The organism is Flavobacterium nitratireducens, assembly GCF_029625335.1.
In the GTDB taxonomy this organism is placed as follows: domain Bacteria; phylum Bacteroidota; class Bacteroidia; order Flavobacteriales; family Flavobacteriaceae; genus Flavobacterium; species Flavobacterium nitratireducens.
In genome coordinates this window covers 1,845,349-1,903,019 of the sequence record NZ_CP121111.1, presented here as the reverse complement: position 1 = coordinate 1,903,019, position 57,671 = coordinate 1,845,349, and the positions used below count along the sequence as shown (strand labels likewise).

Annotated in this window: 43 protein-coding genes and 10 pseudogenes (2 of these 53 only partly in view); 20 read left to right on the top strand and 33 right to left on the bottom strand. The window is 34.6% G+C overall.

Annotated features, from left to right (window positions below; all coding sequences use genetic code 11):
• Positions 1-1,566 (bottom strand): annotated as a pseudogene (locus P5P90_RS09025) (TonB-dependent receptor); it reaches 686 nt to the left of the window's first position.
• Positions 1,567-1,673: 107 nt separating this feature from the next.
• On the opposite strand from P5P90_RS09025, the gene P5P90_RS09020 reads away from it, so the two are divergent.
• On the top strand, positions 1,674-3,542 hold the full coding sequence (locus P5P90_RS09020; protein ID WP_278034387.1) for an Nramp family divalent metal transporter: 1,869 nt from the start codon (positions 1,674-1,676) through the stop codon (positions 3,540-3,542).
• A 73-nt stretch (positions 3,543-3,615) separates the two neighbouring features.
• Complete coding sequence (locus P5P90_RS09015; protein WP_278034386.1) at positions 3,616-4,269, top strand: metal-dependent transcriptional regulator; 654 nt, start codon at positions 3,616-3,618, stop codon at positions 4,267-4,269.
• Between the two features lie 66 nt (positions 4,270-4,335).
• Here the strand turns inward: P5P90_RS09015 and P5P90_RS09010 are convergent, their stop codons facing one another.
• From P5P90_RS09010 to P5P90_RS08980, 7 genes and pseudogenes are all read right to left on the bottom strand, one after another.
• Positions 4,336-4,464 (bottom strand): FeoB-associated Cys-rich membrane protein, encoded by a 129-nt coding sequence (locus P5P90_RS09010; protein ID WP_278034385.1) that lies wholly within the window; start codon positions 4,462-4,464, stop codon positions 4,336-4,338.
• Between the two features lie 5 nt (positions 4,465-4,469).
• Positions 4,470-6,567: pseudogene (feoB, locus tag P5P90_RS09005) on the bottom strand (ferrous iron transport protein B).
• Positions 6,567-6,806: a FeoA family protein gene (locus tag P5P90_RS09000; protein ID WP_278034384.1), complete on the bottom strand. Its 240-nt coding sequence runs from the start codon at positions 6,804-6,806 to the stop codon at positions 6,567-6,569. The pseudogene feoB and the gene P5P90_RS09000 overlap by 1 nt, the downstream one beginning before the upstream one ends.
• 132 nt (positions 6,807-6,938) lie before the next feature.
• The gene (locus P5P90_RS08995; protein ID WP_278034383.1) at positions 6,939-7,616 is read right to left on the bottom strand and encodes an SCO family protein; all 678 of its coding nucleotides are present in this window, start codon (positions 7,614-7,616) and stop codon (positions 6,939-6,941) included.
• 49 nt (positions 7,617-7,665) lie between these two features.
• Positions 7,666-8,610: a DMT family transporter gene (locus P5P90_RS08990; RefSeq protein ID WP_278034382.1), complete on the bottom strand. Its 945-nt coding sequence runs from the start codon at positions 8,608-8,610 to the stop codon at positions 7,666-7,668.
• The gene (locus tag P5P90_RS08985; protein WP_278034381.1) at positions 8,610-9,434 is read right to left on the bottom strand and encodes an NAD-dependent epimerase/dehydratase family protein; all 825 of its coding nucleotides are present in this window, start codon (positions 9,432-9,434) and stop codon (positions 8,610-8,612) included. The genes P5P90_RS08990 and P5P90_RS08985 overlap by 1 nt, the downstream gene beginning before the upstream one ends.
• A gap of 97 nt (positions 9,435-9,531) precedes the next feature.
• Entirely contained in the window at positions 9,532-9,903 is a 372-nt protein-coding gene (locus P5P90_RS08980) for a lipocalin family protein (protein WP_278034380.1), read from the bottom strand.
• A gap of 218 nt (positions 9,904-10,121) precedes the next feature.
• Between P5P90_RS08980 and P5P90_RS08975 the strand changes: the two genes are divergently transcribed.
• Positions 10,122-12,083, top strand: coding sequence for a transglycosylase domain-containing protein (locus P5P90_RS08975; protein ID WP_278034379.1), 1,962 nt, complete (start codon positions 10,122-10,124; stop codon positions 12,081-12,083).
• 156 nt (positions 12,084-12,239) lie between these two features.
• On the opposite strand, the gene P5P90_RS08970 is transcribed toward P5P90_RS08975, so the two are convergent.
• The 3 genes from P5P90_RS08970 to P5P90_RS08960 all read right to left on the bottom strand — a co-directional run bounded on the left by P5P90_RS08970 (position 12,240) and on the right by P5P90_RS08960 (position 15,166).
• A complete protein-coding gene (locus P5P90_RS08970) occupies positions 12,240-13,277 on the bottom strand; it encodes an NADP(H)-dependent aldo-keto reductase (RefSeq protein WP_278034378.1) in 1,038 nt (345 codons plus the stop codon).
• Between the two features lie 113 nt (positions 13,278-13,390).
• Entirely contained in the window at positions 13,391-14,332 is a 942-nt protein-coding gene (locus P5P90_RS08965; RefSeq protein ID WP_278034377.1) for an OmpA family protein, read from the bottom strand.
• A 69-nt stretch (positions 14,333-14,401) separates the two neighbouring features.
• Positions 14,402-15,166, bottom strand: coding sequence for an exodeoxyribonuclease III (locus P5P90_RS08960; RefSeq protein ID WP_278034376.1), 765 nt, complete (start codon positions 15,164-15,166; stop codon positions 14,402-14,404).
• Between the two features lie 137 nt (positions 15,167-15,303).
• Between P5P90_RS08960 and P5P90_RS08955 the strand changes: the two genes are divergently transcribed.
• Positions 15,304-17,106 (top strand): lysophospholipid acyltransferase family protein, encoded by a 1,803-nt coding sequence (locus tag P5P90_RS08955; protein WP_278034375.1) that lies wholly within the window; start codon positions 15,304-15,306, stop codon positions 17,104-17,106.
• A 104-nt stretch (positions 17,107-17,210) separates the two neighbouring features.
• On the opposite strand, the gene P5P90_RS08950 is transcribed toward P5P90_RS08955, so the two are convergent.
• Together P5P90_RS08950 and P5P90_RS08945 are read right to left on the bottom strand one after the other, a co-directional pair.
• Positions 17,211-17,492, bottom strand: a complete 282-nt coding sequence (locus tag P5P90_RS08950) for a TM2 domain-containing protein (RefSeq protein WP_278034374.1) — start codon at positions 17,490-17,492, stop codon at positions 17,211-17,213.
• Positions 17,493-17,585: 93 nt separating this feature from the next.
• The gene (locus P5P90_RS08945; RefSeq protein ID WP_278034373.1) at positions 17,586-18,533 is read right to left on the bottom strand and encodes a 2-hydroxyacid dehydrogenase; all 948 of its coding nucleotides are present in this window, start codon (positions 18,531-18,533) and stop codon (positions 17,586-17,588) included.
• Positions 18,534-19,247: 714 nt separating this feature from the next.
• Between P5P90_RS08945 and P5P90_RS08940 the strand changes: the two are divergent.
• Positions 19,248-20,147, top strand: a pseudogene (locus P5P90_RS08940) (glycoside hydrolase family 43 protein).
• 67 nt (positions 20,148-20,214) lie between these two features.
• Here P5P90_RS08940 and proC read toward each other — a convergent pair.
• From proC to P5P90_RS08880, 11 genes and pseudogenes are all read right to left on the bottom strand, one after another.
• A complete protein-coding gene (proC, locus tag P5P90_RS08930; protein WP_278034371.1) occupies positions 20,215-20,994 on the bottom strand; it encodes a pyrroline-5-carboxylate reductase in 780 nt (259 codons plus the stop codon).
• Between the two features lie 53 nt (positions 20,995-21,047).
• Positions 21,048-22,399, bottom strand: a pseudogene (gene mgtE, locus P5P90_RS08925) (magnesium transporter).
• Positions 22,389-23,167, bottom strand: a pseudogene (gene rsmA / locus P5P90_RS08920) (16S rRNA (adenine(1518)-N(6)/adenine(1519)-N(6))-dimethyltransferase RsmA). Before rsmA ends, mgtE begins: the two co-directional pseudogenes overlap by 11 nt.
• A 133-nt stretch (positions 23,168-23,300) precedes the next feature.
• Positions 23,301-23,613: pseudogene (locus P5P90_RS08915) on the bottom strand (DUF4286 family protein).
• 49 nt (positions 23,614-23,662) lie between these two features.
• Positions 23,663-25,472 (bottom strand): annotated as a pseudogene (locus P5P90_RS08910) (tetratricopeptide repeat protein).
• Positions 25,473-25,604: 132 nt separating this feature from the next.
• A complete protein-coding gene (gene serS / locus P5P90_RS08905; RefSeq protein WP_278034370.1) occupies positions 25,605-26,876 on the bottom strand; it encodes a serine--tRNA ligase in 1,272 nt (423 codons plus the stop codon).
• A 191-nt stretch (positions 26,877-27,067) separates the two neighbouring features.
• The gene (locus tag P5P90_RS08900) at positions 27,068-27,478 is read right to left on the bottom strand and encodes a sensor histidine kinase (RefSeq protein ID WP_278034369.1); all 411 of its coding nucleotides are present in this window, start codon (positions 27,476-27,478) and stop codon (positions 27,068-27,070) included.
• Between the two features lie 123 nt (positions 27,479-27,601).
• Positions 27,602-27,688, bottom strand: a pseudogene (locus P5P90_RS14350) (hypothetical protein); the annotation flags it as partial.
• A gap of 498 nt (positions 27,689-28,186) precedes the next feature.
• A complete protein-coding gene (locus P5P90_RS08890; RefSeq protein WP_278034367.1) occupies positions 28,187-28,444 on the bottom strand; it encodes a hypothetical protein in 258 nt (85 codons plus the stop codon).
• Between the two features lie 114 nt (positions 28,445-28,558).
• Entirely contained in the window at positions 28,559-29,110 is a 552-nt protein-coding gene (locus P5P90_RS08885; protein WP_278034366.1) for a DMP19 family protein, read from the bottom strand.
• A 193-nt stretch (positions 29,111-29,303) separates the two neighbouring features.
• Positions 29,304-29,954 carry a hypothetical protein gene (locus tag P5P90_RS08880; protein WP_278034365.1) on the bottom strand — a complete coding sequence of 217 codons (651 nt, stop codon included), beginning with the start codon at positions 29,952-29,954 and terminating at the stop codon, positions 29,304-29,306.
• A 271-nt stretch (positions 29,955-30,225) separates the two neighbouring features.
• Between P5P90_RS08880 and metG the strand changes: the two genes are divergently transcribed.
• The 5 genes and pseudogenes from metG (at position 30,226) to P5P90_RS08855 (ending at position 34,877) form a co-directional block, all read left to right on the top strand.
• Entirely contained in the window at positions 30,226-32,289 is a 2,064-nt protein-coding gene (metG, locus tag P5P90_RS08875) for a methionine--tRNA ligase (RefSeq protein ID WP_278034364.1), read from the top strand.
• Between the two features lie 129 nt (positions 32,290-32,418).
• Positions 32,419-33,290 (top strand): annotated as a pseudogene (locus P5P90_RS08870) (DMT family transporter).
• 4 nt (positions 33,291-33,294) lie between these two features.
• The gene (locus P5P90_RS08865) at positions 33,295-33,981 is read left to right on the top strand and encodes an HAD family hydrolase (RefSeq protein WP_278034363.1); all 687 of its coding nucleotides are present in this window, start codon (positions 33,295-33,297) and stop codon (positions 33,979-33,981) included.
• Positions 33,982-34,092: 111 nt separating this feature from the next.
• Positions 34,093-34,611, top strand: a complete 519-nt coding sequence (locus tag P5P90_RS08860) for a ferritin (RefSeq protein ID WP_278034362.1) — start codon at positions 34,093-34,095, stop codon at positions 34,609-34,611.
• A gap of 80 nt (positions 34,612-34,691) precedes the next feature.
• Positions 34,692-34,877: a hypothetical protein gene (locus tag P5P90_RS08855; RefSeq protein WP_278034361.1), complete on the top strand. Its 186-nt coding sequence runs from the start codon at positions 34,692-34,694 to the stop codon at positions 34,875-34,877.
• 196 nt (positions 34,878-35,073) lie between these two features.
• On the opposite strand, the gene P5P90_RS08850 is transcribed toward P5P90_RS08855, so the two are convergent.
• Positions 35,074-35,409 carry a single-stranded DNA-binding protein gene (locus P5P90_RS08850; protein WP_278034360.1) on the bottom strand — a complete coding sequence of 112 codons (336 nt, stop codon included), beginning with the start codon at positions 35,407-35,409 and terminating at the stop codon, positions 35,074-35,076.
• A 220-nt stretch (positions 35,410-35,629) separates the two neighbouring features.
• On the opposite strand from P5P90_RS08850, the gene P5P90_RS08845 reads away from it, so the two are divergent.
• Genes P5P90_RS08845 through P5P90_RS08830 form a run of 4 tightly spaced genes read left to right on the top strand, consistent with a single transcriptional unit; the run spans position 35,630 to position 40,492 of the window.
• Positions 35,630-37,159: a carbon-nitrogen hydrolase family protein gene (locus P5P90_RS08845; RefSeq protein WP_278034359.1), complete on the top strand. Its 1,530-nt coding sequence runs from the start codon at positions 35,630-35,632 to the stop codon at positions 37,157-37,159.
• Between the two features lie 2 nt (positions 37,160-37,161).
• Positions 37,162-37,713, top strand: coding sequence for a YfiT family bacillithiol transferase (locus P5P90_RS08840; RefSeq protein ID WP_278034358.1), 552 nt, complete (start codon positions 37,162-37,164; stop codon positions 37,711-37,713).
• A 6-nt stretch (positions 37,714-37,719) separates the two neighbouring features.
• Positions 37,720-38,070, top strand: a complete 351-nt coding sequence (locus tag P5P90_RS08835; protein WP_278034357.1) for a hypothetical protein — start codon at positions 37,720-37,722, stop codon at positions 38,068-38,070.
• A 22-nt stretch (positions 38,071-38,092) separates the two neighbouring features.
• Positions 38,093-40,492, top strand: coding sequence for a M28 family peptidase (locus P5P90_RS08830; protein ID WP_278034356.1), 2,400 nt, complete (start codon positions 38,093-38,095; stop codon positions 40,490-40,492).
• A 73-nt stretch (positions 40,493-40,565) separates the two neighbouring features.
• Here P5P90_RS08830 and radA read toward each other — a convergent pair whose 3' ends face one another.
• The 4 genes from radA to panC all read right to left on the bottom strand — a co-directional run bounded on the left by radA (position 40,566) and on the right by panC (position 44,453).
• Positions 40,566-41,927 carry a DNA repair protein RadA gene (gene radA, locus P5P90_RS08825; protein WP_278034355.1) on the bottom strand — a complete coding sequence of 454 codons (1,362 nt, stop codon included), beginning with the start codon at positions 41,925-41,927 and terminating at the stop codon, positions 40,566-40,568.
• On the bottom strand, positions 41,927-43,075 hold the full coding sequence (locus P5P90_RS08820; protein ID WP_278034354.1) for an alpha/beta hydrolase: 1,149 nt from the start codon (positions 43,073-43,075) through the stop codon (positions 41,927-41,929). Before P5P90_RS08820 ends, radA begins: the two co-directional genes overlap by 1 nt.
• 134 nt (positions 43,076-43,209) lie before the next feature.
• Positions 43,210-43,560, bottom strand: coding sequence for an aspartate 1-decarboxylase (gene panD, locus P5P90_RS08815; RefSeq protein WP_278034353.1), 351 nt, complete (start codon positions 43,558-43,560; stop codon positions 43,210-43,212).
• 14 nt (positions 43,561-43,574) lie between these two features.
• Entirely contained in the window at positions 43,575-44,453 is an 879-nt protein-coding gene (panC, locus tag P5P90_RS08810; protein ID WP_278034352.1) for a pantoate--beta-alanine ligase, read from the bottom strand.
• A 78-nt stretch (positions 44,454-44,531) separates the two neighbouring features.
• Between panC and P5P90_RS08805 the strand changes: the two genes are divergently transcribed.
• The 6 genes and pseudogenes from P5P90_RS08805 to P5P90_RS08780 all read left to right on the top strand — a co-directional run bounded on the left by P5P90_RS08805 (position 44,532) and on the right by P5P90_RS08780 (position 54,080).
• On the top strand, positions 44,532-45,335 hold the full coding sequence (locus P5P90_RS08805; RefSeq protein ID WP_278034351.1) for a glycogen/starch synthase: 804 nt from the start codon (positions 44,532-44,534) through the stop codon (positions 45,333-45,335).
• Positions 45,336-45,357: 22 nt separating this feature from the next.
• Positions 45,358-47,043 (top strand): BamH family beta-barrel-assembly machinery protein, encoded by a 1,686-nt coding sequence (gene bamH, locus P5P90_RS08800; RefSeq protein WP_278034350.1) that lies wholly within the window; start codon positions 45,358-45,360, stop codon positions 47,041-47,043.
• Positions 47,044-47,052: 9 nt separating this feature from the next.
• Positions 47,053-48,897, top strand: coding sequence for a glutamine--fructose-6-phosphate transaminase (isomerizing) (gene glmS / locus P5P90_RS08795; protein ID WP_278034349.1), 1,845 nt, complete (start codon positions 47,053-47,055; stop codon positions 48,895-48,897).
• A 189-nt stretch (positions 48,898-49,086) separates the two neighbouring features.
• Positions 49,087-51,947, top strand: a pseudogene (locus P5P90_RS08790) (TonB-dependent receptor domain-containing protein).
• 248 nt (positions 51,948-52,195) lie between these two features.
• Complete coding sequence (gene atpD / locus P5P90_RS08785) at positions 52,196-53,707, top strand: F0F1 ATP synthase subunit beta (protein ID WP_035656666.1); 1,512 nt, start codon at positions 52,196-52,198, stop codon at positions 53,705-53,707.
• Between the two features lie 91 nt (positions 53,708-53,798).
• Positions 53,799-54,080 (top strand): F0F1 ATP synthase subunit delta/epsilon, encoded by a 282-nt coding sequence (locus P5P90_RS08780; protein ID WP_066328275.1) that lies wholly within the window; start codon positions 53,799-53,801, stop codon positions 54,078-54,080.
• A 78-nt stretch (positions 54,081-54,158) separates the two neighbouring features.
• On the opposite strand, the gene P5P90_RS08775 is transcribed toward P5P90_RS08780, so the two are convergent.
• From P5P90_RS08775 to P5P90_RS08760, 4 genes are all read right to left on the bottom strand, one after another.
• Positions 54,159-54,626: a hypothetical protein gene (locus P5P90_RS08775; RefSeq protein WP_278034348.1), complete on the bottom strand. Its 468-nt coding sequence runs from the start codon at positions 54,624-54,626 to the stop codon at positions 54,159-54,161.
• 166 nt (positions 54,627-54,792) lie between these two features.
• Positions 54,793-56,349 carry a vanadium-dependent haloperoxidase gene (locus P5P90_RS08770; RefSeq protein WP_278034347.1) on the bottom strand — a complete coding sequence of 519 codons (1,557 nt, stop codon included), beginning with the start codon at positions 56,347-56,349 and terminating at the stop codon, positions 54,793-54,795.
• The gene (locus P5P90_RS08765; RefSeq protein WP_278034346.1) at positions 56,339-57,262 is read right to left on the bottom strand and encodes a hypothetical protein; all 924 of its coding nucleotides are present in this window, start codon (positions 57,260-57,262) and stop codon (positions 56,339-56,341) included. The genes P5P90_RS08770 and P5P90_RS08765 overlap by 11 nt, the downstream gene beginning before the upstream one ends.
• Positions 57,263-57,331: 69 nt before the next feature.
• On the bottom strand, positions 57,332-57,671 hold the end of the coding sequence (locus P5P90_RS08760; RefSeq protein ID WP_278034345.1) for a hypothetical protein. It continues 788 nt past the right edge of the window; only the last 340 of its 1,128 coding nucleotides appear in the window; its start codon lies off the right edge, out of view; it ends in the stop codon at positions 57,332-57,334.

The following is a 57,671-nucleotide window of genomic DNA, read 5'->3' as shown; positions in this document are numbered from 1 at the left end:
AATAATTCAAATTGGCGTTGTAGGAACGTTCCGGTTTGAGTTCTTCGGCAATAATCACTTTACGAGAACCGGTTAGTGCGGCGTGTTCTTCGGTAAATAGATTGACAATTCTAAATCCTGTTCCGGTATTGAATCGCAAAATATTGTTATTGTTAATTTTCCATTTGTAAGCCAGTCTGGGAGTAAAAATAGCGCCGTGGTTGTTGTTGTAATCATAACGGGCTCCTAAAAGTAATTTGTGTTTTTCGGCTACGGTTATTTCGTCCTGAACAAATAAACTTGGAATCCAATTGATATCTTTTGTTTCAGTTGCCGGAGTATTATCGTTGTAGTATTGATAGCGAATTGCCGTTCCAAAAAGCATATCGTGATTGCCTAGTTTTTTATCCCAAGTCAATTGTCCAAAACCGATGCGTTGTTGTGCTAAATATGGAGTGTTTCCATACACTGAATTTTGGTCGTGGTCGGTATAAGAGAAAGAGAAAAGCATTTTTTCTTTTATAGGAAGTTCATAACCTCCTAATAATTCCCATCTTTTGGTGTAAATGCTTTCTCCGTAAACTTCGCGGCCACCACGATATTGTTTGTTCCATTGCATCTCGCCACCCCAACGGTCTTCGTAGAAAAATCTTCCTGCAATTGAAAACAACTTGTTGCTTTTTCGGCTAAAGTTCCATTTTTGGAAAACAGAGATTCGATCTTGCAAAGTCACATCGGTAAAATTATCCTTGTTGTTGTCAATCGGATTGCTGTAATTAAAATAATTTACTCCGGTTAAAACCGAAGTGAATTTATTTATGTTGGCTTTAAAACCTAAATCAAGATTGAATTCTCCCCAATTGGTAGCGTAACTGTCTGCTGAAAATACAGGGGCATTGTTTGGGTTTTTAGTGATGATGTTAATTAATCCACCTACTGCTTCACTTCCGTAAAGAGAAGAGGCCGGACCTTTTACAATTTCAATTCGTTCCAATAATGAATTGGGAATTCCAGACAAACCATAAACAGTAGAAAGTCCACTTACTATAGGCATTCCGTCGATAAGCACTAAGGTGTAAGGTCCTTCTAATCCGTTGATATGGATATCACCAGTGTTGCATACATTACAGTTTAGTTGCGGACGTACTCCATTTACATTTTGTAGCGCTTCAAAAATATTTGATGTTGGGTTTTTTTGAAAAAAACAGGCTTGTATACTTCGACAGGAACAGCACTTTCTAAGCGATTGACTGCCTTTAAAGTTCCAGTAACAACCACTTCGTCTAGGCTGTTATTTTCTTTTAAATCAAAATTCAAATAGATTTCGGTAGTGTCTGAAATTTGAATCTTCTTAGTCTGACTTTTTAATCCAGTATAAGTGGCTATCACTTCATATTCTCCAATTGGAATTTTTGAGATACTATAATTGCCTTCTTCATTGCTAATCGTTGCTTTTTTGATGTTTTTCATTAGGATATTAGCATAATGAAGCGGCACGCCATCAGAAGTTATTTTCCCTTTAAGGTTGGCTTGCGCAAATGAAATTGTGCTGGTGAGAACACTAAAAACAATTATTAGTTTTTTCACAATAATAATTTAGATTGACTTATTTTTAATTTTAGACAAATCTAAAAATTATATTTTATATAACAAAAAAATATAATTACATTTGCCTTAACTAGTTAGTAAATAGAATGGGAAAGTCACTTGAAGAAGTACATCAGTCGGTTTCGACACAAAATAAAAAATCTGTTTTTAGAAAAATAATGGCCTTTTTTGGTCCTGCCTATTTGATTAGTGTGGGTTATATGGATCCAGGAAACTGGGCTACGGATTTAGCTGGAGGAAGTCAGTTTGGTTATTCCTTACTTTGGGTTTTATTGATGAGTAATTTGATGGCTTTGTTATTGCAAAGTCTCAGTGCGCGATTGGGAATAGTTACCCAGCGTGATTTGGCTCAGGCTTCCAGAGAAACCTATTCGCCTTTTATTAATTACATTTTATATTTTCTAGCTGAGATTGCCATTGCGGCTTGTGATTTGGCTGAGGTTTTAGGGATGGCTATTGGGATTAATTTGCTTTTTGGTATTCCATTGATTGAAGGAGTTCTTATTACGGTTTTGGATACTTTTTTATTGTTATTTCTAATCAATAGAGGAATTCGAAAAATGGAAGCTTTTATTATTGCTTTGGTGGCGGTAATAGGTGTTTCTTTCATTTTCGAAATGATTTTTGCTCAACCTGAACTCGATAAAGTGGTTTTAGGATTAATTCCTTCAATGCCAAATGAAGCCGCTCTCTACATTGCCATTGGGATTATTGGAGCAACAGTCATGCCCCACAATTTGTATTTGCATTCTTCTTTGGTACAAACCCGAAAATTTGATAGAACTCCTGTGGGAATTAAGCAGGCATTGAAATATAATTTTATCGATTCGGCTATTGCGTTGAATCTGGCTTTCTTTGTTAATGCTGCGATTTTAATTCTGGCAGCCGCTACTTTTTATAAAAGTGGCATGCACGAAGTCGCCGAAATTCAAGATGCGCACAAGTTTTTGCAGCCTTTGTTAGGAACAAAATGGGCGCCTATTTTGTTTGCCGTAGCTTTGATAGCTGCAGGACAAAGTTCGACAGTTACTGGTACTTTGGCGGGACAAATTGTAATGGAGGGTTATTTGAATTTAAGAATTCAACCTTGGGTGAGACGTATTTTAACGCGTTTAATTGCGATTGTTCCTGCAGTGATTGTAATTACCATTTTTGGTGAAAGTGTCACGGGGAAATTATTAATTTTTAGTCAGGTGGTGTTGAGTTTGCAATTGGGGTTTGCGATTATTCCGTTGATTCATTTTGTGAGTGATAATACCAAAATGAAAGGTTTCCATATTGGCAAAACGACTCAAATTGCTTCATGGATTATTGCCACGATAATCGTTTCGCTCAACGCAAAATTAGTTTTTGATGAAATAAACGGTTGGTTAGAAGCTTCTGCAAACCCAATTGTTCTTTGGTTAACGGTTGTTCCATTGGCTTTTAGTTTCTTGATTTTGTTGCTTTATATTGTTTTCAAACCTTTTATTGCCAAAACTAGAATGGCGATACAAAATCATTCTCCTCATAATTTAAAATTGCATTTTTCTAAATCGGAATCCTATACGAAAAAGAATATAGCGATTTCGGTCGATTTTTCATCAGCAGACGAAATTGCTTTGAATAGCGCTATTGAATTGGGTGGAAAAGAGGCTAATTATACATTGATTCATGTGGTTGAAACAGTAGGGGCAATGGTTTATGGTGAACACATTGACGACCACGAAACCATTGTTGATGAAAAACTGCTTAAAGAATATCAGCAAATGCTTGCCGAAAACGGATTTAATGTCGCTGTACAATTGGGTTTTGGTAAACCAAACAAAGTAATTCCTCAATTAGTAAATGCAGGTCGTTTTGATGTTTTAGTTATGGGAACTCATGGTCATACAGGTTTTAAGGATTTGATCTTTGGGACTACAGTGGATAAACTAAGACATAAAATTTCGATACCTTTGTTGATTGTTAAATAAGTTTAAACACAAAGTTCACATTGTAGTGTGTAAATCTGAAATCAAAAATAGTTAATCTGCAATCATAAATCAAATGACTTTTTCAGAAGAGAATTACCTTAAAGCAATTTATCACTTAACTGTTGTTTCCACTTCGGGTGTAAGTACAAATGCTATTGCCGAAGTGATGGAGACCAAAGCGTCTTCGGTAACCGATATGCTTAAGAAATTAGCCGAAAAGGATTTGGTAAACTATAAAAAATACCAAGGTGTCACGCTTACCAATGATGGTAAATTAGAAGCCAAAATGATTGTTAGAAAACACCGTCTTTGGGAAGTTTTTTTGGTTGAAAAATTAGGTTTTTCCTGGGATGAGGTTCATGATATTGCCGAACAATTGGAACATATTAAATCAGAGAAATTAATTAATAGTTTAGATGATTTTCTGGGGAATCCTACCGAAGATCCGCACGGTGATCCTATTCCAAACGCACAAGGCCAACTTCCTAAAATCGACAAGCAATTGCTCTCGGATTTAGCAGAGGGACAGAAAGGCATTTGCGTAGGCGTAAAAGATACTTCTTCAGATTTTTTAAAGTACTTGGATAAGCAAGGAATTGCTTTAGGTTCTTCGATTGAAATTATAGGTAAAGAAAGTTTTGATTTGTCTCTTCGAATAAAAGTAGATGCGAATCACCTTAATATTTCTAACAAGATAGCGAGTAATTTATTTGTGAAGCTGAGTTAGAAATAGCAGAAAAAAATTACCGCAAATTTGCGGTAATTTTAATTCATTATCTTCGAAAAGAATAATTTAATTACATCCACAATCACTGCCTCCACCACAGTTTTTATCTTTTTTCTTTTTCTTTAAAAAGAACTTTTTAAAAAGATATACTACAGCAATTCCAAGGATTAAAAAGGCAATGATTTCCTGAAACATCGATTTTATTTTAATAGTTGATAAGCAATCAAAGCAGTAAGATACGCAAAACTACTCATAAAAATAAGCTGTCCTAAAGGCCATTTCCAATTGTTGGTTTCCTTTTTTGTAATGGCAAGCGTACTTGCACATTGCATCGCAAAGGCATAGAATAACAATAATGAAATTCCAGAGGCGAAATTAAAGATTTTTGCTCCCGTAACTGGATGTACTTCAGATTGCATTTTGTTTTTTATGGTGGTTTCATTCTCCGTTCCGCCAACACTGTAAATAGTGGCTAAGGTTCCCACAAATACTTCTCGGGCGGCAAACGAACTGATGATAGCAATTCCTATTTTCCAGTCGTAGCCTAAAGGTGCAATTACGGGTTCAATACTTTTACCCATAATGCCAATGTAGGAGTTCTCCAGTTTGTAAGCAGCAATTTTATTGTTTAATTCGGTTTCAGAAATCGTTTTGTTTACGGTTTGTGAACTGATAATTTTTTCGGCATCTTTAAATTTTTCTCCAGGACCGTAAGAAGCTAAAAACCATAGAATAATAGAAATAGCTAAAATGATTTTTCCAGCACCAGAGATAAATGCTTTGGTTTTTTCGATTACGTTAATGGCTACGTTTTTAAACAAAGGCAATTTGTAATTAGGCATTTCGACCACAAAAAATGTTTTACCGCTTACTTTCATTACTTTGTTAAGGATATAAGCCGATAATATTGCCATTCCAAAACCTAAAAGATACAACAACATTAGTGTAAGCCCTTGAAGGTTTAAAAAACCAAAAACACGATTGTCTGGGATTACTAAGGCTATAATAATAGCATAAACGGGTAATCGGGCCGAACAGGTGGTAAACGGGGTTACCAGAATCGTGATTAAACGTTCTTTCCAGTTTTCGATATTTCGGGTTGCCATAATCGCTGGAATAGCACAGGCTGTCCCAGAAATTAAAGGCACGACACTTTTACCGGATAATCCAAAACGGCGCATAATTTTATCCATAATAAAAACCACACGACTCATATAGCCACTTTCTTCCAGGATGGATATAAAAAGGAATAAGAAGGCAATTTGCGGAATAAAAATCAGGATTCCACCGATACCAGGTATAATTCCTTGTGAAATTAAATCGGTTAAAATACCAGCAGGAAGTTCTTCGGCAGCCATTGTACTTAAACTAGCAAATGCGCTGTCAATGAAATCCATAGGAACCGAAGACCAGTTGAAAATCGATTGGAAAATAATGAAAAGAATAGCAAAAAAGATGACGTATCCCCAAATTTTATGGGTTAAAACGCGGTCTAATTTGGAACGGAAATCTTTAGCAATGCTTTTATCTACCGTTAATCCTTCTTTAAGGACTTCATTGATAAATTGGTAGCGTTTTATGGTCTCTTTTTGTTGTAAACGCTTTAGTTCGGTATGTGATTTAGTAAACGAACTTTTGATTTCTTTTCGCTCTAAATTCAAAAAGTTTACATCTTGGGTAATTACTAACCAAAGTTTGTATAACAATTGATCCGGAAAGGCTTTTTGTAAGTTGGCAAAATATTCTTTGTCAATTACCGATGCATTTAAACAAGGCTCCGTTGTAATTGATTTGTAGCTAACAATTAATTCTTTTAATTCTTCAATTCCTTGTCCTTTACGCGAACTAATTAAGGCGATTTTAGTTTTTAATTGTTCTTCTAAGAAAGGAATGTTTAGCGAAATCCCTTTGCTTTCCATACGGTCAGCCATGTTAATCACTAAAATGGTTGGAATTTCAAGATCTTTTATTTGAGTAAAAAGCAATAAGTTTCTTTTCAAATTTTCCACATCCGTAACTACAAGGGCGACATCAGGATATAACTTATCGTTTTTGTTTAGTAGCATTTCAATTACAACATTCTCGTCAATTGAACTGGCGTTGAGGCTGTAGGTTCCTGGTAAATCCAGAATGTTAGCTTTGATGTTATGGTTTAATTTGCAAAAACCAATTTTTTTCAACAGTAATTCCAGGGTAGTTTCCTACTTGTTGATTCAAACCCGTCAATTGGTTAAAAACCGAAGTTTTACCTACGTTAGGGTTACCAATTAATGCTACGTTAATATTTTGATGCATCATTAAAGCGTAGTATTGATAAGTTCAACTTCAATTTCTTTGGCTGTTTCCACTCTAATGGCCACGTGTGAACCGTTGACATCTAAATACAAAGGATCACCAAAAGGGGCAATCTGAAGTAATTCGACAGTATTTCCCGGTAAGCAACCCATTTCAAGTAACTTTAAAGGGATAATGTCAATATCAAAATCTTTGATAATGGCTTTTTGACTTTTCTTTAAGGAATGTATAGTGGTACGCAAGGCTTATTTAGATTGAATTAAGACTGCAAAAATACATATTATATTGCTAACTCGAATGATAATTGTCAGTTTTGTGATTTAATTGGATTCAAATTATCGCTATAAAATGCTGTTTTTTTGATGGCAATACGATTATTCGGACTGCTTTTCGTTACTTAGAAAATTAATATCTTCAATAAGTTTTTGAATGTCTTCTTTTGTAGTACCGTCATAAAAACCACGAACTCTTCTTTTAGCATCTACAAGCACAAAGTTTTCGGTGTGAACCATATCGTACAATTCGCTTGGTTTGCCCAATTTTACCGCCAGATAGGATTTTCTTGCCATGGCATAAATTTCTTTTTTATCGCCGGTAACCAAGTTCCATTTACTATCAACAACACCATGTTTTATAGCATAGGCTTTCAAAGCTTCTACTGTGTCTACTTCTGGGAAAACGGTATGCGAAAGCAGCATTACTTTCGGATTATTAATAATGGCTTTTTGAACTTCTTCCAGATTGGAAGTCATTTTTGGGCAAATGGTACCACAGGTTGTAAAGAAAAAATCGGCAACATAAATTTTACCTTCATAATCTTTTTGGGTGATGGTTTTTCCGTTTTGATTGGTAAATGAAAAATCAGCTATTGTATGGTATTTGCTCACATACTGTATGGTGCTATCTACTAATTCCGGATTGACATCGGCTGGATTGTAGATAGGAAGTGTTTTTTGCGGTTTTAAAGCATTGTAAAAAAGAGTAAGTGTAATAGCCGAAAAAACAATAAAGATACCAATGAATATTCGGTATTTGTATAATGCAGATTTCATGAAATTTTTTTTGCAAAAGTACAAAAACTGTGTTGGAAATCAGGAAGCTTTATTTGATTAAAATGTTGGTCTTCTTTTTGCTTTTACGTAAAGATTTGTTCACTAAATACAAACCAAATAAGGTTACAATTCCTCCAATAGCTATCGAAATACTCAATGTTTCGCCAAAAATTATCGAACCTAAAAGTACCGCAACCACAGGATTCATGTAGGCATAAAGACTGCTCATCTCTGGTGGAAGATGTTGCAAAGAATAAATGAAAACCGTAAAAGTGATTAGTGAACCTACAATAACTAGATAGGCTATTGCCAGCCAAGTGTTTAAAGGGATTTCGTTTAAATTGACTGAAATTCCTGTAGCACCGTTATAAGCAAATAGTAGAATACTCGAAATAAACATTTGAAACCCAATACTGAAATAGGGATTATAAGAGGCGGCTTTTTTCTTAGTGTACAATGTACCAAAAGCCCAGGTTATGGTAGCTACTACCGAAAGAAAAATTCCCAATTGAAAATCAGGTCTTAGGAAATCGGCTAGGTATTCGTAAAAAATAACACAAACACCACCAAAACAAACGAATACACCTGTTACGGCTAGTTTAGCAATTTTTTCTCCTCTAAAATACGATATAATTACAATCCAAATGGGAAAGATAGCGGCAATTATGGCTCCTAAACCACTACTGATGTATTTAACGCCTGCGGTACTCAATCCGTTACTCATCGTAAAATTAAGAATGGCTAGAATTACGATGGTTTTCCATTGTTTTCCTTTTGGCCAAGGAGATTTCGTAAAAATTAAATAGAGTATGTACAACAAACCGGCTATAAATTGTCGGATGGCAGCCATTTGAATTCCGGGTATGTAACGCACTCCTTCCTTGGATGCAATCCAAGTAGTTCCCCAAAAGAATCCTACCCAAATAAGGGCTAACATAGGAAGTTCTATAGCGTTTACACGAGTTGAAACAGCATTTTTAACTTTAGTAATCACTATAATTGAGGTTTTTTGAAGGTGTAATTTAAAACTCTTATGAGATGTTCTGATGAAATTGTTTTCCCTACCGATGGGGCGTCCTCATTAAAAGAGGGCGGTACTAAGTTTTCGTCTAGGGCTTTTTGTGTGTAATAGACTTTTCGGCTTGGGTGAAAAGGAGATGCCGCGTTCAACGTTGTATTCCAGCAATCAGTAGTTATAATTTTATGGATAATGCCAATACAATCTTCCAAATGAATCAAATTGACAGGCGCATCGGGATTAGGAACATTTTCTTTTCCTGCTAGGAATCGAGCGGGATTTCTATCGGGACCTATTAAACCTCCAAAACGCAAAATAGTAGTTTTAAAATGGGTATTAGAAAGTAATAGTTGTTCAATTTCCAATAATTGTTTTCCGCTTTCCGTTACAGGATTGGGAACGGCGTTTTCGTCAATTGTTTCATTGCCTTCGCCATACACTGCTGTCGAACTGATGAAGAGTACATTTGCTACCGAAGTTTTTTCGATAAATGGCACTAGATTTTTAATTTTTTGAACAAAGGAAGTGTTTGGAGCATCCGAATAATCTTTGTTTTTTCCTCTTAATTTGGGAGGAATAGCAATGATCAATGTTTGACTTCTGTCCAAAAAGGCATCAACTGGAGGTGAGAAATTTTCGACTTCCAACGCAATGGGATAATGCGTTATACCAGCATTTTCTAGTAATTCTTTTTTATCGATAGTAGTAGTGGAACCTTTTACTGAATAGCCTTTTTCTAATAAGGCTTTCGCCAAAGGAAGTCCTAACCATCCACAACCTAAAATGCTAATTTGTGTCATTTTGCTCTTCATTTTTCAGAATACAAATTTCTCATTAATATTTGGTTTTTTTTGAGTTGCAAAGGATTCTTTTTTTAGGTTGCAGATTTTATTTCTTCTATTTTTTAACAAGCGTTATTTTCATATCCTCATTTTCTAGAACTATTTGGTCATCTGTAATCATGCAGTCATAAGGATAGGGAGTGCCTGTTTCATCTTTAATGGTCAGGTTTTTTCCTTTTTTGGTTAAGGCAAAAGTTCCATTATTGATTTCGCCTTCTAAAAAACCGTCTACATGGCCGTCTTTCGTAAAAGTTAGTGTCCCTTTAGTTAAGATTTCATTTTTAATAGAATCTGAAAGGGTTGTTTTAGCTTCTACGTTGGTTATTTTCCAGGAATCCACTAATTCATTTCTTTTTTCATGGCACGAAAACAAGATAAGCGCTGCTATTGTTGTTAAGCCTAGTGTATGTAAAATTGATTTTTTCATGATTTTATAAGTTTGGGTTAGTTACCTCTAAGTTACGATATTTTTTTGAAATTAGCTATATTTCAATGCATTGTGTTGGACTTAGGCGAAAATTCAAATGATTATTTCCTCCAAATAACAGATTGCCATTTATCATTTTTTAAACTTTAAGTTAAGATTCCTGATAAAAGTGAAAAAGTTACTATTTTAGCTTTTTTCCAAAAAATCTTTCTGTAATAATGAGAAGCCGTAAACAAAAAATAGTCTTAGGTTTTAAAATAGTGTTTGTCATAATCGCGTTGGCTGCTATTGGGATTTTTAGTTTTAGAGAAGCGCTTTTGCAACAAATTATAGCCAAAACAGCTCATAAAATGGAAGTCGATTATGAGAGTCAATTTTTGGTTAAAGAAGCGGGTTTTGATGGACTATCCGGAGTTCATTTTACCGATGTGACTTTGGTTCCCAATCATGCGGATACTCTTTTTTCGATTCATAAAATCAAAACTTCGGTTAATCTATGGAAATTATTGGTTGGAGATGTTCAATTAGGAACTTTGGAAATTAGTAAGGGTTATATCCAATTGACCAAAAAAGGAAAAGTCAAGAATTTTGAAGCCTTTTTAAAAAGAGATAAAGACGAAGAAAAATCAACGGATAAAAGAGATTATGCGGCTTTTGCTTACCGAATTATTTCTAGAGTATTGAATCTCATTCCAACGGATATGAATGTCGAGAACTTAAGCTTTAAACTGGATGATAACGGTAAAAAAGCCAGAATTGATATTCAGAAATTAGTGTTGTCTAATAAAGAATTAGAAACTTCTATTCAGGTTAAAACGAACACTTTTGCACAGCGCTGGAAAATAAAAGGTTTTGCTGATCCAAGAAACAAACGTGCCGATATTCGATTATTTAATATAGATACTGGAGCAATCAAAGTGCCTTATTTTGATGAACGCTATAATCTCATTTCTAGTTTTGATTCCATTCGTTTAAATGTTGACAATATTGATAAAAGCATGGGGGAACTCCACATTGATGGTTTTGCCTCGATTGCTAATTTGAAAATCAATCATGCTAAAATTGCTAAAAAAGATGTGCTGATTAAGAATGCTCGTTTTGATTACCGATTCCTTTTAGGTTCCGATTTTATTTCAGTGGATAGTAATTCGACAGTGCAATTTAATAAGGTGAAATTCCATCCGTATTTGGCTTATGAAACGGAAGAAGATACCATTTATAAACTCAAAATCAATATCCCAAAAACAAAAGCACAAGATTTTATCACATCGCTTCCTGATGGTTTGTTTACGCATTTTCAAGGAATGGAAGCCGAAGGAACTTTTGATTATAACTTAGATTTTGAGTACAATAAAAACAAACCCAATGCCTTGGTTTTCAATAGTAATCTAAGAAAAGAAAATCTTAGAATTACAAAGTATGGTGAAGCCAATTTGAATAAATTGAATGGCGAATTTATTTACCGTGCTATTATCAACGGAGTATTGCAGCGTCCTGTTTTAGTGGGTGCTGCCAATGTGAATTATACACCACTCGATCAGATTTCGCCCTATTTACAAAAATGTGTATTGACAACCGAAGATCCTTCTTTCTTTAATCATCATGGTTTTATCAATGAGGCTTTTAAGCAGTCTATTGTAAAAAACATTCGAACGAAGAAGTTTTCTCGTGGAGCGAGTACTATTAGCATGCAATTAATCAAGAATGTTTTTCTGACAAGAGAGAAAACTTTGTCTCGAAAATTAGAAGAAATTCTATTGGTTTACATCTTGGAAAACAACCGAATTGTTAGCAAAGAACGCATGCTGGAAGTCTATTTCAATATTATCGAATGGGGACCAAATGTGTATGGAATAGGCGAAGCAGCGCAGTATTATTTCCAGAAAACACCAGCCGATTTGACTTTTAACGAATGTTTGTTCTTAGCAAGAGTGATTCCAAGTCCCAAGAAATTCATGTATTTGTTTAATGACGAAGGAAATCTGAAAGATTCGGCGATGAATCAGGTTTCTTTTTTAACCAATCTGATGATTAAACGCGGATTGCTTACCGTGGATGATACTATCTACAAAACGCAGCAAACCGTTTTGTCTGGACCTGCTAAATCGCTACTTCGTATTAAAGTGAAAGATACTACGGTGGTAGATTCTTTGAAAATGAATGATGAATTTGAATTTTAGTTTAAACACTAAGGAGTTAAAGTTGAAAGTCTTATTGATAAAAAACCATTAAGAAGTTAAGGTTTAACTTAATGAAGCTTAACTTCTTAATGGTTTATTTAAAATTTATCTTAGTGTTCTTTGCGAAAAACTTAAATAAACTTTGCGGTTTAATAATTATGGTGCAGGATCAGGAATTACAGCGTGAACTGCATTGATTTCTGCGATAATTTCGTCGGATAAAACAAGATCAATGGAACCAATGTTTTCCTTTAATTGTTCCAAAGTAGTCGCTCCAATAATATTACTGGTTACAAAAGCCTGTTGGTTTACAAAAGCCAAAGCCATTTGTGCCAAAGAAATTCCGTGTTTTTTAGCAATTTCACTATAGCGTTGCGTTGCTTCGTTGCATTGAGCACTATTGTATCTTGAAAATTGAGGAAACAATTTGATACGTGCATTTGGGTGACTTTCGCCTGTTAAGAATTTCCCTGAAAGCACACCAAAAGCAAGTGGAGAATACGCAAATAGCCCCACGTTTTCACGCATACAAATTTCGGCAGAACCCACTTCAAACTGACGATTTAGTAATGAATAAGGATTTTGTATCGTACTAATTTTAGGTAAATGGTTGTATTTACTCTCGTTCAGAAAACGCATAATCCCCCAAGGCGTTTCATTTGAAAGCCCGATGTGTTTGATTTTACCTGCTTTGATAAAACTTTCTAAGGTTTCTAAAACTTCTTGAATGTTGTCTTCCCAGCCGTCTTCCTGACTTTCAAAACCTCTTTTTCCAAAGAAATTGGTTTTGCGTTCTGGCCAGTGGAGTTGGTACAAATCGATATAATCGGTTTGTAAACGTTGCAAACTATGGTCTAAAGCAAATTTAATGCTGGCAGGAGAAAAGTCGTTTTTTTCACGCATATAAGTGAAATTCGGATTCGGTCCTGCAATTTTGGTAGCCAAAACAATTTCGTCTCTTTTACCAGTTTTTTTAAACCAGCTTCCCAAGATTTTCTCGGTACTTCCATAGGTTTCTTGACGGGCTGGAACGGAATACATTTCGGCTGTATCAAAAAAGTTGACACCGTTTGCCACAGCATAATCCATTTGGGCATGGCCCTCTGCTTCCGAGTTTTGTTCGCCAAAAGTCATTGTGCCAAGGCATATTTTGCTCACTTTTATGTCAGTATTGGGTAGTGTAGTGTATTTCATTTTAGAATTTATAAAATTTAAAAGATAAAGTTACAAAGGATTTAAGGAAGAACTTTAATCAAAAAAGCTTCGAAGGTGTTCTTCGAAGCTTTTTAACTTTTATTTAATGCGTTTTAGTTGATTTCGTTCAACATTTCGGCAATTTCATCTAGTTTTGGTGTTAGAATAATTTCGATTCTGCGGTTTTTCGCTTTTCCTTCAGCAGTTTCATTCGTGGCTAATGGTGAAAACTCTCCACGACCGGCAGCAGTCAGATTCTTTTTGTTGATGGCTTTGTTTTCGCTTAATATAGCTACAATAGCAGTGGCTCTTTTAGTTGATAAATCCCAGTTGTCCGCAATTGGTCCTGAACCTCCGTAAGGATCATTGTCGGTGTGACCTTCAATAAGCACGGCAATATCTGGGTTTTCACCTAATACCTTTCCAAGTTCTACTACTGCTTTTTTACCTTCAGAACTCACCGCCCAGCTTCCTGAGTTGAAAAGTAGTTTGTTTTCCATAGAAACATATACTTTTCCGTTTTTTTGTTCTACTGTCAAACCTTTGCCTTCAAAACCATTTAAAGCTTTAGATAAGGTTTCTTTTAATTTTCGCATTGCTGCTTCTTTGGCGGCAATCATATCCTCTAATTCATTTAAACGTTGCGCACTTTTGCTTAAACGTTCCTGTTCGATCGATAATGCTTTTTGTTTGGCTTCTAATTCGGCTAATAAGTCGCGATTCTTTTTCATGTTAGATTGCAAAGCATCATTGCTGTTTTTCTCTAAAGCATTGTAGGATTCTTGAAGGCGAGCAATTTTTTCATTTAATGCATTTTGATCGGCAGTTAGTTTGTCACGTTCTGATTTGATTTTGCTTAATTCATTTTTTAAAGCATCACGATCTAATTCCAATTGGTTTTTCGCTTTTAGCAAAGACTCGTTTTCATCGGATAAGTTACCGTTTTCTTTTTTAAGATCATTGTACTTGTTTTCTAAGTCGGTATATATTTTTTTAGAAACACAAGAGGTTGAAAGCGCTAGAACTAATAGCCCTATTGAAATTTTTTTTATCATGTTATTTAATTTTATTTGAACCTAAATATTTTTTTACATTGTCATTGCAATTGCTATTGCAATTGTTTTTTATTCTATATCTACAAGAACGGGGCAATGGTCAGAATGTTTTGCTTCTGGTAAAATTAGTGCTCTTTTGATCTTTTCTTTTAAAGGTTCACTAACCAAACAATAATCAATACGCCAACCTTTATTTTCGGCTCTTGCGGTTTTTACGCGTACCGTCCACCAAGAATAATTACCAGGTTCTTTGTTTAAAAATCGGAAACTGTCTATAAAACCATTTTTCAAGAACCCGTCTAGCCATGCACGTTCTTCAGGAAGAAAACCAGAAACTTTAGCGTTTCTTATTGGGTCGTGAATGTCGATGGCTTCGTGACAAATATTGTAATCACCACAAATGATGAGGTTAGGGATTTCCTTTTTCAATTCATTAATATAATTTTGGAAATCATCCATATATTGGAATTTATGATTCAATCTTTCAATATTTGTTCCCGAAGGCAAATACAAACTCATCACTGAAAAATCCTCAAAATCGACACGAATATTTCGTCCTTCGAAGTCCATGTGCTCAATTCCTGTGCCATAAACTACATTTTTTGGCTTTGTTTTAGATAAAATAGCAACACCACTATAGCCTTTTTTGGTAGCAGGAAACCAATAATGGTATGGGTAACCCGCCATTTCAAAATCCATTAAAGGGAGTTGGTCCGGAGTTGCCTTAATTTCCTGAAGACAAACCACATCGGGTTTTGCTTGTTCTAACCAATTGATAAAACCTTTTGTAATAGCGGCTCGAATGCCATTGACATTATACGATAAAATCCTCATTTTTTTATTTTTTAGATTTCCAAAAATACTAAAAAATATAAGGGACTATTGGTAAATATTAAAATCAAATTCGGCATATAGTCGGATAATGGAGTTTTTTTCTATCTTTGTTTTTCGCTCAAAAAAGAAAAATATAAATGGGTTTAGTTACCGCTAAAGAAGTTGCAAAAGCAATAAATGTTGAGAAATACGGGGTCTTAGGGACTTTTTCCGGGTGGCTATTGATGAAAGTGCTCAAAATTTCTACACTAAATAAAGTGTATAATCGTAACAAACATTTAAAAGAAATCGATTTTTTAAATGGAATTGTAGATGATTTACAAATAAAATTTGAAATACCAGAAGAAGATTACAAGCGTTTGCCTAAAGATGGCGCTTACATTACCATATCGAATCATCCACTTGGAGGGATAGATGGGATTTTGTTGTTGAAATTAATGCTTGAAAAAGAGCCTAATTTTAAGATTATTGCTAATTTTCTATTGCATCGTATTGAGCCTTTAAAGCAATATATAATGCCAGTTAATCCTTTTGAAAATCATAAGGATAAAAAATCCAGTGTTTTAGGTATAAAAGAAACGTTACGTCATTTAAGTGATGGAAAGCCTCTTGGGATGTTTCCGGCAGGAGAAGTTTCTAGTTACAAAGATGGTCAGCTGATAGTGGATAAGCCTTGGGAAGAAGGGGCTATTAAGGTGATTCGAAAAGCCCAAGTGCCGGTTATTCCTATTTATTTCCATGCTAAAAACAGTAATCTGTTTTATTTGCTTTCTAAAATCAGTGGTACATTACGTACAGCCAAATTGCCTTCGGAATTGTTTAGTCAAAAGAACCGCGTGATTAAGGTTAGAATTGGTAAACCGATTTCGGTTGCTGAACAAAATGAATACGAAAATATTGATGCCTATTCGGAATTCTTGAGAAAGAAAACCTATATGTTAGCGAATCCGTTTGAAAAGGAAAGTAAATTGATTACGACTCCTAATCTAAAAATTACTAAGAATCCAAAAGAAATTGCTACTCCTGCAAATCAAGATAAGATTATTGCTGAAGTAAATGCCTTAAGAAATACCGATTGCCGATTGCTTCAGAGCAAGAATTATGAAGTCTTTTTTACAGAAGCAAATAGGATTCCTAGTATTTTACATGAGATAGGTCGCTTACGAGAAATTACTTTTAGAGAAGTAGGAGAAGGGACTAACGAATCTATTGATTTGGATAAATTTGATAAATACTATCACCATCTTTTCTTATGGGATGATGAGGCGCAAAAAATTGCAGGTGCTTATCGAATGGGATTAGGAGGAGAAATTTATCCTAAATATGGTATTGAAGGTTTTTATTTGAATGAATTGTTCCGTTTTGAACCAGAATTGTTTGAAACCATGCAGCATTCTATCGAAATGGGACGTGCTTTTATTATCAAAGAATATCAGCAAAAACCAATGCCTTTGTTTTTACTCTGGAAAGGAATTATTCATACTACTTTGCGTTTTCCAGAACATAAATATCTAATTGGTGGAGTAAGTATAAGCAATCAATTTTCGGATTTTTCTAAATCATTGATGATTGAGTTTATGAAGTCCAATTATTATGATCCGTATATTGCGCAGTACATTCATCCTAAAAAAGCATATAAAGTTAAATTGAAGGATGCCGATAAGGATTTTATTTTCAATGAAACAGAAGCCGATTTGAATAAATTTGATAAGATTATTGATGAGTTAGAGCCTGGAGTACTTCGTTTGCCAGTATTAATTAAAAAATACATCAAACAAAACGCAAGAGTAGTGGCTTTCAATGTCGATCCGTTATTTAATAATGCTATTGATGGTTTAATGTATATCCGAATTGCAGATATTCCAGAAAGTACTATGAAGCCTGTTATGGAAGAATTTCAAGCGGAATTAGAAAAGAAATTAAGTGAAAAAGGGGAGTAAGTTTCCTTAATAATAATAGTACATATAACACACAACCGCTGATTAGTAAATTAATTCTCAATTCTGCTAATGAGCGGTTTTTATTTTACAGTTAATCTTAATTCTTAAAACCAAGGTTTTCGACCTATTTGATAGGTTTTTATAAATTCTTCATCTGATTTAGTCAAATAAATGATGCCTTCTATAAGTCCTAATAAGCCTGTTAGTGTAGCAAAACTAATCAAACTTAGAAATAGCCAAATTATACCTTCTTTGGTATAACCTAATAAAAATTTATGGATACCAAAAGGTCCTAAAATAATGGCTAATATGCCAGCGGCAATTCTTTTATTGTCTTCTTCAAATGCTTGCGGTTGATTCCAGTGTTCATATTTTGAATTTTCCATAACCCTATAATTTAGTGATTATCAATAAATAAATTTATGAAATTATTTTGTAAATCGAAAATATAAATTCCTTAAATACAGTGTGTTTCTGTTTTATTTGGAATACAAAGCTTTGATTTTATCAACTATTGTTTGTGCAAGTCGTTCATGACTTTCAAATGTCCATCCCGCTACATGGGGAGATAATAATACATTATCGGCTTCTAATAAATACTGAAAGGCTTCGGGTGTATTTTTATCTTGAAATAATGTTTCGAAGGAAAGTTTCTCATATTCTAAAACATCTAGTCCTGCTCCTAATATCCTCTTGGATTGAAGGGCTGCCACTAAGTCGGCTGTAACGATGTTTTTTCCTCTTGAGGTATTAAGTATCCAGAATGCTTTTGCAAAAGCGTTAATAAAGGCAGTATTGACCATTTTATCAGTTTCTGGAGTCCAAGGAAGGTGCAAACTTAAAACGTCTGTTTTTTGTTGTAATTCGGTTAATGAAACCTGTTTGGCGTTTTCATCACCCACATTATCTTTGATGTCATAACAAAGTACTTCAACATCAAAACCTCTCAATTTCTTAGCAAACCATTTTCCCATGTTACCATAACCAATAATTCCAACCGTTTTTCCATCTAATTCATGTCCGCGGTTGCTTTCTCGGTTCCAATGTCCTGCGCGAATTTCTCGATCGGCACGATTCAAATTATTAAATAGCGATAATAGCATACCTAGAGAATGTTCAGCAACTGCATTGCGATTCCCTTCAGGAGCCGCTATCAAGGCTATGTTTTTTGAAGAAGCATAATCACAGTCAATACTTTCTAAACCAGCTCCTACACGAGCAATAAATTGCAAATTTGTAGCTTTGTCAATGAAGTTTTTGTCAATCTTAAAACGACTTCGAATAACTATGCCGTGGTAATCCTTTATCTTGGCTTCGATAGCTTCTTTTGATGATTTGAAATCTTCATGGTTTTCATAACCGGCTTCCTGTAATTGTTGAAGTAAAACAGGATGGTTGCTATCGATGTGAAGTATTTTGATGCTCATAATTCCTTTTCTATTGAGGAATCAAAAATAACAAAAAAACCATTTCTGATTTTAAATAAAATCAGAAATGGTTTTCTGTTGAATTAATCAAAAACCTAAAAGTAATTTTTTACATAAGCTGCGGTTTTTTTATTTCTGGTATTGGTTTAATATCTCACCATAGTTTCGTCTCCGAATAAAAAGCGTGAGATTTTGTCGTAAAACATGTTGAATAACTTTTTCATAATAATGCTTATTTAGTGTTAGTAACCCCAGTAAACCATTAAATAGAAAAGTCAAAAGTAGATTGGGCTCTCTTTGTTATAAAATTACAGTATTTTTTAGTTTTATAAAAGGAACTTTTAGGGTTTTCGATATCGTGCTTTTTTAACCGATAAAATACATGATTATTAATAATTTGCATTACTATTTTTACATTTTAAATAAGTCTAAAAAAGCTTTTTTTGTTAATTTTTAAATTTTCAAAAAATGAAACATTAAATACATTATATTTACAATCTTTTTAATAAATGTAAATATTACATTTAAAATTATTGTTTCGCTTTTTAGAAGATTATTATGAATTTATCTTTACAATTTTTACGTATTTGTGTAGTTTTTAGTTTTATTATTTTGGGAATAAATAGCTATGCTCAAAAACTTAAAAAGAACCAATTTGAGAATCCTATAGCTGTGCAGCGTGCCGATCCTTTTGTGACATAAACACCAGAGGGGATTTATTATTTTATTGCAACTGCTCCTGAATATGACCGAATTGAAATTCGAAGTTCAAAAACGATTAATGGTATTAAACAAGCAAAACCGGTAGTTGTATGGCGTAAACACAATTCAGGTCCTATGGGTCATCATATTTGGGCTCCTGAGTTGCATCGTATTGAGGGTAAATGGTATATATATTTTGCTGCGGGTTCAGCCGAAGATATATGGAAAATACGTATGTATGCTTTGTCTAATCCTTCTGAAGATCCAACAAAAGGAGAGTGGAAAGAAGAAGGTCAATTGAAAACCAATAAAGATATTTTTGCATTAGATGCTACCACTTTTGTACTAAAAGGGCAACGTTACTTGGTTTGGGTGGATAGAGGTCCTGGAAATGTAGTAAATACTAGTTTATACATTGCCAAAATGACAAGCCCAACAACGGTTGATGAAAAACAAGTGGTTATTAGCCAGCCTGATTAAGATTGGGAAATGCATACTTATAAAGTGAATGAAGGACCGGCGGTATTGGTGAAAAACGGCAAAGTATTTATGACTTTTTCAGCTAGTGCTACTGATGCGACCTATTGTCTAGGTTTGCTTTGGGCAAATGAAGGCGCCGACTTATTAGATCCTGCTTCTTGGCACAAATTAGGCCAACCTGTTTTCTTTACCAATGAAAAATTTAAACGTTACTGACCAGGGCATAATTGTTTTACTTTAAGTGAAGATGGGAAAACAGATATTATGATTTATCATGCCCGCGATTATGAAAAGATACAAGGAGATGCTTTGTCTGATCCTAATCGTCATACTCGTGCTAGAGTGTTGAGATGGACAAAGGACGGTATGCCTGATTTTGGTCAGGATATAGATGATAACAAAATGGCTTTGAAAGCCAAGAGGAAAGAATAGTTGTTTTTTTATATTAGTGGAAAGGGCCTCTCATTTTTTTTGGGAGGCCTTTTTTTAAACTAAAATTTTAAAGATCCTTAATTTTCTTAACGGCTGCTTTAATTCCGCGGATGATAGACGAACTGAAGCCATGTGATTCCATTTCGCTTAATCCTGTAATTGTACAACCTTGAGGTGTTGTAACTCGATCGATTAATTGTTCTGGATGCATTTGTTCTTCCATTACCATTTCGGCAGCGCCTTTTACAGTTTGTGCTGAAATTGCTAATGCTGTTTTCCAGTCAAAACCAATCTCGATTCCTGCCTGCATAGAAGCTCTAATATAACGCAAGGCAAAAGCGGTTCCACTAGCAGCTAAAACTGTGGCAGCATCCATTAATTTTTCGTCAATAACAGGTGCTGTTCCTAATGATTCAAAAATGGTAACTAGTTTTTGTCCTTCGGCTGCATGTTTTTCATCAAAGGCAATACAGGTTGCTGATGCTGCATATTGAGCCGCAATATTAGGCATAATACGAACTGCTTGATGGTTTGGTCCAATTTTCTTCTGCAAAGCTTCAGTTGATAATCCTGTTACAGCCGAAGCAATCGTTTTATTAGATATCACCGGAAGGATTTCTTTTAAAACCGTTTCCACCTGATAAGGTTTTATCGTTAAGATGATAACATCAGCCTCCTGGATGTTGTGTTTGTTGTCGGTAGTAACCGTAACGCCTAATTTTTCTAAATAAAGGATGCTAGCGGTATTTCTTCTTGTAACTGTAATTTGGTGTTCACTAGTCGTTTTTGCCATTCCTAATGCAATGGCCGAACCTAGATTACCTCCTCCTATTATGTGTACTTTCATTTTCTAAAATTTATAAATTCGATATTAAAAAGTGATTTTGGTATTGTAAATATTTAAAATCCTAAAATCAATTTTGCAATTGAAAAATAGATTAAGATTCCGCAAATGTCATTACTCGTTGTGATAAATGGTCCTGTTGCGAGAGCAGGGTCAATTCCAAATTTATCCAGTAATAATGGTACAAATGTACCGATTAAAGATGCAATTATAATTACTGAAATCAAGGCAGTACAAATTACAAATCCAATGATTACAGGTTCGTTTAAAATAAGATAACTTCCAACAAATAATATGAATGCTAATATGGAACCACTTAACAAACTTTGTGAAATTTCTTTTATCAATCTATTAAATAGGGAGCCACTCAAAGTATCATTGGCTAAACCCTGAACAATGATAGCTGAGGATTGTACACCAACATTCCCCGCCATTGCAGCAATTAAGGGTGTAAAAAGAATAATTTACCGTGTTCGGCCATAGCGCTTTCAAACAATCCCAGTACCCTTACTGTTATGAATCCTCCTAAAAGTGCTAAAACTAACCAAGGTAATCGTGCTTTAGTCAATTCAAGAATGCTATCATCGGCTTCTACGTCTTGAGAGATACCCGCTGCTAATTGGTAATCTTTATCAGCTTCTTCACGGATTACGTCAATAATATCATCAATGGTAATTCGACCCACTAATCGACCCATGGCATCAATTACTGGAATAGCCTCCAAATCGTATTTTTGCATGATTCTTGCTACTTCCACATCTTCGGCATCAACACTTACAGAGGTAACGTTTTTGATGTAAATTTCAGAGATTTGTGCTTTTGTGGATGTGGTTAATAAATCTTTGAGTGATAATCGTCCTTTTAATCGATTTTGATCATCAACTACATAAATAGAATGTACTCTAGAAACATTTTCTGCTTGAGCACGCATTTCTTTAACACAGGTTAGTACGTTCCAGTTTTCATTGACTTTTACTAACTCTTTCCCCATCAAACCCCCTGCGGTATCTTCATCATAGCGCAATAAGTCGATGATGTCTTTAGCGTGTTCTAAGTCTTCTAACTCTGAGATTACCTCTTCTTTTTTGGATTGGGAAAGCTCGGCAATGATATCTGCGGCATCATCGGTGTCGAGCTCGTCTAATTCCTCGGCAATTTCTTTGGCCGAAAGGCGACTCAAGATATTTTCACGCAAATCATCTTCTAATTCTAGAAGAATTTCTGCTGTTTTTTCGGAATCTAGAACTTTAAAAATATAGGTAGCTTCATCAAAATCAAGCTCGTCTAAAATCTCGGCAATATCAGCATGGTGCATGTCATTCAGTAAGGATTCTAATTCCTTGTCCTGATGATTCGCAATGTGCTGTTTGAGTTCGAGAATTAAGTCTTTGCTGATTTTAAATTCCATCGGCTTCTATTTTTTGAGTAAGTTCGATAAATTGTGCAACGTCCAATTGCTCCGGACGGAGGTCAAAGATACTATCTTCTCTTAAATTATCCGATAAATCGAGTGTTTTTAAACTGTTACGTAAGGTTTTGCGTCGTTGTTGAAAAGCGGTTTTTACCACTGTAAAGAATAATTTTTCGCCACATGGCAAGCTATAATCTTCTTTTCTACGCATTCGCATCACTCCTGATTTTACTTTTGGAGGTGGGTTAAATACGTTTTCATCAACTGTAAAAAGATATTCGGTATCGTAAAAAGCCTGAGCTAATACCGATAAAATTCCGTAAGCCTTGCTGCCTTTTTTTCACAAATGCGTTCGGCTACTTCTTTTTGAAACATACCTGAAAATTCAGGAATTTGCGCTTTGAATTCTAATACTCTAAAAACGATTTGGGTAGAAATGTTATAAGGGAAGTTTCCTATGATAGCAAATGGTTTGTTGCTAAAAACTTCGTTGATATTGTATTTTAGAAAATCCTGAGAAATAATTTTGCCGTGTAATTTTGGATAATGCGCATTTAAATAATCCACCGATTCCGTATCAATTTCAATTACATAGGTAGTAATGGGTTTGTCCAAAAGGTATTTGGTTAGAACACCCATTCCTGGTCCTATTTCCAGTACGTCTTCATATCCTTGTAAACTTAATGTGTCGGCAATAGCTGCAGCGATACTTTCGTCTTTTAAGAAATGTTGTCCAAGGTGTTTTTTTGCTTTTACTTTATCCATGATTTTTTTGCTTTTGTTTTCAACGGATTAAAATCCGTTGCTACAATATGATTCGTTCCTACGGAACTTTACTAATTTCAAAGAGCCATCGGCTCGACATATTTTGTAAGGCTGGACTTTAGTCCAGTTATCTCTAATGTTCCGAAATCACTTGTAATTCCGTACGGAAAGTAAGCATTTTTTCTCCAAAAAGCTTTTTGACCTTCTGCTTGAAATACAGCCTCATTTTCCTGATAGAATTTTTCTAAGGTTACTAAACTATCGGTTGTAAATTGAGCTGAGTAAGTCACTCCGCCCATTTCTTCTTCTACTAAAACACGAACTAATTTGGCATTTGTAAATTTTCCGGTTGCTAACATTTCAGGGATGTGTTTGTGTTGCATCCAAATCATCCATTGGTCGTGAACACTTTCGTGAATATTTGTAGTAACGTTGTATATAATCATTTGTTTGTTTATTTGGTTAACCGAATCAACGACTAACCGATTAACATTTTTATAAATTTTTGTCTCCTCTTAACTCTCTAAATCGCTTTCGGGCTTCTACAAAGTAGATACTGTCCTGATGATTAAAGATAATCTTTTCAAACAGCGACTTGGCTTTTTCAGCATCGTTTATTTTTTTACTGTAAATTTCTCCCGAAAAAAAGAGCGCTTCGTCTATATAAATTCCATCGCTATGATGGTCTATAATCGCTTGATATTGGCTTAAAGCCAAGTTGTATTCGCCGGTTTTTTCATAAAGTTGGCCCAGTCGTAATTGGGTTACAGCTTCGATTTGGTTCGCCTGTTCGGGCATAGCCCTCGAGTCTTGCCCTTTGAAATTTTTTAAAATCAATTGAAACTGTGTAATGGCTTCTTGATTTCTGTTTTGATAGATTAAATAATCGCCTTTGGCAAATTCCTTTAAGGCTGTTTGTGTCGAATCGGCAACGGTGTTGTCATTAATCAATAAGAAATATTCCAGCGCATCATTGGCAATTAACTGCGTATTTGCGGCTTTCAATTCTTTAAATTGTTTTAATGCCCAAGGAAAATCACCTTTAAAATAGCTGGTTTTAGCGGCTTTTAAACTGGCCTCATGCGCTACTGCATCGTTTTTTAAATCGTTTTCAATTTGCGAATAATACAATAAAGCCTGATTGAATTTTTTCTTCGAAAAGGAAAATGTCGGCCAATTTCATTTTAGCTTGTGCTACTTCGTACTTGTTTAATTGCAATTCCAAAGCTCTTTTGATGATGTCCTTTCCTTGCTCTGGTTTCTTTAAATTAAAGGTTACAAAGTTGGCCTGAACGAGCTGCAAAGATAGGGTAAAAGGGCTTATTTCAAATTCTTTGAGTAGGGCTTCTATTTCGGTGTTAATTGTCGCGTATTCTTTTTCAGTAGCTTTTTTGATTTTTAAGTTAATTAAATAACTATGGGCTTGAACTAGTAAATCTAAATCTTTGGTGTTTAAAATAACAAAATCTAAAATCTCTTTGGCTACTTCTTGGTCTTCTTCCTCAATGGCTAAATTGGCTAGATTTAATATTGACGAGAGGGATTCGGGATTGCGTTTGTAAATGGCTTTTTCTTGAATAAAGGCTTTTCCAAATTCTTTTTGTTGTACATAAAACCAACTTAAATAGCGATTCCAAAACAAATCCTGATTCTTTTGAACTTTTAGGATTAAAGCTTTTCTAAGAGCGTCACTAAAGGAATTATCAGCTTCTTCGGTTATAAATCGTGAAAATTGATTTTGAATTACAATTGAATTTTGAGGATTTGTATAGGCTTCTTCTAAAAATGTAGTAATCATTTTGTCAAAATCACCCAGTTGACCATAGAGCAATCCTTGTTGGTAATTAAAATTAAAATTAGGTTGGATTTCAGTAGCTGTTTGGTAGGCTTTTAAGGCGTATTCTAATTGTACTTTTTTTTCAAAAGCATTGGCTATGCCGTACACTTCATTGGGGTTTTTACGTATCCGATCAATCGCTTGTTCGTAATAGATTTTGGCTTTTTCGTCGTTTTTTTGTAATTGAAAGTTATAACCTAATTCGACTAAAAGGCTAGTTAAGTTGTATTTAGTAAATCGGTTTTGTATGGCTTTTTCAGCGATGTCAAATTGTTTTAATTGCTGATAACAATCAATTGTTCTTAGAAAATATTGATTGTTTTGAGGAATATTAGCAAGTAATTCTTCAAAACTTACTTTGGCTTTTTCAAAATCTCCTTTGTCGTAATAATACTGTGCTAATTGTTCGTTTTGACCAATAGCAAACAGCGAGAATAACAAAGTGATATAAAGAAAGAGCTTTTTCATAACCAGATAAGGTTTGAAATTAAATTTGAAAAATTTCTTTTTTCTTTAAACCATTAAGAAATTAAGACTATATAAGCTTAATGGTTCTTAATTTCTTAATGGTTATTAAGAATTAATTCTGTTCAAACAGAATTAATTGATGATATCAAATCCGCAGTAAGGACGTAAAACCTCTGGGATTACAATTCCTTCTGGAGTTTGGTAATTTTCAATAATACCGGCTAATACACGTGGTAAAGCCAATGAGCTTCCATTTAGGGTGTGTGCCAATTGGTTTTTTCCGTCTTTGTCTTTAAAACGCAATTTCAAACGATTAGCTTGGAATGTTTCAAAGTTAGAAACGGATGAAATTTCTAACCAACGGTCTTGAGCGGTTGAGAATACTTCGAAATCATAAGTTAAGGCTGAGGTGAATCCCATGTCGCCACCACAAAGACGTAAAATACGGTAAGGTAATTTCAATTCGTCCAAAATTGCTTTTACATGCTCTACCATTCCGTCTAAAGCTTCGTATGATTTCTCAGGGTGCTCAATACGTACAATTTCGACCTTGTCAAATTGGTGTAAACGGTTTAATCCTCTTACGTGTGCTCCGTAAGAACCTGCTTCACGACGGAAACATGGTGTGTAAGCTGTTGTTAAGATTGGTAATTCGCTTTCGTTTAAAATCACATCTCTGAACAAGTTAGTTACCGGTACTTCAGCCGTAGGGATTAAATATAAATTGTCAACGCCTGCATGATACATTTGTCCTTCTTTGTCAGGTAATTGACCCGTTCCGTATCCAGAAGCTTCGTTTACTAAATGCGGTACTTGCACTTCGTTATAACCTGCAGCAGTATTTTTGTCTAAGAAATAATTAATCAAAGCACGTTGTAAACGGGCTCCTTTTCCTTTGTAAACTGGGAATCCAGCTCCAGTGATTTTATTTCCTAATTCGAAATCAATGATGTCGTATTTTTTAACTAATTCCCAGTGTGGTTGTGCTCCTTCGTGTAAAACTGGGATTTCACCTGCTTGAAACACATTTAGGTTGTCATCGGCTGATTTTCCTTCAGGAACAATATCAGCTGGTAAATTAGGTAATGTGTATAGTTTTTCGGTTAGTTCGGCAGCGATTATATCAGCCGCTTCTGCTAATTGTTTGCTGCGTTCTTTGTTGCTTACTGTTTTTTCTTTTAATAGAGCAGCTTTAGCTTTTTCTCCCGCTTTCATTAGCTCTCCTATGTCTTTGGACAATTTATTAGATTCAGCTAGGATGTTGTCTAATTCTACTTGCGTAGCACGACGACGCTCATCAAGTTCTACTACTTCTTCCACCACTGTTTTGGCGTCCAGATTTCTTTTGGCCAAAGCTTGGATTACTTTTTCTTGATTCTCTCTAATAAATGCAATTTGTAACATAGTTGGATTTTTATAACTATAAATTTTTAATAACGGTAGCAAATTTAAGGAAATGTTTCATAGAAACGTGACAAAGTTTACTTTGAGAAGTAACAATTGTGTAAAAAAACATCTGTATTCTTCGCAATACGAGATTTGAAGTTTTGTAAATGGAATTGCTACTAATTGTTTTGATCGAAAAAGAAAAACAATTAGTCGTGATCTGGGATGCTGAAAACAAAGCTACTTCCTTCACCTAGTTTACTGTTGACCCAAATTTCACCCCCATGCTTTTCTACGAAATCTTTGCAAAGCATCAGTCCTAAACCTGTTCCAGATTCATTATTGGTTCCTAGAGTAGTTTCTTTTTGATTGCTGGTAAATAAGTTTCCAATTTTATCTGAAGCAATACCTGTTCCATTATCTTCAACAATAAATAGTGTTTGATTGTGTTCTTTTTTTGAGGAAATCAATACTTTACCGTTGTTATTGGTGAATTTTATGGCATTTGCAATTAGATTTCTAAATATGGTTTCGAGCATATTTGTGTCGGCAAAAACATATAGGTCTTTTTCAATTTCAGATTGGATCGTTATGTTTTTACTCTTAGCAACATTGCTCAATAAATGAATGCTTTTATCGATTATGCTGCTTGGTTCTATCTTTTTGGGATTAAATCCTAGACTACCTGTTTGTGATTGTGCCCAGGTAAGAAGATTGTCAAGTAAGGAAAAAGTGTTTTTTGAAGATTGATGGATGAGTTCAATGAATTTGTTTGTTTCTTCACTATCCAGATTGTTGTCCTTTTCTAATAAAAGTTCGGATAAACCAATTATTCCGTTGAATGGTCCTTTTAAATCATGTGCTATGATGGAGAAAAATTGATTTTGATCGTCTAATAACTTCTTTACTTGTCTTTCTTTTTCTTCTTGTAATAAAAGTAAATAGCCTACACCGCAATATTCATCATTATAAAAATGATTAAAAAGATGATTTTTTGGGTAGCATCTACAGAATATAGGCTAGTTGTAGTATTAAACAATGGGTAGATGATTCTGAAAATAATTACTAGCAATAGGATACCGTAATTAAAACCAAGAATTCTTTTGAATAAACCACCATTGATTTCTGTTAAGAATCGCCAAGTAGGGATAATAGTGATTAGTAAAATGTTTAAAGAAGCTACCTAAACTCTAATATTACTTGGTGCTTCTAGAGCAACTGTTGTATAAAAGGCTACTAAGTTTACAATAAATAAAACCAATTGTGTATGAAATGCTTTTTTACAATCATCAACATGGCAATTGATTCCAAATAATAACCAGCAAAAACTAAGGTATTTGTGATGATGAATTTGAAAGCATCGAATGAGGTTGTGTCTTTTCTAAGAAAAAAGCTAGCCATGCCAGTGCTAAAAATGTTTTTGATAATCCAAAAATCAATAATTTTTTTCTGGATTCTTTATTATCAAGGGTGTAACGAAAAGTGAAAACTAGAATGGCTAACGTGAAATTGCCCCAAAACAATAGTCCCATTGTATTGCGAATGTCCAATACAAATAATTTCATAAATTGATTTAGTATTTCCATAAAATTAATCCTTGTACATTTTTCACTAAAATGACAAGTTAGGTTTACAAAAATAATTTATTTTGACTAATCAAATAAGTAATAAGTGATTGATTTTAAGTTTTTTTAAAAAAATTAACTTCTTTTAATCTCGCGGTCTAAATAATCTTCTAAAAGTTCAAAAATTATATCTACAGTTAGGATTTGTGTGTCGGGATGATGCTTTAAAAAAGCGGCATTTAGTTCAACTAAATTCTCCAGTCCTGAGATTTCGGGAGTGGAAAAAGCATTGTTGTTAATAGCGTCACGAATTGGATTAACACCTTCTAATTTTCCTTTTAAGAATTTGCCCAATTTTATGTTACTCATCAGGCGTACTTTTTTGCATTGTTCCTGGAATAATTCCAGATGTTTTGGAGCGCCAATTATTTCAAGGCCTTCTTCGATTAATTCGTTCAGTTCTTTGTTCCAACCCGAATTGTATACAAACTGAGCAAAATTCCCCTGAGCGATTTGTGCCGCATAAAAATCCAGATAATAACTCATTAAGGCATCTTCGTGAATGTCTTCATCGTCAATTTTTTCTTCGCGCATCAGGTTTACAATCGAAATGTTGGAGTTGATTACATCCTGAGGATTTTCGCTGTTGGCTGCGCTTTCTGAGATTAAGATACTTCCGAATTCCATGAGTTAAGATTTAAATGGACTGCAAATTTCGATTTTTTGCAACAGATTACACGAGTTTAAATCGGTTTATTTCGATCAAGTTGTAATTTTTTTAAATCCAATTATTTTTTGCAGATTCAAGCAGGTAATTATTAAAGTCTGCCTAAATGTGCAAAATCCAAATTCCTATTTGTTGACTGTATCTGGTAAGGTTTTAATTTAATAGCTTGATTAGAATGTAGATTGGAAGCGCAATCAGTCCAATGTAAAATATTTTCTTACCATGAGCTCTATCTTGGTCTGTATATGAATTGACTGTTTCGCCATTGGGCAGGTTTTTTTTCGAAGTCCATAAGGAATATCCAATGATAATACCAAGAAAACCGCCAAGCAAGGCAAAAGTATATCCAGCAATTATCCAAGGTTTTTGGTTGTTTTCTGGTTCGGCTAATGTTTCTATGCGTTGTTTTTTCAATGCATTGAGTAAATCGATATCAATTGATTTGCCTCTTTTAGTTAAAATGTTTAGCGCTAATTTATAATCAAATTCGCTCCATTCATCTGATTTAAGTAACACCTCATACAGTTCTTCGTCGGTAAAATCAAATAAATAATGGTCGTCTTCTACTTGATTAATTACGTTTTCTACTTCTTTTTCAAGAATTAATTCTGCTTTTTCAAAATCCTCAATAAGAATTTTTATTTCATATTCGTTTAATAGCGTAGTGCCTGATAACGAGGGATCAATAGGAGGAATGTTATCTGTGAGTTGAGTAGTAATGTTGTTTTGTTGTAATAAATTCTCTAATCCTTTAGCTTGAAGAATCGTTGGATATTTTCTAAATACGGAATACTTCTCTGTCATATGATTAATTTTTGCAAATATAAAAAATAATCTTACAATTTTATTTTAATGTTATTTATTTTGTAAGAAATTGTTATTTTATTTCATCGAGAATTATTCAAGTTTATGATTGAGTTCGAATCTTGATTAAAAAAACAGTTTTGTTTTTAATCCATTATTTTCAGAAAATATGTGGCTTTAGGCCAATGTGCCTTTTAGTCAGGACAGCTCCAAATAAAATCCGATGATTTTCAATTGGATTCCTTATTTTTGCGCTCAATAAAATTGAATTATGTTACAAAATCCAGAAAGATATACGATTACAGCGGCTTTGCCATATACTAACGGGCCTATTCATATTGGGCATTTAGCGGGGGTTTATGTTCCTGCTGATATTTATTCGCGTTATTTGCGTTTGCAAAATCGTGATGTTTTGTTTGTGTGCGGAAGCGACGAACACGGAGTTGCGATTTCGATGAAAGCCAAAAAAGAAGGGATTACACCTCAGGAAGTAATTGATAAATACGACGGAATTATCCGTAAATCATTCGCTGATTTTGGAATTGCATTCGATAATTATTCGAGAACTTCATTGCCTATTCACCATGAAACGGCTTCGGATTTCTTTAAAAAGCTATATGATAATGGCGATTTTATCGAAGAAGTAACGGAACAATTGTATGATGCTAAAGCGAATCAGTTTTTGGCAGACCGTTTTGTAACGGGAACTTGCCCTAAATGTGGTAACGAAGAAGCTTATGGGGATCAATGCGAGAAATGCGGTTCGACTTTGAACGCTACCGATTTGATTAATCCAAAATCGACTATTACCGGTGAAACTCCGGTTTTGAAATCAACAAAACACTGGTTTTTGCCATTGGATCGTTATGATGCTTTCCTGAGAGAATGGATTTTGGAAGGTCATAAAAACGACTGGAAACCGAATGTGTACGGACAAGTAAAATCATGGATTGACGGAGGTTTGGAACCACGTGCCGTAACCCGTGACTTAGACTGGGGAATTGATGTTCCGGTTGAAGGCGCCGAAGGTAAAAAGTTATATGTATGGTTTGATGCGCCTATCGGATATATTTCGTCAACCAAAGAATGGGCAGCGAGAGAAGGAAAAGAGTGGGAGCCTTATTGGAAAAATGAAAATACCAAGTTGGTTCACTTTATCGGAAAAGATAATATCGTTTTCCACTGCGTGATTTTTCCAGCGATGTTAAAAGCAGAAGGAAGCTATATTTTACCCGAAAATGTACCGGCAAATGAGTTCCTGAATTTAGAAGGGAACAAATTATCAACTTCTAAAAACTGGGCGGTTTGGCTGCACGAATATTTAGAAGAATTCCCAGATCAGCAGGATGTTTTGCGTTATGCTTTGACTTCGAATGCACCGGAAACTAAAGACAACGACTTTACTTGGAAAGATTTTCAGGCTAGAAATAACAATGAGTTGGTAGCTATTTTTGGTAACTTCATCAACCGTGTTGTGGTATTAACTAACAAATACTACAACGGAATTGTGCCAACTCCAAACGAATTAACAGAAGTTGACGAGCAAACTTTAGCGGAATTACAAGCCTATCCGGCGGTAATTTCGAGTTCACTTGAGCGTTATAGATTCAGAGAAGCTTTAGGCGAGATGATGAATGCAGCTCGTTTAGGGAATAAATATTTGGCAGATGAAGAACCTTGGAAAGTAATTAAAGATAATCCGGAGCGTGTACAAACGCAAATGTATGTGGCATTGCAAATTGCAGCGGCTTTGAGTTCGCTTTGTGAGCCTTTCTTGCCATTTACTGCGGCTAAATTGAAACGTATTTTAAACTTAGACGATGTAAAAATCGATTGGAATACAATAACTGATACTGCTGATGTAATGCCTGCTGGTCACCAAATTGGTCAGACAGAATTACTTTTTTCAAAAATTGAAGACGAAGCAATACAAAAACAAATAGATAAATTGGAAGCAACTAAAACAGCTAATTTGGCTGAAAATAAAAAGGCAGAACCACAAAAAGATTTAATTCAGTTTGAAGATTTTGCTAAAATGGATTTACGTGTTGGAACTATTTTAGAAGCGGAAAAAATGCCAAAAGCGAACAAACTATTGGTTTTAAAAGTAGATACCGGAATTGATGTTCGTACTATTGTTTCTGGAATTGCCGAAAGTTTCAAACCAGAGGATATCATCGGAAAACGAGTTACTGTTTTAGTCAACTTGGCACCAAGAGCTTTACGTGGTGTAGAAAGCCAAGGAATGATTTTGATGACGAATAATGCCGAAGGCAAATTAGTTTTCGTAAATCCGGATGCTGATGGAGTAGGGAATGGAGAGACGATTAATTAATATTATTACCGCAAATTCGCAAATTATTTAAAATACAATTTGCGAATTTTCGGTTACAAATAACTTCAAAGCTTTTGCTTTTTAAAAGGAAAAATAAAGAATTGCTAAGCAAAATTATTTTTCAAATAAATGAAAATTAACAAACCCAAATTAGCCTTAGCAATTGGAATACTATGTATTTCTATCTTTCCTATTTTGGTTCGCTTGCATTTAACTGATGGTTTGATTTCTGCTTTTTACCGTATGTTTATTGCTGCGGTTTTTTTATTACCTTATGTTTTTATTAGCAAACGGTTTCAGCTGCCAGAAGGTCGTTATTTGTTGCTTTCAGTTATTTGCGGAATTATATTCGCTTCTGATATTTCGGTTTGGAATTTTGCGATACAACATTCTAGTGCTACTCAGGCTACTTTACTGGCAAATTTAACGCCTGTTTGGGTGGGTATTGGGTCTTTCTTTTTTTAAAAAACAAACCTAGTACAAATTTTTGGCTTGGAACTATTGTGGCACTTTTTGGTATGTTTGTTTTAGTAGGATTTGAAACCTTTCTCCAGTTTAAAATAGATCTAGCCTTTGTTTTGGCAGTTATTTCAGGAATGCTTTATGCTTCTTATATTTTAATCAGTAAAATTGTTTTAGAAAAACTAGATGTACTTTCATTTATGAGTATTGTTTTGTTCTCCTCCAGTTTGTTTTTGGCTTTAATTTGTTGGGTTTCTGGTGAAAATTTTACAGGTTTTTCCACAGCAGCTTGGTTGGTTTTGTTAATACAAGGATTGATTTGTCAACTGTTGGCTTGGTTAATGATTAGTTATTCTACTCAACATTTGAAGGCTACTAGAGTGTCTTTGAGTTTGTTAGCCCAAGCCGTTTTAACTACATTTTTAGCCTGGATTTTTTTAGAAGAAAAAATGAGTTGGGATAGGATTCTTGGTGCTGTTTTTTTACTTTTAGGAATAGGAATTACCTTTTATAATAAACCATTGTCAATAAAAAAATAAAACTATGTCTTTTAAAGTAATTGCATTTGATGCTGATGATACGTTGTTTGTAAATGAAACCTATTTTTTAGAAACAGAGGAAAAATTCTGTGCTTTAATGAGTGATTACCTTTCGCATCAAGGGCTTTCGCAGGAGCTTTTTAGAATTGAAATCAAAAATTTATCCATATACGGTTATGGAATTAAAGCTTATATACTTTCGATGATTGAAGCCGCGATGACCATATCAAATAATACGATTCCTGTTGAAGTAGTTGGTAAAATTATTGAATACGGTAAGGAATTATTAGAGAAGCCAATTGTGCTTTTGGATGGTGTCGAAGAAACTTTAGAATCTTTGTATGGTAAATACAAATTAGTAGTTGCTACCAAAGGGGATTTGCTGGATCAACGACGTAAATTGCACAATTCAGGTTTGGGGAAATATTTTCACCATATCGAAGTGATGTCGGACAAACAAGAACAGGACTATCTGGATTTGATAAAACGTTTAGAAATTGAACCATCTGAATTTTATATGATTGGGAATTCACTTAAATCGGATGTTTTGCCGGTTTTGAATATCGGAGGGTACGCTGCACACATTCCATTTCATACCACCTGGGCGCATGAGAAGATTGATCATGAAGTGAGGCATGAAAATTTTAGATCTTTTGAAAAAATTACCGAAATATTGGAGTTGTTTAGATAAAAAACTTCATCTTTTATTTCGTTAAATAAAATCCAAAATGGATGTAGACCTTATATTTTAATCCGTTTTTTACTAACTTTACGTAAAGTATAATAATAAAAACCCAATTGTATGTTATTAAAAAATATAGAAAACGCATTAAATAAACAAATTCGCATTGAAGCTGAATCTTCTCAAACTTATTTATCAATGGCTTGTTGGGCTGAGGTTCATGGTTTAGAAGGGATTGCACAATTTATGTATGCCCAGTCTGACGAAGAACGTGCTCATATGCTTAAATTGATTAAATATGTAAATGAACGAGGCGGTCATGCTCAGGTCACCGACTTGAAAGCGCCTAAAACAACTTATACTACTTTCAAAGAAATGTTTGAAGAATTATACAAACATGAGGTTTTTGTTTCTGATTCGATTAACGAATTGGTGCATATTACTTTTTCTGAGAAAGATTATGCAACGCATAATTTCTTGCAATGGTATGTTTCTGAGCAAATCGAAGAAGAAGCTACTGCTAAGAATATTTTGGATAAAATTAACCTTATTGGTGACGATAAAGGAGGTTTGTATTTGTTTGATCGCGACATTCAACAGTTGGCAGTTACCAATTCAACAACGAATAGTCTCAAATAAAAAACGTTAAATTTTATTTAGAATATATAAAAATAACATTTTTTGATTTATATTTGCTTCAGTTTTAAACTGATAGTGAGATGGGCAAAAAAGAAAAAGAGAAAGACAGCAAAAAAAAGAAGAAAGACAAAAAGAAAAAAGAAGCTCTTGTTGTGATCAAAAAAGTGGAAAACTGTAAATCTTCCTGTTGTGAAAAGTTCAAAAAATCAGAAAGCAAACGTTGCAAACGCTGCCCTATGTATGATTTGATTAAAAAAGTAGCCTAAATTTATATATAAAAACCCATTCGTAGCAGCGAATGGGTTTTCTATTTAATGACATTGCTGGTTTAACCGGAAAGTTTTTTTACCGCAAAGGTTACAAAGGATTCGCAAAGTTTTAATAAGTAATAGCGAAGCTTAAACAATTTAAAAAATCATTGCATTCTTAGCGTAAAATCTTTGTGAATTTAGCGGTAGAAAATTATGGTTTTCCTAATAAAAGTAAATCAGAAACTACTACTTCAGTCACATAACGTTTTTCACCGTTTTTATCGTCATAACTGCGGTGTGTTAATTTGCCTTCAATAGCAATTTCTTTACCTTTAGTCACGTATTTTTCAATAATTTCGGCAGTTTTGCCCCAAGCTACTAAACGATGCCATTGGGTTTCTTCTATTTTTTCACCTTTTTCATTTTTATAACTTTCATTAGTAGCCAAAGTAAAATTGGCTAATTTTTTACCTCCATCAAAATTTTTGATTTCTGGATCGTTTCCTAAGTGACCGATTAACTGTACTTTGTTTCTTAATGCATTCATGGCGTATAAAATTTAATTGTTAATATTATTTTTTTAAGTCTTTATTGATATTGTTATTGTCATTGAAATTAACATTGTTTTTGTTTCATTTCAACGAGACAAAGTTGCAACAACAGCCAGCAGTTAGTCGGTAGTTAGTTGTTTACTTTCGGTTGTAAATATTTGTAAGCGTTTGTAAACGGATATTATTTTTTGTATATTGCAGAAAATCAATGAGTTTATGCAGGCAGAAATCAATAAAGTCGAACTTAGAAATTTAAAAATTCAAGACTATAAAGAATTAAAAAATTCCATGATTGAATCCTATCCCGAAATGATAGATGATTATTGGAGGGAATCGGATATTAAAAAATTACTTAAAATATTTCCAGAAGGACAACTGGTTATATTAGTAGACGATATTGTGGTGGGGGCTGCACTCTCACTGATAGTTGATGAAGATTTGGTCGAAAAGAATCATGATTATGCTAAAATTACGGGTGATTATACCTTTTCTACCCATAATCCTAATGGAGAAGTGCTTTACGGAATTGATGTTTTTGTGGTTCCTAAATATAGAGGATTGCGTTTAGGTCGTCGTTTGTATGATGCCCGAAAAGAAATTTGTGAACAATTGAATTTGAAATCGATTGTATTTGCTGGACGAATACCAAATTACGGTAATTATGCCCATGAATTAACTCCTAAGGCATATATTGATAAGGTAAAAAGAAAAGAAATTCATGATCCCGTATTGTCTTTTCAGTTGAGTAACGAATTTCACGTAATGCGTGTAATGCGAAATTATCTGGAAGGCGATCGTAAATCGAAGCAATTTGCCGTTTTGTTAGAATGGAACAATATCTATTATGATGAAAGTCCGCAAATAATTAATACTACAAAAAGTGTTATTCGATTGGGTTTAATTCAATGGCAAATGAGACCTTTAAGAGATTTGGATGCCTTAATTGAACAGGCTGAATTTTTTATTGATGCCGTATCGGGTTATGGAAGTGATTTTGCTGTTTTTCCAGAGCTGTTTATTGCGCCTTTAATGGCAGATTATAATCATTTATCAGAAGCAGATGCTATTCGGGAACTAGCTAAATATTCAGAACCCATTCGCAAAAGATTTCAAGAACTAGCGATTTCTTATAATATCAACATCATTACAGGTAGTATGCCTACTTTGGTAGATGGTGTTTTGTACAATAGTGGTTTTTTGTGCAAAAGAGACGGAACGTATGAAACCTATACCAAAATTCATATCACGCCAAATGAAGTTTTTCATTGGGGAATAACAGGAGGAAACACTATTAAAACCTTCGATACTGATTGTGGCAAAATAGGAATCATGATTTGTTATGATGTAGAGTTTCCAGAACTGTCCCGATTAATGGCCGATGAAGGCATGAATATCTTGTTTGTGCCATTTCTGACCGATACTCAAAATGGTTATACACGTGTGAAACATTGCGCACAAGCCAGAGCCATAGAAAACGAATGTTATGTAGCCATTGCCGGTTGTGTGGGGAATTTGCCAAAGGTGAATAATATGGATATTCAATACGCGCAAACAGCGGTTTTTACCCCTTCCGATTTTGCTTTTCCAAGTAACGGTATAAAAGCCGAAACGACTCCCAATACCGAAATGACTTTGATTGTTGATGTCGATTTAGACTTACTCAAAGAGTTACATGAACACGGAAGTGTCAATATTTTAAAGGATCGCCGTCACGATTTGTACCGAATTAAAAAACTAAAAAGTTAAAGATGCAAGAACAATTATATGATTTAGAACGTTTACGTTTTCCAATAGGCGAATTTCAAAAGCCAAATTTTATAGGTCGTGAAATTTTGGATAAATGGATAACAGCCATTGAAAGTTTCCCAGCTAGAATTCGTTTGTTAACAGCTACTCTTTCAGTAGAAGAATTGGATTGGAAATACCGTCCAAACGGATGGAGTATCAAACAAGTGGTACATCATTGTGCCGATAGTCATTTGAACAGTTTTATTCGGTTTAAATTGGCTTTGACTGAAGAAATGCCAGTAATCAAAGCTTATGAAGAGCAATTGTGGGCAGAATTACCAGATGGTATTTCGAATGATTTAACCGCTTCTTTTCAAATTATTGAGGGAGTCCATACTCGATGGGTGTTGTTGTTAAAATCTTTTGGAGAGGAAGAATTAAAACGGCAATTTATTCATCCCGCTACAAATAAAAGTTTGAGTCTGGACGAAGTAATTGGTATTTATGCTTGGCATAGTAATCATCATTTAGCACATATTGAACAAGCTTTGTTTTACAAGGGGAAATTTTAAAAAATTATGGTAAAAAACTGTTTAGAATGCGGTGAAAAAATTATAGGCCGCGAAGACAAGAAATTTTGCAGCGATGGTTGTAGAAACACCTATAATAATAAGATGAATAAGGATAGCAATAATTTCATGCGCAATGTTAATAACAAATTGCGCAAAAACTATCGTATTCTTACAGAACTTAACACGGATGGAAAATCAAAAGTTTCCAAAACAAAACTGCTTAGTAAAGGTTTTGATTTTGATTTTTTTACCAATATTTTAAAAACAAAAACAGGAAATACATACTATTTCTTGTATGATCAAGGTTATATGTTATTAGAAAATGATATGTATATCCTTGTCAAAAAGGATAATTAAAAAATACCCAATCTACCTAAAAATGAAAAAAGATTTATCCTCAATCGTAGCAATGCTGTTTTTTACAGGGATAATTGCTTGTTTATACCTAAGCCTTATGCCCAGGTGGACAAACAATGATGAAAAACCTTTGGACGAATTTTCGACCAAAAGAGCTATGGTTCATGTTAGTAAAATGAGTCAAAAGCCACATTATGTAGGTGCTGATTATCACAATCACGTGGCCGAATATTTGCAGTTTGAATTAACAAAGTTAGGTTTGCAACCACAATCTCAAGAAGGATATACCTTAACCGAATGGGGAAATCTTACTCAATCGCGTAATATTATTGCTAGAATAGAAGGGACTGGAAACGGCAAAGCCTTGTTGCTGCTTTCGCATTATGATAGCGCACCACATTCGGAATCAAAAGGAGCTAGTGATAATGCTGTAGGTGTTGCTACGATTTTAGAAAGTGTTCGGGCCTTTTTACAAACTAAAACAGCACCTAAAAATGATATTATTATTTTGTTTACTGATGCCGAAGAATTAGGTTTGAATGGCGCTGCTCTTTTTGTAACCCAACACAAGTGGGCTAAGGAAGTAGGTTTGGTATTAAATTTAGAAGCCAGAGGAACGTCAGGCCCTAGTTATATGTTAATGGAAACTAACGAGGGCAATGCAGGAATGGTTAAACAATTTGATGAAGCTAGTCCAAGTTTTGCAGTTTCTAATTCGTTAATGTATAGCATCTATAAAATGCTGCCTAATGATACGGATTTGACCGTTTTTAGAGAACAAGGACAAATTCAAGGGTTTAATTTTGCTTTTATTGATGGTCATTACAATTATCATACAGCCCAAGATGATGTGAAGCACCTAGATAGGAATTCGCTAGCGCATCAAGGTTCTTATTTAATGCCTCTATTACACTATTTTTCCAATAGTAATTTAAATGAGCTTCAATCAGCAGAAGATGAAGTCTATTTTACCATTCCTTTTAGTTTTATCAGTTATCCTTTTAGTTGGGTAGTTCCTATGTTGATTGTAGCTACTGTATTGCTGTTGTTTTTTATCTTTTTAGGGATAGCCAAAAGAATTTTGACCGTTCCCAAAATGCTTTCGGGTTTTGTTCCGTTTTTAGGAACGATGTTTACAGCCGCTTTGCTCACTTTTTTAGGATGGCAAATTTTGCTACAAGTTTATCCACAATACAATGATTTACTCAATGGATTTACCTACAACGGTCACGATTATATTGCTGCTTTTGTATTTTTAAGTGTCGCAATCGCTTTTGCTTTTTATCATTTTTTTGCCCCAAATAAAATTACAGCCAATCATTTTGTGGCTCCATTATTTATTTGGTTATTTCTTAATGGCGCCATTGCTTTTGGTTTGCAAGGCGCTGGTTTTTTAATCATTCCTCTTTATTTCGGGATTTTTACCTTTGGGTTTTATATTCTTACTCAAAAATACAATCCAATCTTAAATCTAGTACTTTGTATTCCGGTTTTATGGATTGTGGTGCCTTTTATCCAAATGTTTCCAATAGGTTTAGGATTGAAAATACTATATGTAAGCGCAATACTCACTGCACTTTGTTTTGGTTTGCTTTTAACTGTTTTGGGAAATTTTGTTCAAAAAAGAACTTGGTCGGTACTTTTTCTTTTGGTTTCTATAGGCTTTTTTGCGAAAGCGCACACCGAATCCGAATATGAAAAAGGCAAAGCCAAATCAAACAGCTTAGTTTACCTTTATGATGCCGATACGAATTATGCCCAATGGCTTACTTATGATAAAAATTTAGATTCCTGGACTAAAAGTTATCTGGGTGAAAATCCACAAGAGCCAAAAGGGCTAGAAGCTATTCCGCTTTTTAGCAAATATGATACACAATTCACCTATTCAAATTCAGCGCCAATACAAAAACTTGCCGAACCTACCATCGAATTTTTGAGAGACAGTATTGCCGATAGTCGACGTTATTTGAAAATTAGAATTTCGCCCAATCGGAAAGTGAATCGCTATGATATTTTTGCCAATGAAAAAATGGATTTGTATAATATAAGGGCTAATGGTGTGGCACATTTGGAACAAAAAGGGAAAATTTATAAAAGGGAAGGGAAACGATTGTTGAGTTACTATGTAGTGAATAATGCGCCCTTAGACTTGGAATTTAATATCAATGTGAAAACAGTTATGGATATGCAATTAGTAGAAAGTTCCTTTGATTTGATGCAACATACAATGTTTAACATTCGTAAACGCGCTGATTGGATGATGCCAACGCCTTTTGTACTTACAGATGCTATTGCGATTAAAAAATCTATTCGTCCAAGCGGAAGAGTAATTCAGGATACGGTGCCTGTTATTGTGTCTAAGATGAAATATAGGAAACCAATTAGAGTTGAACAAGTCTCGGTAGTTGATAGTATTAATTGAATAAGATAGTGAAACAAAACCAGACAATATCTCAAGATTGTCTGGTTTTGTTTTTTATGAAAACAAATGTTTTTTATCCAAAAAGCATACTTGCCACATCTTCAATTTTAGCGACTAATTCGATTTTGATGCCTGTGTTTTTTAAGGCTATTTTATTGTATTTAGAAACAAAAATGGTAGAGAATCCCAATTTTTCAGCTTCCTGAATGCGTTGGTCTACGCGGTTTACGGGTCTAATTTCGCCTGAAAGACCTACTTCACCCGCAAAACAGAAACCTTTATCCACCGGAATATCCTCATTCGAAGATAAAATAGCGGCTACAACAGCCAAATCAATAGCCGGATCATCTACGGTAATTCCACCTGTGATGTTTAGGAAAACGTCTTTGGCACCTAAACGGAATCCAGCTCTTTTTTCCAAAACCGCCAGAATCATATTCAGACGTTTAGCATTATAACCTGTGGTGCTGCGTTGTGGCGTTCCATAAACAGCGGTACTTACTAAGGATTGGATTTCAATCATCAGTGGGCGCATGCCTTCGAGTGTGGTAGCAATAGCAGTTCCTGATAATTCTTCGTCTTTGTGCGAAATCAATATTTCCGATGGATTGGAGACTTCTCTTAATCCGCTGCCTAGCATTTCGTAAATTCCAATTTCAGAAGTAGAACCAAAACGGTTTTTTAGGGAACGAAGAATGCGATAAATGTGATTTCTGTCGCCTTCAAATTGCAGAACCGTATCTACCATGTGTTCCAGTATTTTGGGTCCAGCGATGTTGCCGTCTTTGGTTATGTGACCAATTAAGATTACGGGAATATTGCTTTCTTTGGCAAACTTAATAAGTTCGGCAGTGGTTTCTCTAATTTGCGAAATACTTCCCGCCGTCGACTCGATATAATCGGTATGCAGGGTTTGAATCGAATCGATAATGACGATTTCAGGTTCAATGGCTTCAATTTGTTTGAAGATGTTTTGCGTTTTAGTTTCAGTCAAGATGTAGCAATTGTCGCTGGAAGGAGTAATTCTTTCCGCACGCATTTTGATTTGCTTCTGACTTTCTTCGCCCGAAACATACAACGTTTTATAAGGTAGTTTTAATGAAATTTGGAGTAAAAGCGTACTCTTTCCAATTCCAGGTTCACCGCCTAACAGCGTTAAAGAACCGGGTACGATTCCGCCACCCAATACGCGATTCAATTCGGCATCAGTTGTGTCCATTCGGATTTCCTGAGTCGAATCAATTTCAGTTATTTTTAAAGGTTTGGGTGCTCTATTGCTTGGAGTTGGTTCACTTTTCCAGGCAACCTTATCTTGTTTTTGAATGATTTCTTCGGCAATGGTATTCCATTCTTTGCAGGCGTTGCATTGGCCTTGCCATTTAGCATAGGAAGTACCGCAACTCTGACAGAAAAAAGAGGTTTTAACTTTTGACATTATTTTTTTACACTTAAACTTTTCAAATCTTCATACTTATTGTACATCATTTCCTTGGTCAAATCGCCAATTTCTTCTAATTGGGAAGCGCGTTGGTATTTGTTAGCTGCATTTTTGTTATCGCCTAGTTTTTCAAACATAAGGCCCAATTCATAGTCGGCAAGCATTGATTTAGGATAGTTTTTATTGGCTAATTGCGATAATTTTTCTAATTCTTCGTAGGCTTTGTTTTTTAAAATGGCGGCTTCGATTGCTTTGAAATCATTTATGCGAATGGGATTGTTTAGTCCTAGTTTTTGTTCCGAATTTTCATATTTCTTGATAAGGTAATCTACATAACCTGATGGTAGAATTACAATTTTTTCTGAGAATTCGGTAGAAGAAATAGGTTTGTAGCTATCAAAAATTTGGTACAAGGCATTAGGAATAGAATATAAAACTAATGAATAGTGCGAGGCATTATTGAATTTGTCGTATTGGTAATTGACTAAAGGATTTTGAATGGCCGTTGCTTTGATATTAGCGTCTAATTCTTCTATAGGTTGTCGCAGTTGCTTGATATCCCCATCGGCAGAAGACTGATAGTAAAAAATATTTTTTTTAGTATTGTTTAATGTGGTAGGAACTTGACTTACCATATCTGAAGATAATTCAGGGCTTAAGGAGATATAGGCGTTAAAATAAGAGTTTTCGCGATACAAGAAGAAGTTTAGAAATCCAGCCGTAACGTCGTGACCTGCAATTATTCGAAAAGGTGCTAAACGATATTTTTTTTCTGCAAAAGGCATCATTTCTTCTACTATAAAGTTATAGAAAGCAGCCGATCTTTTAGTAGGGGTTCCTTGCGCCTCATCGAAAGCACAATCACTCACTCGGCTGTTTTTTTGATGGATGCCTATAATAATGGTTTCTGGTAAATCATCCCAATATTCGCCATAATGCAAGGCGCCTTGAAAAGGGTCAAATAAATAATCGCCATCTAGAAGTACTAAAACGGGGTATCTTTTCGTGGGGTTACTTTCGTAGGAACTGGGAAGATTTATGGATATTTCTCGGGTTTCTCCCAAATGGTTTGATTTGATTAATTCGGTTTTTTTTTGCGAAAATGCTACAATCGAAAAGAAAAATAATAGTAGTGCTTGTTTCATGATTTGGGGAAGTTTTTAGATGAACATTCAGAACGACAAAGCAAGATACTAAAATTTAGTGAAAGTAAAATTTATACTATAAAAACAAAAAGCGCTTCTAAAGAAACGCTTTCTGTCAATTTTTTAACCTTTACTTATGTTAGTGAATTGTCTTTTTCGTTTGGAAAAATAATCCAAGGCTGGAAAGTTTTGGCTTCTTCAAAGTCCATGGTTGCATACGATATGATAATGATGATATCGTCTTTTTGTACTTTTCTAGCTGCTGGACCATTCAGTGTTATTTCGCCTGAATTTCGCTCTCCTTTTATGGCATAAGTGTCAAAACGTTCTCCATTATTGATGTTAACAATAGAAACTTTTTCTCCTTCAATAATATTAGATGCTTCTAATAAGGTTTCATCGATGGTAATACTACCAATATAATTTAAATCGGCGCCAGTTACTTTTACCCGATGAATTTTTGATTTTAAAACTTGAATTTGCATGGCACAAAAGTAAATTATTTTAGTGAAATGGTATCAATCAATCGAATATTATTCACAAAAACGGCAATAAATGCACGATAATTTTTATCTTTTAAAATGGTTGAACAAGGAATAAGCGTTTCTTCGTCAGCGATTTCAAAATATTCCAAATCAAACATTGTATTCGGGTCAAAAACCGATTTGACCCATTGTTTTACTTCTTCACAACTTAGGGTTTTAAATTGTTCTTTGGCTTCTAATAAGGTTTTGTAAATAATAGAAGCTTTGTCTCTTTCTTGGGTTGTTAATCGTTCGTTTCGGGAACTCATAGCAAGTCCATTAGCTTCTCTGAAAATAGGACAACCAATGATTTTTACGTCTAAATGGTTTTTGCTAACCATTTTTTTAACAATTTGTAATTGTTGGAAATCTTTTTCGCCAAAGTACGCATTTGTAGGTTTTACAATTTCGAAAAGACGTTTTACAATGGTTCCTACTCCATTAAAATGACCAGGTCTGAATTTGCCTTCCATTTGATTTTCGAGTCCGTCGTAATCAAAATTTTGAGAAACTACATTTCCTTCGTAGATGTCATCTACTGAAGGTGCGTATACAATAATCGATGGGTCTAAAGAAGCAATTTTTTTAGTGTCTTCTTCTAGGGTTCTAGGGTATTTTTCTAAATCCTCGGGATTATTAAATTGGGTAGGATTAACAAAGATACTAACCACAGTATGCTGGTTTTCTGCTAGAGATTGTTGCATTAGGGAAAGATGACCTTGGTGGAGCGCACCCATTGTAGGAACAAAACCAATAGTGGAATCAGTCGATTTAACCGAATTTAAAAATTCAACTAAAGCTACTTTTCCATAGAAAATAGGCATGGTAATTTTATTAAAATTGAGTGCAAACATAATATATTAGTTAATAACTGCATAAAATTTTGTAATTTTGCGTGGTTTTTATTACCAACAAACTAACTAAATTGCAATATGAAAGATAAGAGGATATTATATGTATCATCTGAAGTGGTGCCGTATTTGGCTGAAAATGAGGTTTCTTTAATGTCTTATGATGTTCCTAAGATGGTAAATGACCAAGGGGGACAGATTCGAATTTTTATGCCTAGGTATGGTAATATCAACGAAAGAAGGCACCAATTACATGAAGTTATTCGTCTTTCAGGAATGAATTTGGTAGTAAATGACTTAGATATGCCTTTAATTATCAAAGTGGCATCAATTCCAAAAGAAAGAATTCAAGTATATTTTATCGATAATGATGAATATTTTAAAAGAAAAGCCACATTTGCCGATGAGGATGGGAAATTATACCCTGATAATGATGAGCGTGCTATCTTTTTTGCTAAAGGAGTTGTCGAGACAGTTAAAAAATTAAATTGGGTACCAGATATTATACATGTTCACGGTTGGATGGCTGCCATGTTGCCGGTGTACATGAAGCATTTTTATAAAAATGAAGCCTTGTTTTCTGACACTAAGATTGTTACTTCTGTTTATGGGCAATCATTTGATGGTACTTTAGATGTTGAAATGATCAACAAAGTAAAATTAGATGGAGTTCCGCAAGAGTCGGTTGATATGTTATCAACACCTGATTATGAGAATATTATAAAAGCAACTGTAATGCATTCGGATGGTGTTATTATTGCTTCTTCGAATCTTAGTTCAAGTTTAACAAAATTTATTGAAACTTCAGGGAAACCTTTTTTACCTTTCGTCCCTAAAGATGCTTTTGCTGAGGCATATAATAATTTTTATAAAGAAATGCTTTAAACCCAATTTTTTAGTATCAAATATGCGCAATAATTCTATTATAAAGATATTTTTTCTTGCAATCACTGTTGTTTTTTTTACTTCCTGTGATAAAGATTTTAACACCTTAGGAGGGGACTTAATTGGTGATGAACATTTTGGATTAGTACATGATAGTATTAATGTTCTTTCTTATAATCAAAATATTGGTCCAGTTCAATCTAATAATTTGCCTGTAAATCCTTTGGGGATTTATGAGGATGATGTTTTTGGGACTACCGAAGCAAGTTTTGCAACTCAGGTTGTTTTGGCTTCTGTAAATCCTACTATTGGCAATAATGTTGAGATTGATAGTGTGACTTTGTCGATTCCTTATTTTAGTCATATAGAATCTACTAATGCAACAACTGGAAATAGTACTTATGTTTTAGATTCTATTTATGGTTCAGCCGATGAGAATAAAAGAGCTATTAAATTAAGTGTTTATGAAAACGGTTATTTTATGAGGGATTTAGATCCTGTAACCGGTTTTTTGGAATCACAAAAATATTATACAAACCAAGGGAGTGATTTTGATGCTTTAAAAGGTGGTGTAAGGTTAAATGATGGTGTTGTTGCTCAAAATGATGCTTTTTTCTTTGATAAAAGTGAAATTAAAAATACAACGACTACTACAACTGATGGTAAAGAAGTTAAAACAACTACAAAGACTGCTCCGGCTATGCATTTGGCTTTGAATAAAACTTATTTTAAAACCAAAATTATTGATGCAGCAGCCTCTGGGAAATTAATAACTAATGATGTTTTTAAAAATTATTTCAGAGGATTGTATTTTAAAGTTGAGAAATCCGGTGCTAGTCCAGGTCAATTATCGATGATGAATTTTAAAGCAGGAACGGTTACTATAAATTACAAGGAAGATTTAGTTACTACAGTAAACGGTCAGTCTACAACGACAAGAGTAGCTAAATCTATCGTGCTTAATATGACTGGAAATACTGTTAGTTTGGTTAAAAATACTAAGAAAACACTTTACGAGGATGCGATCACCACTAACGTTAATAAAACAGCAGGGGATAGTCGATTGTATGTAAAAGGTGGTGAAGGTGCAATGTCTGTTTTAGAACTTTTTGATAAAACAGATGTTTTAGGTTATGATGCTAGTGGAAATGTTTCGAACGTTCCTAATAATATTCCTGATGAATTGGATGAATTAAGACGTATTGATCCTCTTACTAAAAGAACTAAAATGATCAATGAGGCTAGTTTAGTTTTTCATGTAGACAAGGCAGCTATGGGAACTACTAAATTACCTAATCGTATTTATTTGTATGATTTATCGAATAGTACGGTTTTATTAGATTATTTGAATGATTCTTCAACGGGAACTAATGCAAAAAATGGTCAGCTTATTTTTGGAGGGCAATTGCAAAAAAGTACTGATGGGGAGTATTATTATAAATTTAGAATTACAGAACACATTCGAAATTTAGTTAAAAATCTTTCTTCAAAAAATGTAAAGTTAGGTGTTGTAGTTACTGAAGATATTCGAAATACGACTATGAACGCTTTGTTTTCAAAGTTTACTTTGAACGATCAAAATGAAATTTTTAAAATCCCACAGGCATCAGTATTAAATCCACTTGGTGTGGTGCTTTACGGAGGAGCGGCATCTGTTCCAGACGCAAAAAGATTGAAGTTGAAAATTTATTACACAAAACCTAATTAATAGAAATTTATGTGTGGAATAGTTGGTTATATAGGTCACAGAGAAGCTTATCCTATAGTTATCAAAGGTCTTAAAAGACTGGAATATCGCGGTTATGATAGTGCTGGAGTAATGGTGTATGATGGTGCGATTAAAGTTTGTAAAACAAAAGGTAAGGTAGTTTCTTTAGAGGAGCGTGCTTTGCAAGAAATTGATACTAAGGGAACTATTGGAATAGGCCATACAAGATGGGCAACTCATGGGGTTCCTAATGATGTGAATTCGCATCCTCATCTTTCAAATTCAGGTGAGTTAGCTATAGTGCATAACGGAATTATTGAAAATTACGCGCCATTAAAAGAAGAGTTAATAAAGCGTGGTTACGTCTTTCATTCAGATACTGATACAGAAGTATTAGTTAATTTAATTGAAGAAGTTCAAAAGAATGAAAAAATCAAGTTAGGCAAAGCGGTTCAGTTAGCGCTTAATCAAGTAGTGGGTGCTTATGCAATTGCTGTTTTTGACACAAAGAATCCAAGTGAAATTGTTGCTGCTCGTTTAGGAAGTCCTTTGGCAATTGGTGTTGGAGAAGGAGAGTATTTTATTGCTTCTGATGCTTCACCTTTTATTGAATATACTTCTAATGCTGTTTATCTTGAAGATGGCGAGATGGCTAATATTAGTTTGAAAAAACCAATCAAGATTAGAAAGATTAAAGATGATAGTTTGGTAGATCCTTATATTCAAGAGCTTCAAATGAATTTAGAGCAAATTGAAAAAGGAGGTTTTGATCATTTCATGTTGAAAGAAATCTATGAGCAACCAAATGTTATCAAAGATACTTATAGAGGAAGATTGCATGCAGATAGGGGTATTGTTCAAATGTCGGGAATTGAAGATAATTTAGAGAAATTCCTAAATGCAGAAAGAATAATTATCGTAGCTTGTGGGACTTCATGGCATGCAGGTTTAGTTGCTGAATATATTATTGAAGAATTCGCTCGTATTTCTGTAGAAGTAGAGTATGCTTCGGAATTTAGATATAGAAATCCAATTATTAAGCCTACAGATGTTGTTATAGCTATTTCTCAATCAGGTGAAACGGCCGATACAATGGCAGCTATTAAATTAGCTAAAGAACATGGTGCTTTTGTTTTTGGAGTTTGTAATGTGGTAGGTTCTTCTATTTCAAGAGAATCTCACGCAGGAGCTTACACGCATGCCGGACCAGAAATTGGTGTAGCATCTACAAAAGCGTTTACAACTCAAATTACTGTATTGACAATGTTAGCTTTGCGTTTAGCTAAAGCAAAAGGGACTTTGTCGCATTCTGATTTCCATAGGTATTTATTGGAATTAGAATTAATACCAGAAAAAGTAAAAGAAGTATTAGAAACCGCCGAGAAAACAAAAGAAATTGCTGCAGCTTTCAAAGATGCGCCTAACTGTTTGTATTTAGGTCGTGGTTATAATTTCCCAGTAGCATTAGAGGGTGCCTTGAAGCTTAAAGAAATATCATATATTCACGCTGAGGGTTATCCAGCAGCCGAAATGAAACATGGTCCAATCGCATTGATTGATGAGCAAATGCCAGTTATTATCATTGCGCCTAAACAAGGACACTATGATAAGATTGTAAGTAATATTCAAGAAATAAAATCACGAAGCGGTAAAATTATTGCAGTAGTGACAAAAGGAGATACTCAGGTTAGAGAATTAGCTGATTATGTAATTGAAATTCCTGAAACTTCAGATGCATTATCCCCCTTGATTACAACAATACCATTACAGTTGTTGTCTTACTATATCGCTGTATTTAGAGGTTGTAATGTGGATCAGCCACGTAACTTAGCTAAGTCAGTTACAGTGGAATAAATTTTGTAATTACTATACCAAAGGCGAGATGGAAATCTCGCCTTTTTTATTTCTGGTGAATTGAGTTTTTGTGAATTTGTTAAAATTTTGAAATCATGGTTAATTATTGATAAAATGCTTTGTGTATTTTGTGATTGTATCAGGATTTATTATTATTTTAGTAGTACCAATCCTTAAAAACTTAACACTATGAAATCCTGCTTCCTTTTTTTATTGATCCTTGTGTGTGGCGTAAATTTCGCTCAAAATACCATTGAAGGTTCTATTGTTGATAAGAATAAAATGCCTGTTGTGGGTGCTAATATTGTTGTTATTGGAAAAACAATCTCAACAGTATCGGATAGTGATGGTAAATTTATATTAGAGGCTTTGCGTTTTCCATTTGAAATCGAATTAAGTTGTGTGGGCTTTCAAACCATGAAAATTGTCGTTGATTCAAAACAACAATTGCTCGGAATTGTTTTAAGTGAAGAGCAAAATGTACTTGATGAGATTGTTATTTCGGCATCCAGAACACCCGAAAGAGTTTTTGAATCGCCAGTTACCATTGAAAGGATGGGTATAGCTGATGTGAAAAAAACGGCATCTGCTACTTTTTACGATGGATTAGAAAATTTAAAAGAAGTTCAAATGAATACCAGTAGTTTGACTTTTAAATCCATTAATACTCGTGGTTTTGCAACTGTAGCCAATACGCGTTTTATGCAATTAGTGGATGGGATGGACAATTCTTCTCCTTTATTGAATTTTGTATTAGGAAATATGGTGGGTATTTCTGAAATCGATATGCAAAGTGTTGAGTTATTACCTGGAGCTTCTTCGGCTTTGTATGGTGCTAATGCTTTTAATGGAATTTTATTTATGAATTCGAAAAGTCCGTTTAATTACCAAGGCATAACAACCTATGTGAAATACGGTCAAACTAGTCAAAAGGCCGCTGGAGTTAATGATTTTGTTGATTATGGTATTCGAATGGCGCATGCCTTTGATGAACATTTTGCTGCCAAAGCGAATTTTACGTATATGCGTGGTACTGATTGGTATGCGACAGATTATAGAGATAGATTTGTGGTTGGAAGAGATAGAACGAATCCTAATTATGATGGTGTTAATGTATATGGAGATGAAGTAAGCACTAATATTTATAATGTAGGACAAAAAATGATAGCCAGTGGTGCTTGGGCTGCTGCAGGTTTGCCATCGAGTTTTGCTTCACTTTTGCCTAAGGAAAATGTTTCAAGAACAGGTTATAATGAAACTGATTTGACCGATAATAAAGCTAGTAATACTAAAATTGATTTGTCTTTTCATTTTAGACCTTTTGGAGATGAACGATTGGAAGTAATTTGGTTAAGTAAATTTGGTTTTGGTAATGCGGTGTATCAAGGTGCTAATCGCTACTATTTGAATAACTTTTTTATGCAACAACATAAATTAGAATTTAAAGGCAAGAATTTTTTTTGAGAGGATATACTACAACTGAAGACGGTGGTCAATCTTATGATATGCTTTTTACTGCTATCAATGTAAATAGAGCTTGGAAATCAGATGAAACATGGTTTGGTACTTATGCGGCTAATTATGCTGGTGCTGTTGGAAATCCTCAAAGTCCATTGTATAACAATTCGGCTGGTGCGCATGCTTATGCTAGGGCTCAGGCAGATGTGGGTAGATTGATGCCTGGGACATCCGCTTTTAAATCGGCATTTAATAGTGTTATCGCTGAGCCTGATGTGCTTTCGGGATCTAAATTGGTCGATAATTCAAAGATTTATCATTCGGATGCCAATTATAATTTTAAAGATGTAATACAATTTGCAGAAATACAAGTTGGTGGTTCTTTTAGAGAGTATCAATTGAATTCCAATGGAAGGATTTATACAGATGCAAATGGTCCTATCCACTATAATGAATATGGAATTTATACACAATTGATGAAAAAGTTTGTAGATGAAAGATTGAAGTTTACAGGATCTATTCGATATGATAAATCACAAAATTTTAAAGGAAGTTACTCTCCTCGATTGTCTTTAGTGTATGCAGCAGGTGAAAATAAGCACCATAACATTAGAGCTTCCTTTCAAACTGGTTTTAGAAATCCTACTACGCAAGATCAATATATAGGTTTTAATGTAGGGAATGCAGTTTTGATTGGTTCGGCACCTGATAATTTGACAAGATATTCAGAGATATTGCCAGTGAATACTGTTGTTGGTCAGTCTTTGAATGGCGGAACAACTAAGCAGATGACTGGAGAGGAAGCTTATGGGAATTCGTATATAGCGTCAACGGTTCAGGCATTTGCGGCTTTAGCGCCATCAAATCCTGTTGCAGCTTCTGCATTGTTAAGAAAAGCAAATGTGAATTATGTGAAACCAGAACGAGTAAAGGCTTTTGAGTTAGGATACCGATCGTATGTAAATAAGATGTCTATAGATGTTAGTGGTTACTACAATATTTATAATGATTTCATTGGTAATTTAACTGTGATTTCTCCTTATTATGGTATCGTACAAGATGCGCCAAATCCTTTAGCAGGGCCAACTGATCCCGGTGCGCAAACATTGCATGCATTGCAAAATGATAATTTTAGAGCGTATCAATTGTATACGAATACTGATGTCGAAATCAAATCTTTTGGTTTTGGATTGGGACTCTCCAGAAAAGTGTACAAGGATTATGAAATAGGTGTAAATTATAATTATGCTGAATTTAGTTTTGATCAATCAAAGGATCCAAGCTTTGAGGCTGGATTTAATACGCCTAAGCACAGAGTGAAAGCTTCAATTGGGAATGAAAAGTTGTTTAAAAATTTCGGATTTAATGTTAGTGGAAGATGGAATACATCTTATAAATGGGAATCTGCAATGGTAGATGGCATGGTGCAATCGGCTACAGTAATTGATGCGCAAATGAATTATAGTATTCCTACGCTTAAATCAACTTTTAAGGTGGCTGTAGCTAATATTGGAGGAAAAGAATACATGCAAGTATTAGGTGCTGGATTAATAGGGCAGCAGTATTTTGTTTCTTGGGTAATCAATCCATAATTAAGATTGGGTGTTTTTATAAAATATAATTTATATAATATAACGAAATGTTTGTGGTGAATAAATTTGTTGGAAGCGAGATTTATAGCGGTTTTTAACCCTTGTTTTATTTTTTAATGTTTTTTAAATAAAAGTGTTGATTTTTTATTTTAAAAAATTATCTTTGCGCTCTGAAAAAACACCTGATTAGTAAAATTTGATGTGTCTATTTCATAAACCTAAATAGCTGTTTAATAAATACATAAGTAATGTCTAAAGTAATAGGAAAAGTTGCCCAAATCATTGGCCCAGTAGTTGACGTTGTTTTCAACGGTAAGGATGTTGAACTTCCAAAAATTTATGATTCATTAGAAATCGTAAAAAAAGATGGTACTAAATTAATCCTAGAAGTACAATCTCACATTGGAGAAAATACTGTTCGTACCATTTCGATGGATTCAACTGATGGTTTGAGCAGAGGTTATGAAGTAATAGGAACAGGAAATCCTATTCAAATGCCGATTGGTGCAGATGTTTACGGACGTTTATTCAACGTAGTTGGAGATGCTATTGATGGTTTGCCAGAATTACCTAAAACAGGTGAAAACGGTATGTCAATTCACCGTCAAGCTCCAAAATTTGAAGATTTATCTACATCTTCTGAAGTTTTATTCACAGGTATCAAAGTAATCGATTTGATCGAGCCTTATGCAAAAGGAGGTAAAATTGGATTGTTTGGTGGAGCTGGAGTAGGTAAAACAGTATTGATTCAAGAATTAATTAACAATATCGCTAAAGGTCACGGTGGTCTTTCTGTATTCGCAGGAGTAGGGGAAAGAACTCGTGAAGGAAATGACTTGCTTCGTGAGATGTTAGAGTCAGGAATTATTAAATACGGTGAGGAATTCATGCACTCTATGGAAAATGGAGGATGGGATTTGTCTAAAGTAGATTTGCCAGGAATGAGAGAGTCTAAAGCTACTTTCGTTTTCGGACAAATGAATGAGCCACCAGGAGCACGTGCTCGTGTTGCACTTTCTGGATTATCTATTGCTGAGTATTTCCGTGATGGAGCTGGTTCTGACCAAGGTAAAGACGTATTATTCTTCGTAGATAACATTTTCCGTTTTACACAAGCAGGTTCTGAGGTATCGGCTTTATTAGGACGTATGCCTTCTGCGGTAGGTTACCAACCAACTTTAGCAACTGAGATGGGAGCTATGCAAGAGCGTATTACATCTACAAACAAAGGTTCTATTACATCTGTACAAGCGGTTTATGTACCTGCGGATGACTTAACTGACCCTGCACCGGCAACAACTTTCGCGCACTTAGATGCTACAACAGTATTGTCTCGTAAAATTGCTGAGTTAGGTATTTACCCAGCGGTAGATCCATTGGATTCTACTTCTCGTATCTTAACTCCACACATCTTAGGTGATGATCACTATAACTGTGCTCAAAGAGTAAAAGAGATTCTTCAAAAATACAAACAATTACAAGATATCATCGCTATCTTAGGTATGGAAGAGTTATCTGAAGAAGATAAATTAGCTGTATCAAGAGCACGTCGTGTACAACGTTTCTTGTCTCAACCGTTCCACGTTGCTGAGCAATTTACTGGTATTCCAGGTGTATTAGTTGATATTAAAGATACTATCAAAGGATTTAATATGATTATTGATGGTGAATTAGATCACTTGCCAGAATCAGCATTCAACCTTAAAGGAACTATCGAAGAAGCTATCGAAGCTGGAGAGAAAATGTTAGCGGAAGCATAATCAAGCATAGCTTGATAAACCTCAAAAAGTAAAAATTCCAAATTCCAAAATTGGGATTTGGAATTTTATAATTTGGAATTTAAAAAAAGTTATGATTTTAGAAATAGTATCACCAGAAGCATCTTTATTCAAAGGAGAAATAACGTCAGTAACCTTACCGGGTGTTGATGGAAGTTTCCAAATTTTGAATAATCACGCTCCAATTGTTTCCTTGCTTCAAAAAGGAACTGTGAAAATTACAGCGCCAAGTTTTAAGTTTAGCAAAGAATCAGCAAAGTTGTTTTCGAAAGTAAATGATCAAAACTATACTTTAGCTATTTCTTCAGGAACTATTGAAATGAAAGACAATAAAGTAATTGTTTTAGCCGACTAAGACAATTTAGATTTATAAAAATCAAAGCCGAAACGTAATTATTTCGGCTTTTTTTATACTCTTATTTTTAAATAAATTTTATTCAATAGTTGTTTGTAAGGTGGTATCAAGCGTTTTACTTTCATTGTATTTGCCTGCAATGACCAGTGCTCCTGAAATTAATACAAGATTTTTGATGATATATTGTCCTACTAAAGTTGGGCAATATGGGAAAGTTTCAAAACAAACCTTTTTTAGGATAAAAATCGGGAATAAGGTTACCAGCATATGCATTAATAATAAAATGATGGTATAGGGAATACAGCGTTTGATGAGTAATCCCAAACCAATACTTATTTCGCAAATTCCGAGTAGAGGAACAAATATTTCTGGTTTGAACCAATAAGCAGTCTGTTCTACCAGTTCGCCGGCCGGGCTCATACCGAATACTTTTAAGGCGCCAAACCAAATGTAAACCGTAGCAAGGGATATTTGCATTAAAATAATGCTATATCGATCCATTTTTCTGCTAAATTGAGCGTAGAGGTCATTAAAAGTATGTTTCATGATTTTTATATTTATTTTGGTTCGTCGAATAGGATATCTTGCATTCAAGTAATTTGATTTAGTAAATAACCTGACAGGTTTCCAACGCCTGTCAGGTTACAGTTGATAATATATATAAAAACCATTTGTAAATAAATTATCAACCTTAATTTTCTAATTATGGAGATTATTCAGCCCCATCTATAGTGGCTCTTGCTACGGCAATATTACCTACTTTTTCACCTAATTGAAGTCCTTTTTCACAATCACTTCTGTAATGAATACAACCAAACATTCTCGAGTCGGATGCTTCTTTGGCCATTGCAATAAAACTTTGGCTTTTTGCAGGTAAAATATGGGATAAGACTACACTGGCTGCTCCACTAAAAGTAGAATGTCCTGAAACATAAGAAGGGAAATTAGGAGTTCCTGTCATCGTTTTTATAGATGGGTCAACTTGAGAGGGTCTTGGGTTGAAGTAAGTATATTTTGCATCCCAGCAACTGATAGCAGCGTCCATCATTGCAATATTCAATAATGCCATATTTCTGGCCCATCGTACTTCACTATAATTTTGTTCCACAAATAATTCTGCAGCTATGGCATTCCAGTGTCCTGGTGGAGTATAAGTCCCCACTCCATCAGCCCAAAAGGTGACAATTTGCATGTGTTTTCGGGAGGTATTGGTACTATAGTTTTTTATCTCAGCCAATTCTTTTGCGAATTGGGCTGATTTTGTTGAAGGTGGTGCAGGTGGACGGTTGGCAACAACCATTTCGGGAGTCATTAAGAAGGACTTTACTTTTCCAAACAAAGGTAACATCGGTGGTCTGACAGGGAGTTCTAATGATTTCCAAGGCATTTCCCCTGCAGCAACAGTTTGGGTTTCTAATTGTGTCCAAAGTTCCTGGTTTCCTATTGCAGCACCTGCACCATCACCAGCAGCGCGGGTAATGAATTTTGCAGCAATTTTTCTTCCTAAAATAATTCCGGCATCAACATCACTTCTAACATTGGCTCCACTAATGATTCGATACAGTTTTTGTTCCTCTGCTTTTTCTTGGATATAGGCAATTTCTGTTGGGAATAATAATTTTAATAATTCAACGGTAACCCCTGCTAAAACTCCATCTTCTGAAGGATAGGAAGGCAAGGTGCTTTTAGGAATCAACACCTGTATATTGGTATCTACAGTATAAGGAGCGGCTCTGTTATACAGTTTTTTATAATGCCAAGTTGCAACCATTGCATCATATTGAGCAGCGCTTACATAAGCATAGGCCCGGGCGGCATAGGGTGGGTTCGAAAAAGGAAATTGCGGATTTGCAAAAGGATTTGCCGATGATGGTGCTGGATAGGTTCCGTCTTCATTTTGATAAGGCGGGCGGTTATGTCTAGCTACCAAAGTTCTCATAATTTCATTCCAACGCAAAACACCTCCAGCGCTCCAATATTTTATAATTTCCTTCTGTTTTTCAGTTAAGTTGGCTTGGTAGCTTTTTATTTCATTGATTTCTCTGGTAAATGCAGTCGAATTAGTCGCAATTGGTGCATCCAAAGGAAATTCATTAGGGGTAGTCAATAAAAAGGGTTTCCATGTTCCGGCTAATTCGTCGGTGTTAGTTGGATTTAACGCGTGAAATTGTTCGTTTCGTTCTGTAATATCATCACTGCAAGAATAGGTGAAGGCAAGAAATAATGCGATTAGGCTAGTGTAGGCTTTTTTTTGTATTTTATTTTTCATCTTGTTTACTTGTTTTATTAAAATCGACGATGTAGAATATGCCACCATAAAAAGTGTCTGATTTTCCAACATTTCTTCCTTCGGCAACATAGTTGTAGCCTCCTATAAGAGATAATTCTGGAATTTTTTTGAACGTGTATTTAGAGTTAACACCGTATTTTATTGCATTCATGGTGTTACTCGGGAAAGGCATGTTGTTTTTGGTAATGTCAAATCCCCCTGATTGTGTAACCCAATTGTCTATTACGAATTCAGCAATCAATCTGTTGGAGCGATATCCTGTTCTAAAATTTACTGAAACAGCATCAGGCATATCTACTTCATTGGTATAATGAATTTCATTAGTGAGGTAGGAATTTCTATCAATAGTAATATTGGCTCTTTTTATATAAGCCCCTGATACCGTTGTGAAAAAATTTCCTCTTTGAAAATCTCCCATTACTCTTAATGAAGCTGTTTTGCTTTGTAAGCCAATACTTAGTGGTAAATAGTCGGCAGTATAATCAGTGACCGGAGTCGAAAAGCTTCCTATGGCATATACGGAGTAGGTTGATTTACCAATCGTTTTTTCAATAGGCATATATTTTACAGTCAGTGATAAATCCTGTATTCCTTTTGCTCCCTTCATAGTTCCTGCAGAAGCTTTTGTTGCTACATATGGAAGGTTAAAAAGGACGTTTAATTTGTCTGAAATACCATAATTACCCATAATCCCTAAGGATTGTGTAGATACCGTTCCCAGATTTAGATTTTTTCTTTTAAAAGTTCCTTCCCAATACTCGTTCCAACTACTGTATTGGTAGACTGTTCCAAAGCAAAAATTGTTTTTGCTCATCATAATGGCGTCAATGTCGGTTTGTGCTTGTATAAATAGGGGTAATATCAGCAGAAAACCCAGATAAATCTTTTTCATTAAAAATGGTTTTGGTTTAAAATTGTAATTTAATTGTTGAAATGAATCATTTTATAAAATAACATTTATTTAAAATCGGGTTGAAATACCTACGTTAATGGTGTAATCTGCAAATGCTGCGTCACCCTGAACATGAGTACCTGTGGTTACAGAATTTTCTTTGTCAGTAACACTTTGAGTACGATTACGAACTACTGCAAATGGTACTGATGCAAACAAGACTACTTTTTTGTATTCATAGTTTACAGAAGGCTCTACTGACCAGATATATCCCGGACGACGGAAATCGCCACTGCCACCCACAAGATCATGAACAGGAATACCTTCTAATCGGGCACCAGCTGCTACAGACAATCCTTTTACTTGATTCACAGAATAGTTAAAACCTGCTCTAAACATATATTGATCT

Excerpts from the sequence above, each read along its gene's own strand:
- P5P90_RS08985 (WP_278034381.1), bottom strand. The coding sequence starts at position 9,434 with ATGACACAAATTAGCATTTTAGGTTGTGGATGGTTAGGACTTCCTTTG.
- P5P90_RS08845 (WP_278034359.1), top strand. The coding sequence starts at position 35,630 with ATGCAGGCAGAAATCAATAAAGTCGAACTTAGAAATTTAAAAATTCAA.
- P5P90_RS08865 (WP_278034363.1), top strand. The coding sequence starts at position 33,295 with ATGTCTTTTAAAGTAATTGCATTTGATGCTGATGATACGTTGTTTGTA.
- P5P90_RS08970 (WP_278034378.1), bottom strand. The coding sequence starts at position 13,277 with ATGAAATACACTACACTACCCAATACTGACATAAAAGTGAGCAAAATA.
- P5P90_RS08975 (WP_278034379.1), top strand. The coding sequence starts at position 10,122 with ATGAGAAGCCGTAAACAAAAAATAGTCTTAGGTTTTAAAATAGTGTTT.
- P5P90_RS08855 (WP_278034361.1), top strand. The coding sequence starts at position 34,692 with ATGGGCAAAAAAGAAAAAGAGAAAGACAGCAAAAAAAAGAAGAAAGAC.
- serS (WP_278034370.1), bottom strand. The coding sequence starts at position 26,876 with ATGTTACAAATTGCATTTATTAGAGAGAATCAAGAAAAAGTAATCCAA.
- P5P90_RS08840 (WP_278034358.1), top strand. The coding sequence starts at position 37,162 with ATGCAAGAACAATTATATGATTTAGAACGTTTACGTTTTCCAATAGGC.
- P5P90_RS08835 (WP_278034357.1), top strand. The coding sequence starts at position 37,720 with ATGGTAAAAAACTGTTTAGAATGCGGTGAAAAAATTATAGGCCGCGAA.
- radA (WP_278034355.1), bottom strand. The coding sequence starts at position 41,927 with ATGTCAAAAGTTAAAACCTCTTTTTTCTGTCAGAGTTGCGGTACTTCC.
- panC (WP_278034352.1), bottom strand. The coding sequence starts at position 44,453 with ATGTTTGCACTCAATTTTAATAAAATTACCATGCCTATTTTCTATGGA.
- P5P90_RS08950 (WP_278034374.1), bottom strand. The coding sequence starts at position 17,492 with ATGGAAAATTCAAAATATGAACACTGGAATCAACCGCAAGCATTTGAA.
- P5P90_RS08885 (WP_278034366.1), bottom strand. The coding sequence starts at position 29,110 with ATGGAATTCGGAAGTATCTTAATCTCAGAAAGCGCAGCCAACAGCGAA.
- panD (WP_278034353.1), bottom strand. The coding sequence starts at position 43,560 with ATGCAAATTCAAGTTTTAAAATCAAAAATTCATCGGGTAAAAGTAACT.
- P5P90_RS08995 (WP_278034383.1), bottom strand. The coding sequence starts at position 7,616 with ATGAAATCTGCATTATACAAATACCGAATATTCATTGGTATCTTTATT.
- metG (WP_278034364.1), top strand. The coding sequence starts at position 30,226 with ATGTTACAAAATCCAGAAAGATATACGATTACAGCGGCTTTGCCATAT.
- P5P90_RS09020 (WP_278034387.1), top strand. The coding sequence starts at position 1,674 with ATGGGAAAGTCACTTGAAGAAGTACATCAGTCGGTTTCGACACAAAAT.
- P5P90_RS08980 (WP_278034380.1), bottom strand. The coding sequence starts at position 9,903 with ATGAAAAAATCAATTTTACATACACTAGGCTTAACAACAATAGCAGCG.
- P5P90_RS08780 (WP_066328275.1), top strand. The coding sequence starts at position 53,799 with ATGATTTTAGAAATAGTATCACCAGAAGCATCTTTATTCAAAGGAGAA.
- proC (WP_278034371.1), bottom strand. The coding sequence starts at position 20,994 with ATGAAAGTACACATAATAGGAGGAGGTAATCTAGGTTCGGCCATTGCA.
- P5P90_RS08945 (WP_278034373.1), bottom strand. The coding sequence starts at position 18,533 with ATGAGCATCAAAATACTTCACATCGATAGCAACCATCCTGTTTTACTT.
- P5P90_RS08770 (WP_278034347.1), bottom strand. The coding sequence starts at position 56,349 with ATGAAAAATAAAATACAAAAAAAAGCCTACACTAGCCTAATCGCATTA.
- P5P90_RS08880 (WP_278034365.1), bottom strand. The coding sequence starts at position 29,954 with ATGACAGAGAAGTATTCCGTATTTAGAAAATATCCAACGATTCTTCAA.
- bamH (WP_278034350.1), top strand. The coding sequence starts at position 45,358 with ATGCGCAATAATTCTATTATAAAGATATTTTTTCTTGCAATCACTGTT.
- P5P90_RS09015 (WP_278034386.1), top strand. The coding sequence starts at position 3,616 with ATGACTTTTTCAGAAGAGAATTACCTTAAAGCAATTTATCACTTAACT.
- P5P90_RS08850 (WP_278034360.1), bottom strand. The coding sequence starts at position 35,409 with ATGAATGCATTAAGAAACAAAGTACAGTTAATCGGTCACTTAGGAAAC.
- P5P90_RS08860 (WP_278034362.1), top strand. The coding sequence starts at position 34,093 with ATGTTATTAAAAAATATAGAAAACGCATTAAATAAACAAATTCGCATT.
- P5P90_RS09010 (WP_278034385.1), bottom strand. The coding sequence starts at position 4,464 with ATGTTTCAGGAAATCATTGCCTTTTTAATCCTTGGAATTGCTGTAGTA.
- P5P90_RS08965 (WP_278034377.1), bottom strand. The coding sequence starts at position 14,332 with ATGATAAAAAAAATTTCAATAGGGCTATTAGTTCTAGCGCTTTCAACC.
- atpD (WP_035656666.1), top strand. The coding sequence starts at position 52,196 with ATGTCTAAAGTAATAGGAAAAGTTGCCCAAATCATTGGCCCAGTAGTT.
- P5P90_RS08960 (WP_278034376.1), bottom strand. The coding sequence starts at position 15,166 with ATGAGGATTTTATCGTATAATGTCAATGGCATTCGAGCCGCTATTACA.
- P5P90_RS08765 (WP_278034346.1), bottom strand. The coding sequence starts at position 57,262 with ATGAAAAAGATTTATCTGGGTTTTCTGCTGATATTACCCCTATTTATA.
- P5P90_RS08805 (WP_278034351.1), top strand. The coding sequence starts at position 44,532 with ATGAAAGATAAGAGGATATTATATGTATCATCTGAAGTGGTGCCGTAT.
- P5P90_RS08830 (WP_278034356.1), top strand. The coding sequence starts at position 38,093 with ATGAAAAAAGATTTATCCTCAATCGTAGCAATGCTGTTTTTTACAGGG.
- P5P90_RS08890 (WP_278034367.1), bottom strand. The coding sequence starts at position 28,444 with ATGGAAATACTAAATCAATTTATGAAATTATTTGTATTGGACATTCGC.
- P5P90_RS08820 (WP_278034354.1), bottom strand. The coding sequence starts at position 43,075 with ATGAAACAAGCACTACTATTATTTTTCTTTTCGATTGTAGCATTTTCG.
- P5P90_RS08955 (WP_278034375.1), top strand. The coding sequence starts at position 15,304 with ATGGGTTTAGTTACCGCTAAAGAAGTTGCAAAAGCAATAAATGTTGAG.
- P5P90_RS08775 (WP_278034348.1), bottom strand. The coding sequence starts at position 54,626 with ATGAAACATACTTTTAATGACCTCTACGCTCAATTTAGCAGAAAAATG.
- glmS (WP_278034349.1), top strand. The coding sequence starts at position 47,053 with ATGTGTGGAATAGTTGGTTATATAGGTCACAGAGAAGCTTATCCTATA.